The organism is Saccharomonospora piscinae (assembly GCF_005862235.1).
GTDB lineage: Bacteria > Actinomycetota > Actinomycetes > Mycobacteriales > Pseudonocardiaceae > Saccharomonospora > Saccharomonospora piscinae.
This window is the reverse complement of record NZ_VCEK01000003.1, coordinates 511,641-569,311: the sequence shown is the minus strand read 5'-3', so window position 1 is coordinate 569,311 and position 57,671 is coordinate 511,641. Positions and strand designations below refer to the sequence as shown.

At 70.3% G+C, this 57,671-nt stretch carries 47 protein-coding genes and 1 pseudogene (1 of these 48 only partly in view); 28 read left to right on the top strand and 20 right to left on the bottom strand.

From position 1 onward, the window contains the following. Positions 1–520: the beginning of a tartrate dehydrogenase gene (locus tag FFT09_RS13785; protein WP_138382935.1), read on the bottom strand. The gene continues 548 nt to the left of window position 1, outside the view; only the first 520 of its 1,068 coding nucleotides appear in the window; it begins with the start codon at positions 518–520; its stop codon lies beyond the left edge, outside the window. Then, positions 517–1,980, bottom strand: a complete 1,464-nt coding sequence (locus FFT09_RS13780) for an NAD-dependent succinate-semialdehyde dehydrogenase (RefSeq protein ID WP_081191402.1) — start codon at positions 1,978–1,980, stop codon at positions 517–519. Before FFT09_RS13780 ends, FFT09_RS13785 begins: the two co-directional genes overlap by 4 nt. A gap of 162 nt (positions 1,981–2,142) precedes the next feature. Here FFT09_RS13780 and FFT09_RS13775 point away from each other — a divergent pair, with 162 nt between their 5' ends. Both FFT09_RS13775 and FFT09_RS13770 read left to right on the top strand, forming a co-directional pair. Beyond that, a complete protein-coding gene (locus FFT09_RS13775; protein WP_081191403.1) occupies positions 2,143–3,402 on the top strand; it encodes an aspartate aminotransferase family protein in 1,260 nt (419 codons plus the stop codon). Between the two features lie 32 nt (positions 3,403–3,434). After that, the gene (locus tag FFT09_RS13770; RefSeq protein WP_024874789.1) at positions 3,435–3,932 is read left to right on the top strand and encodes a DUF3830 family protein; all 498 of its coding nucleotides are present in this window, start codon (positions 3,435–3,437) and stop codon (positions 3,930–3,932) included. A 282-nt stretch (positions 3,933–4,214) separates the two neighbouring features. Here the strand turns inward: FFT09_RS13770 and FFT09_RS13765 are convergent, their stop codons facing one another. Next, a complete protein-coding gene (locus tag FFT09_RS13765; RefSeq protein ID WP_244231355.1) occupies positions 4,215–5,489 on the bottom strand; it encodes an MFS transporter in 1,275 nt (424 codons plus the stop codon). A 324-nt stretch (positions 5,490–5,813) separates the two neighbouring features. Here FFT09_RS13765 and FFT09_RS13760 point away from each other — a divergent pair, with 324 nt between their 5' ends. From FFT09_RS13760 to FFT09_RS13750, 3 genes and pseudogenes are all read left to right on the top strand, one after another. Next, entirely contained in the window at positions 5,814–6,071 is a 258-nt protein-coding gene (locus FFT09_RS13760) for a hypothetical protein (RefSeq protein WP_138382933.1), read from the top strand. A gap of 98 nt (positions 6,072–6,169) precedes the next feature. Continuing rightward, positions 6,170–6,367: pseudogene (locus tag FFT09_RS13755) on the top strand (transposase); the annotation flags it as partial. Positions 6,368–6,977: 610 nt separating this feature from the next. After that, a complete protein-coding gene (locus tag FFT09_RS13750) occupies positions 6,978–8,531 on the top strand; it encodes an acetolactate synthase large subunit (RefSeq protein ID WP_208544439.1) in 1,554 nt (517 codons plus the stop codon). 176 nt (positions 8,532–8,707) lie between these two features. Here FFT09_RS13750 and FFT09_RS13745 read toward each other — a convergent pair whose 3' ends face one another. Beyond that, positions 8,708–10,882, bottom strand: a complete 2,175-nt coding sequence (locus FFT09_RS13745; RefSeq protein ID WP_138382931.1) for a 3-hydroxyacyl-CoA dehydrogenase NAD-binding domain-containing protein — start codon at positions 10,880–10,882, stop codon at positions 8,708–8,710. A 14-nt stretch (positions 10,883–10,896) separates the two neighbouring features. Beyond that, the gene (locus FFT09_RS13740; RefSeq protein ID WP_138382930.1) at positions 10,897–12,108 is read right to left on the bottom strand and encodes an acetyl-CoA C-acetyltransferase; all 1,212 of its coding nucleotides are present in this window, start codon (positions 12,106–12,108) and stop codon (positions 10,897–10,899) included. Positions 12,109–12,242: 134 nt separating this feature from the next. Between FFT09_RS13740 and FFT09_RS13735 the strand changes: the two genes are divergently transcribed. The 3 genes from FFT09_RS13735 to FFT09_RS13725 all read left to right on the top strand — a co-directional run bounded on the left by FFT09_RS13735 (position 12,243) and on the right by FFT09_RS13725 (position 16,046). Then, positions 12,243–13,445 carry a TetR/AcrR family transcriptional regulator gene (locus FFT09_RS13735; RefSeq protein ID WP_138382929.1) on the top strand — a complete coding sequence of 401 codons (1,203 nt, stop codon included), beginning with the start codon at positions 12,243–12,245 and terminating at the stop codon, positions 13,443–13,445. A 70-nt stretch (positions 13,446–13,515) separates the two neighbouring features. After that, the gene (locus FFT09_RS13730; RefSeq protein WP_138382928.1) at positions 13,516–14,844 is read left to right on the top strand and encodes an acyl-CoA dehydrogenase family protein; all 1,329 of its coding nucleotides are present in this window, start codon (positions 13,516–13,518) and stop codon (positions 14,842–14,844) included. Next, on the top strand, positions 14,841–16,046 hold the full coding sequence (locus FFT09_RS13725; RefSeq protein WP_138382927.1) for an acyl-CoA dehydrogenase family protein: 1,206 nt from the start codon (positions 14,841–14,843) through the stop codon (positions 16,044–16,046). The genes FFT09_RS13730 and FFT09_RS13725 overlap by 4 nt, the downstream gene beginning before the upstream one ends. Before the next feature lie 117 nt (positions 16,047–16,163). Here the strand turns inward: FFT09_RS13725 and FFT09_RS13720 are convergent, their stop codons facing one another. Further along, the gene (locus FFT09_RS13720; RefSeq protein ID WP_138382926.1) at positions 16,164–16,616 is read right to left on the bottom strand and encodes a hypothetical protein; all 453 of its coding nucleotides are present in this window, start codon (positions 16,614–16,616) and stop codon (positions 16,164–16,166) included. 425 nt (positions 16,617–17,041) lie between these two features. On the opposite strand from FFT09_RS13720, the gene FFT09_RS13715 reads away from it, so the two are divergent. From FFT09_RS13715 to FFT09_RS13680, 8 genes are all read left to right on the top strand, one after another. Beyond that, positions 17,042–17,389, top strand: coding sequence for an NADH-quinone oxidoreductase subunit A (locus FFT09_RS13715; protein WP_138382925.1), 348 nt, complete (start codon positions 17,042–17,044; stop codon positions 17,387–17,389). Next, positions 17,380–18,420, top strand: a complete 1,041-nt coding sequence (locus tag FFT09_RS13710; RefSeq protein WP_138382924.1) for a hypothetical protein — start codon at positions 17,380–17,382, stop codon at positions 18,418–18,420. Before FFT09_RS13715 ends, FFT09_RS13710 begins: the two co-directional genes overlap by 10 nt. Further along, positions 18,413–19,336: an NADH-quinone oxidoreductase subunit H gene (locus FFT09_RS13705; RefSeq protein ID WP_081191411.1), complete on the top strand. Its 924-nt coding sequence runs from the start codon at positions 18,413–18,415 to the stop codon at positions 19,334–19,336. Before FFT09_RS13710 ends, FFT09_RS13705 begins: the two co-directional genes overlap by 8 nt. 67 nt (positions 19,337–19,403) lie before the next feature. Further along, positions 19,404–19,913: an NADH-quinone oxidoreductase subunit J gene (locus FFT09_RS13700; protein WP_425273064.1), complete on the top strand. Its 510-nt coding sequence runs from the start codon at positions 19,404–19,406 to the stop codon at positions 19,911–19,913. Beyond that, positions 19,910–20,215, top strand: a complete 306-nt coding sequence (locus tag FFT09_RS13695; protein ID WP_081191412.1) for an NADH-quinone oxidoreductase subunit NuoK — start codon at positions 19,910–19,912, stop codon at positions 20,213–20,215. The genes FFT09_RS13700 and FFT09_RS13695 overlap by 4 nt, the downstream gene beginning before the upstream one ends. 3 nt (positions 20,216–20,218) lie before the next feature. Next, positions 20,219–22,063 (top strand): proton-conducting transporter transmembrane domain-containing protein, encoded by a 1,845-nt coding sequence (locus FFT09_RS13690; RefSeq protein WP_138382923.1) that lies wholly within the window; start codon positions 20,219–20,221, stop codon positions 22,061–22,063. A 28-nt stretch (positions 22,064–22,091) separates the two neighbouring features. Further along, positions 22,092–23,585, top strand: coding sequence for a complex I subunit 4 family protein (locus FFT09_RS13685; RefSeq protein ID WP_138383203.1), 1,494 nt, complete (start codon positions 22,092–22,094; stop codon positions 23,583–23,585). A gap of 14 nt (positions 23,586–23,599) precedes the next feature. Then, positions 23,600–25,006: an NADH-quinone oxidoreductase subunit N gene (locus FFT09_RS13680; RefSeq protein WP_138383202.1), complete on the top strand. Its 1,407-nt coding sequence runs from the start codon at positions 23,600–23,602 to the stop codon at positions 25,004–25,006. Positions 25,007–25,023: 17 nt separating this feature from the next. Here the strand turns inward: FFT09_RS13680 and FFT09_RS23305 are convergent, their stop codons facing one another. The 3 genes from FFT09_RS23305 to FFT09_RS13670 all read right to left on the bottom strand — a co-directional run bounded on the left by FFT09_RS23305 (position 25,024) and on the right by FFT09_RS13670 (position 28,214). Next, positions 25,024–25,155 (bottom strand): putative transporter small subunit, encoded by a 132-nt coding sequence (locus FFT09_RS23305; protein WP_210164419.1) that lies wholly within the window; start codon positions 25,153–25,155, stop codon positions 25,024–25,026. Between the two features lie 34 nt (positions 25,156–25,189). Continuing rightward, positions 25,190–26,803: a sodium:solute symporter family transporter gene (locus tag FFT09_RS13675; RefSeq protein WP_425273063.1), complete on the bottom strand. Its 1,614-nt coding sequence runs from the start codon at positions 26,801–26,803 to the stop codon at positions 25,190–25,192. 487 nt (positions 26,804–27,290) lie between these two features. Beyond that, on the bottom strand, positions 27,291–28,214 hold the full coding sequence (locus FFT09_RS13670) for an NADP-dependent oxidoreductase (RefSeq protein WP_138382921.1): 924 nt from the start codon (positions 28,212–28,214) through the stop codon (positions 27,291–27,293). A gap of 159 nt (positions 28,215–28,373) precedes the next feature. Here FFT09_RS13670 and FFT09_RS13665 point away from each other — a divergent pair, with 159 nt between their 5' ends. Next, a complete protein-coding gene (locus FFT09_RS13665) occupies positions 28,374–29,450 on the top strand; it encodes an LLM class flavin-dependent oxidoreductase (protein ID WP_138382920.1) in 1,077 nt (358 codons plus the stop codon). On the opposite strand, the gene FFT09_RS13660 is transcribed toward FFT09_RS13665, so the two are convergent. From FFT09_RS13660 to FFT09_RS13635, 6 genes are all read right to left on the bottom strand, one after another. Continuing rightward, entirely contained in the window at positions 29,447–29,881 is a 435-nt protein-coding gene (locus FFT09_RS13660; protein WP_138382919.1) for an SgcJ/EcaC family oxidoreductase, read from the bottom strand. The genes FFT09_RS13665 and FFT09_RS13660 overlap by 4 nt on opposite strands. 38 nt (positions 29,882–29,919) lie before the next feature. Beyond that, the gene (locus FFT09_RS13655; RefSeq protein ID WP_425273062.1) at positions 29,920–30,387 is read right to left on the bottom strand and encodes a GNAT family N-acetyltransferase; all 468 of its coding nucleotides are present in this window, start codon (positions 30,385–30,387) and stop codon (positions 29,920–29,922) included. 86 nt (positions 30,388–30,473) lie between these two features. Continuing rightward, entirely contained in the window at positions 30,474–31,634 is a 1,161-nt protein-coding gene (locus FFT09_RS13650) for an acyl-CoA dehydrogenase family protein (RefSeq protein WP_081191417.1), read from the bottom strand. Beyond that, complete coding sequence (locus FFT09_RS13645; protein ID WP_138382917.1) at positions 31,631–33,616, bottom strand: ATP-binding protein; 1,986 nt, start codon at positions 33,614–33,616, stop codon at positions 31,631–31,633. The genes FFT09_RS13650 and FFT09_RS13645 overlap by 4 nt, the downstream gene beginning before the upstream one ends. A 5-nt stretch (positions 33,617–33,621) precedes the next feature. Then, positions 33,622–35,235 carry a carboxyl transferase domain-containing protein gene (locus FFT09_RS13640; RefSeq protein WP_081191419.1) on the bottom strand — a complete coding sequence of 538 codons (1,614 nt, stop codon included), beginning with the start codon at positions 35,233–35,235 and terminating at the stop codon, positions 33,622–33,624. A gap of 210 nt (positions 35,236–35,445) precedes the next feature. Next, positions 35,446–36,243, bottom strand: coding sequence for an SGNH/GDSL hydrolase family protein (locus FFT09_RS13635; protein WP_024874813.1), 798 nt, complete (start codon positions 36,241–36,243; stop codon positions 35,446–35,448). A gap of 151 nt (positions 36,244–36,394) precedes the next feature. Between FFT09_RS13635 and FFT09_RS13630 the strand changes: the two genes are divergently transcribed. From FFT09_RS13630 to FFT09_RS13600, 7 genes are all read left to right on the top strand, one after another. Then, positions 36,395–36,982 (top strand): SACE_7040 family transcriptional regulator, encoded by a 588-nt coding sequence (locus FFT09_RS13630; protein ID WP_024874814.1) that lies wholly within the window; start codon positions 36,395–36,397, stop codon positions 36,980–36,982. 46 nt (positions 36,983–37,028) lie between these two features. Then, positions 37,029–37,541, top strand: a complete 513-nt coding sequence (locus FFT09_RS13625) for a hypothetical protein (protein ID WP_138383201.1) — start codon at positions 37,029–37,031, stop codon at positions 37,539–37,541. Positions 37,542–37,640: 99 nt separating this feature from the next. Next, on the top strand, positions 37,641–38,747 hold the full coding sequence (gene ald, locus FFT09_RS13620) for an alanine dehydrogenase (RefSeq protein ID WP_138382916.1): 1,107 nt from the start codon (positions 37,641–37,643) through the stop codon (positions 38,745–38,747). A 336-nt stretch (positions 38,748–39,083) separates the two neighbouring features. Beyond that, the gene (locus FFT09_RS13615) at positions 39,084–40,166 is read left to right on the top strand and encodes an ABC transporter ATP-binding protein (protein ID WP_138382915.1); all 1,083 of its coding nucleotides are present in this window, start codon (positions 39,084–39,086) and stop codon (positions 40,164–40,166) included. Beyond that, complete coding sequence (locus tag FFT09_RS13610) at positions 40,166–41,062, top strand: ABC-2 transporter permease (RefSeq protein ID WP_138382914.1); 897 nt, start codon at positions 40,166–40,168, stop codon at positions 41,060–41,062. The genes FFT09_RS13615 and FFT09_RS13610 overlap by 1 nt, the downstream gene beginning before the upstream one ends. A gap of 26 nt (positions 41,063–41,088) precedes the next feature. Further along, positions 41,089–44,859, top strand: coding sequence for an ABC transporter ATP-binding protein (locus FFT09_RS13605; protein WP_138382913.1), 3,771 nt, complete (start codon positions 41,089–41,091; stop codon positions 44,857–44,859). Positions 44,860–45,160: 301 nt separating this feature from the next. Then, positions 45,161–48,946: a multifunctional oxoglutarate decarboxylase/oxoglutarate dehydrogenase thiamine pyrophosphate-binding subunit/dihydrolipoyllysine-residue succinyltransferase subunit gene (locus tag FFT09_RS13600; RefSeq protein ID WP_138382912.1), complete on the top strand. Its 3,786-nt coding sequence runs from the start codon at positions 45,161–45,163 to the stop codon at positions 48,944–48,946. Positions 48,947–49,033: 87 nt separating this feature from the next. Here the strand turns inward: FFT09_RS13600 and FFT09_RS13595 are convergent, their stop codons facing one another. After that, the gene (locus tag FFT09_RS13595) at positions 49,034–50,599 is read right to left on the bottom strand and encodes a S8 family peptidase (RefSeq protein ID WP_138382911.1); all 1,566 of its coding nucleotides are present in this window, start codon (positions 50,597–50,599) and stop codon (positions 49,034–49,036) included. Between the two features lie 248 nt (positions 50,600–50,847). Between FFT09_RS13595 and FFT09_RS13590 the strand changes: the two genes are divergently transcribed. Beyond that, positions 50,848–52,263: a bis-aminopropyl spermidine synthase family protein gene (locus tag FFT09_RS13590; protein WP_138382910.1), complete on the top strand. Its 1,416-nt coding sequence runs from the start codon at positions 50,848–50,850 to the stop codon at positions 52,261–52,263. An 11-nt stretch (positions 52,264–52,274) separates the two neighbouring features. Here the strand turns inward: FFT09_RS13590 and FFT09_RS13585 are convergent, their stop codons facing one another. Together FFT09_RS13585 and FFT09_RS13580 are read right to left on the bottom strand one after the other, a co-directional pair. Then, positions 52,275–52,781 (bottom strand): hypothetical protein, encoded by a 507-nt coding sequence (locus tag FFT09_RS13585; RefSeq protein ID WP_138382909.1) that lies wholly within the window; start codon positions 52,779–52,781, stop codon positions 52,275–52,277. Positions 52,782–52,890: 109 nt separating this feature from the next. Beyond that, complete coding sequence (locus tag FFT09_RS13580; RefSeq protein ID WP_138382908.1) at positions 52,891–54,069, bottom strand: NAD(P)-dependent malic enzyme; 1,179 nt, start codon at positions 54,067–54,069, stop codon at positions 52,891–52,893. A 340-nt stretch (positions 54,070–54,409) separates the two neighbouring features. Between FFT09_RS13580 and FFT09_RS13575 the strand changes: the two genes are divergently transcribed. The 3 genes from FFT09_RS13575 (at position 54,410) to FFT09_RS13565 (ending at position 56,225) form a co-directional block, all read left to right on the top strand. Then, the gene (locus FFT09_RS13575) at positions 54,410–55,036 is read left to right on the top strand and encodes a dTDP-4-dehydrorhamnose 3,5-epimerase family protein (protein WP_081191429.1); all 627 of its coding nucleotides are present in this window, start codon (positions 54,410–54,412) and stop codon (positions 55,034–55,036) included. Positions 55,037–55,134: 98 nt separating this feature from the next. Beyond that, positions 55,135–55,710 carry a histidine phosphatase family protein gene (locus tag FFT09_RS13570; RefSeq protein WP_081191430.1) on the top strand — a complete coding sequence of 192 codons (576 nt, stop codon included), beginning with the start codon at positions 55,135–55,137 and terminating at the stop codon, positions 55,708–55,710. Between the two features lie 23 nt (positions 55,711–55,733). Continuing rightward, positions 55,734–56,225, top strand: coding sequence for a GNAT family N-acetyltransferase (locus FFT09_RS13565; RefSeq protein WP_138382907.1), 492 nt, complete (start codon positions 55,734–55,736; stop codon positions 56,223–56,225). Positions 56,226–56,241: 16 nt separating this feature from the next. Here FFT09_RS13565 and FFT09_RS13560 read toward each other — a convergent pair whose 3' ends face one another. Both FFT09_RS13560 and FFT09_RS13555 read right to left on the bottom strand, forming a co-directional pair. After that, a complete protein-coding gene (locus FFT09_RS13560; protein WP_138382906.1) occupies positions 56,242–57,087 on the bottom strand; it encodes an ANTAR domain-containing protein in 846 nt (281 codons plus the stop codon). Continuing rightward, complete coding sequence (locus FFT09_RS13555) at positions 57,084–57,464, bottom strand: STAS domain-containing protein (RefSeq protein WP_167305378.1); 381 nt, start codon at positions 57,462–57,464, stop codon at positions 57,084–57,086. Before FFT09_RS13555 ends, FFT09_RS13560 begins: the two co-directional genes overlap by 4 nt. Positions 57,465–57,671 lie beyond the last annotated feature (207 nt).

Sequence of the window (57,671 nt, the reverse complement as noted above, 5' to 3'; positions counted from 1 at the left end):
AGCGGATGATGCGTTCGACGCCCACCCGGGTGAACACCGACTCCTGCAACGCGAACTCGCCGGGCTGGCCCTCGTTGTGCCTGCCACCGAGCGTGGAGTACTCCCCTTCGGAGTTCTCCCGCACGATCACCATCTCCAGCTCGTCGGCCTCGCGGCCCGCGAGCACGGAGGTGGTCCCGGGCAGCAACCGCACCGGGCGCAGGTTCACGTACTGCGAGAACGCGCGGCGGAGCGGGATCAGCAACCCCCACAGCGACACGTGGTCGGGTACGCCGGGGAAGCCGACGGCGCCGAGCAGGATCGCGTCGAAGGCGGACAACGTCGCCACCCCGTCGCCGGGCATCATGGCGCCGGTCTCGCTGTAGCGCTCGCAGCTGTAGTCGAACTCGGTCCAGCGCAGCGCGAAGCCGTGCCGGCTCGCCGCCGCGTCCAGTACCTTGCACGCCTCGACGGTGACGTCGACCCCGATGCCGTCGCCGGGGATGGTGGCGATCTCGTAGGTCCGCTCCGGCGCGCTCACAGGCTCACCGCGACGTACTTGGTCTCCAGGAACTCCTCGATCCCCACGGTGCCGCCCTCGCGGCCGAGGCCCGACTGCTTCACCCCACCGAACGGTGCCGCCGGGTTCGACACGATGCCCTGGTTGAGCCCGACCATGCCGGTCTCCAGCCCCTCGCTCACCCGCAGGGCGCGCTTCACGTCGCTGGTGTAGACGTAGCCGACCAGGCCGTACTCGGTGTCGTTGGCGGCGGCCAGCGCCTCGTCCTCGGTGTCGAACACCGAGATCGGGGCCACCGGGCCGAAGATCTCCTCGCTGGCCATGCGCGCGTCGCGCGGCACTCCCGTGAGAACCGTGGGCTGGTAGAAGTTACCCGGCCCGTCCACGGTGGCGCCGCCGGTGAGCACCTCCGCGCCGCGCCGTGCGGCGTCCTCGACCAGGCCGCTGACCTTGGTCACCGCGTCGGGGTCGATCAGCGGGCCGACCACCACGCCGTCCTCGGTGCCCCGGCCGATGGGCTGGGCCTCCATGCGCTCGGTGAGCCTGCGGGCGAACTCGTCGGCGACACCGCGCTGCACGTAGAACCGGTTGGCCGCCGTGCACGCCTCGCCGATGTTGCGCATCTTCGCCTGCATCGCGCCGTCCACGGCCGCGTCGAGGTCGGCGTCGTCGAACACCAGAAACGGCGCGTTGCCGCCCAGCTCCATCGAGGTGTTCAGCACCTTGTCGGCGCACTGCTCCAGCAGGCGCCTGCCGACTCCGGTGGAGCCGGTGAACGAGAGCTTGCGGGCCCTGCCGTCCCGGATCATCGGCTCCATCACGGCACCCGCGCTGCGGGTCGTCACCACGTTGAGCACGCCGTCGGGCAACCCCGCGTCGGCCAGGATCTGCGCCAGCGCCAGCATCGACAGCGGCGTCTGCGCGGCCGGCTTGATGACCATCGTGCAGCCCGCGGCCACGGCGGGCCCGATCTTGCGCGTGCCCATCGCCATCGGGAAGTTCCACGGCGTGATGAGCAGGGACGGGCCCACGGGCTGCTTCGTCACGAGGAAGCGCCCCGCACCGTTGGGCGACACGGCGTAGCCGCCGTCGATCCGGACCGCCTCCTCGGCGAACCAGCGGAAGAACTCGGCGGCGTAGGCGATCTCACCCCGGGACTCGGCCAGCGGCTTGCCCATCTCCAGGGTCATCAGCAGCGCCAGTTCCTCCTGCCGCGCCATCAGCCCGTCGTAGGCCCTGCGCAGGATCTCGCCCCGCTCCCTCGGCGCGTGGGCCGCCCACTCGGCCTGGACCGCGCACGCGGCGTCGAGCGCCGCTCGGCCGTCGTCGGCCGAGGCGTCGGCCACCTCGCACAGCACCCCGCCGGTGGCCGGGTCGTGTACGGGAAACGTCGCCCCAGCGGTGGCCTGCGTCCACTTGCCGCCGATGAACAACTCCTTGTTGACAGCCTCGACCACACCGGACTCGGTGACCGCGCTCATTGAGAACTCCCTGAAGTCGCTGATTGCGCCGCTGCGAGTGCCATGCTACGAATATTGTTGACAATCTACAACCCCGGTGGTGGCCGGTGCGGTGCGACCCACCCGCGGCCGCGCTCGCCCGTCACGCCGTTGTCGTTCCGCCTCGCAAAGGAGCACGCTGTCATGGCCCAGCTTTCCCCGATCCTCAAGCAGGCCACACCGGTCGTCGTCGAGCACGGCGAAGGCGCCTACCTCTACGACACCAGCGGGCGCCGCCACCTCGACTTCACCGCAGGCATCGGCGTGACGAGCACCGGGCACTGCCACCCGCGCGTCGTGGCCGCCGCGCAGGAGCAGGTCGGCAAGCTGATCCACGGCCAGTACACCACCGTCATGCACCGCCCACTGCTCGAACTCAGCGAGCGGCTCGGCGAGGTGCTGCCCAGCGGGCTCGACTCACTGTTCTTCTCGAACTCGGGCAGCGAGGCCGTCGAGGCGGCGCTGCGGCTCACGCGACAGGCCACCGGCAGGCCCAACATCGTCGTTTTCCAGGGCGGGTTCCACGGCCGCACGGTCGCCGCCGCGTCGATGACCACCTCCGGCACCCGCTTCGGCGCGGGCTTCTCGCCGCTGATGAGCGGCGTCCACGTCGCGCCGTTCCCGTACGCCTACCACTACGGCTGGGACGAGAAGACCGCCACGGACTTCGCACTGCGCGAGCTGGACTACCTGTTCGCCACGCAGACCTCGCCGCAGGAGACTGCCGCGTTCTTCATCGAGCCGATGCTCGGCGAGGGCGGCTACGTGCCCGCCAACAGCGAGTTCATGGCCGGGCTGCGCCGCCGCGCCGACGAGCACGGCATCCTGCTGGTGATGGACGAGATCCAGACCGGTTTCGGGCGCACCGGCCGCTTCTGGGGCCACGACCACTTCGACGTCCGGCCGGACGTGGTGCTGATCGCCAAGGGCCTCGCGAGCGGGTTCCCGCTGTCCGGCATCGCCGCGTCGAAGGACCTGATGGGCAAGGCGTGGCCCGGCTCGCAGGGGGGCACGTACGGCGGCAACGCCGTGTCGTGCGCGGCGGCGCTCGCCACGCTCGACGTCATCCGGGACGAGAACCTGGTCGAGAACGCGGCGGCCAGGGGCAGGCAACTGCTCGACGGCGCGAGGGCCGTCGGCGAGAAGACGCCCGCCATCGGTGACGTGCGCGGGCTCGGACTGCTGGTCGGCTCGGAGTTCGTCACGGCGGACGGCGCCCCGGACAACGCGACGGCCCAGGCCGTGCAGAAGGCCGCCGCCGCGAAGGGCCTGCTGCTGCTCACCTGCGGCGCGTTCATGAACGTCGTGCGCATGATCCCGCCGCTGGTGGTCACCTCCGAGCAGGTCGACGAGGCCCTGGAAATCTGGACCGACGTCGTCGCCTCGGTCACGAACGGCTCCTGACACCGCCCGCTCCCCACCGGTAAGGAGAGCCAGTGGCTCGCTTCATCACGATCACGCTCGACAAGCGCGGGGTGTCCTGCCGCGCGAAGCTGCTCGACGACCAGGCGCCCCGCACGTGTGCGGCGGTGTGGGACGCGCTGCCGCAGAGCGGCTCCGCCTACCACGCGAAGTACGCGCGCAACGAGGTCTACACCCTGGTACCGCCGTTCGCCGACCCGAAGCCGGGACGCGAGAACCCGACCATCACCCCGATTCCCGGAGACGTCGTCTACTTCGGATTCGAGCCATGGGAGATCGGCAATCCGGCCTACGGCTACGACGACGGCAGTGAGGCCCACAGCGCACAGGGCGCTACCGATCTCGCCATCTTCTACGGCCGGAACAACCTGCTGATCAACGGCGACGCGGGCTGGGTTCCCGGCAACGTGTTCGCCACGATCACCGAAGGGCTGGACGAGATGGCCGCCGCCGCACAGGACCTGTGGCTGCGCGGCGTCGAGGGGGAAACCCTGTCGTTCGCCCGGGCATAAGAGCTCCTACACACTGGCGTTCGATCAGCGAGCGGCGGCCAGGCGGTCCCCTACCGGGGTGGCGAGCGTCCCCGGCGGGGGCCCAGGCTCGCAAGGCGGAGGGGCGTCCGCGTACTGGAAGTACGTGGGCGCCTCCTCCAACGCAGCGAAGCGCCGCCTGGCCGCAGCGAGCCGAACAGACCAATGTGTTAGGGGCTCTTACTCCGCAGACAATCACGAGAAAATCGCTTTTCCCCTCGCAAGACAAGATCGCTCCACATCACCGAAGCGCAACGCCTTGGTTCAGGAAATATTCTGCTCTTCTACAACCGGTTCGTCCGTAGCGTTTTCCAGGGCTCGGTTGTTCAGCATGGGGTAGAACATCAGCGTCACCAGGATGAGGAAAACACCACACGCGACATATGGGGTCTGGACGGTGAACACGGTGGCGAGCACGCCGCCGAGTATCGCGCCCACCGGTCCCCCAATCATTACTACCAGTCTGCTCGACGAGAGCACCCTTCCTAAGAGGTGGCGAGGCACGATCTGCTGGCGCAGGGTGCTGACTACGACTTTCTCCGCGGTCATCAGCGCACCGGTCAGCATCATCATCGCGGCCGCGACCCATGAATTGGTGACAAGTCCCAAAACCAGAACGGTCGCGCCCACGCCGGCTTTGGCTGTGAGCAGCACGGTGCCGGAGCCGAATCGCTTGCTGGCGGCGGCGGCCGACAGTCCGCCGACCGTTGCGCCGACCGCGGTGGCCGTCAGCAACAAACCGAAACCGAAATCCGGAAGTCCGAGGACCTCTTTGGCCAGCAGCGCGAGCATCGCGAACTGAGCGGTGGCGACGACGTTGCCGAGACAGGAAGCCGTGGCTAGTGCCCGCAGTGTCCGGTTGCCGAACAACCATCGAATGCCCTCGGCGATTTCGCTCCGCACGCTCTGGCGCGGAGCGTCGGACGTCTTCTTCGTCTTGGCATCCGGTCGGATCGAGAGGACCAGCAGACCGCTGGCGGCGAACGAGAGAGCGTTCCCGGCGAACGGCAGGACGTTCCACACCCCGAACAGGGCGGAGCCGAGTGGGGGACCCACGAAGTCCTCACCGTTGCTGTCCGCCGCGGCGATCCGACCGTTCGCCGTTGCCAGGTTCCGCGAATCCCGCGACACGAAATCGGGAATGGCCGACTGGGCGGCAAGTTCGAAGAAGACCTGGCCGATACCCAGCAGGAACGCCGCGAGCACCAGCCACGCCAGATTCACCTGCGCGGTCAGGATCAGCACCACGAGAGCGACCAAGACGGCGAACCGGCCCAGGTCGGCCCACACCATCAACCGCCGGCGGTCCAGCCGGTCCACCACGACACCGGCATGCAGCGAGAGCAGCACCCAGGGAATCTCAGCGGCAGCGACGACGAAGCTCAACGCCATCGCGCTGCTGGTGCTCTGCAGGGCCAGCAGGGGCAACGCGGCAGCGTGCATGCCGGTGCCGGTGGCCGACACGAGCGTGGCGGCAAAGAGCCGGTGGAAGCGGCTGCCCAGTTTCACCTTGGCGTTGTCAGATTCCTTCGTGGGCACGTCGAGAATTCCTCCGGCTGGGCGTATAAAACAGAGGACTCGAGCGCTGATTACCGCGCTGAGCTGTACCGCGCGAACACGTCAGAGACACTTTTTCCGATGCTCAGAAATGAATCCATGTTCATCATCTCCTCGTGCTCGCAGTCGATCGAGTAGGTCTCTACTCCTCCCTGGGCAAGGTCAGCCCACCACGGTCGCGACCGGTCTGCGACGTCTTGAGGTCCCGCCGCCTCAATGCTAACGACTTTCCCACTGAGTTCCCGCGATTCGTGGGCGTCGAGAAGCCGAACGCAGTGATCGGCCATCGCCGACAGTTTGGCCACGTTGTCTTCGTGGCAGATCGTCCAGTATATCACCGGCTGCACCGCGGATCGATTGCTCGATCAGCGAAAGCACGTCCTCCGGCGGTTCATCCGCGGTTTCTCCGTTCCCGAGCTCGACAGGAGGAGCGTCGAACAGGCTGAGAACCGGCACCTCCTCGCCAAGGGTTTCGAGCACGACCGCCATCTCCTGGGCGACGGCGCCACCTCAGAGCGTGCCTCACTTGATCTTGCCGCCGGCACGACGGTGGCTTGTGATTGATGAGTTGTCGCGGCGGCTGGTGCCCGACGAGTTGTGGGCGCTGGTTGAACCGGTCATTCCTTCGGGGAGGACGCTCCGACTGACTCCGCCAGCACCAGATCATCCCGCGCATCGCCTGCAAGACCATCGAATTCGGCGACAAACTCGGCAGACACCGCTGGGTCATCGAACGAACGATCGCCCGGCTGACCGGCTACCGGATCCTGACCAGCCGCTACGAACGCAAACCCAGCCACTACTTGGCCTTCCTCACCCTGGCCGCAGCCATCACCTGCTACAAGAGACTCGCCAAGTGAGACACGCTCTACGCACCGCCGTGTTCACCCGACCGGGTAATGTCGTGATCTTCACGGATCGTGCCGATGAGTTAACTCGTTGGTGTGACAACGAAGAAGTTGTTTCGATGCGTGAACGCTGTCGACGCGAACGACCCGGTCGGGCGAACACGGCTCGTCACCAGAGCAGGGGAATCGCGGCCCCCGCGTAAAACCCGAAGGGCTTACGTGTTTATCCTGAGGGGATTTCACGCCGAGAGCCCGCGTCCGTTCCGGGTTTTGACAGCGACGCCGCCGCGCTGGAAATCTCGATCTCGCTTTCGAAAGCGATGTGCGCGCACTTCCCCATCACACAACGAAAATCTCTCTGGTGAAGGAGCCCCTCATGCAGTTCCTCGTCATGCACGCGACCTCCGGCGGCGACGTGCTCACGGGCGTGCTGGCCCATCTCGCCCACCTGCTCGGCTGGCTCGTCTGATCAGGTCGCGACCGGCTTGACCCGGCGGGGCCGGCACCAGGCGCGGAGCCGGCCCCGTTGCCCCTCCCCCACTCGTAGAACACGACACATCAGAACTCGGCGCCGAAAGCGTATTCTCGGGTGACCCCGCCCCGAGGAGGACGCACGATGGCGATGAACGGCGCACAATCCCTGATCCGCACGCTGGCCGACGCGGACGTGGATCTGTGTTTCACCAATCCCGGCACCTCGGAGATGCATTTCGTCGCCGCTCTGGACGACGTGCCACAGATGCGCGCCGTTCTCGGGCTCGCCGAGGGCGTGGTCACCGGTGCCGCCGACGGGTACGGCCGCGTCGCGCAACGCCCAGCGGCGACACTGCTGCACCTCGGCCCCGGGCTGGGCAACGGACTCGCGAACCTGCACAACGCCCGCCGCGCCCGTACTCCCGTGGTGAACATCGTCGGCGACCACGCCACCTACCACAAAAACCTCGACGCACCGCTTGAATCCGACATCGAGGCTGTGGCGGGCTCGCTGGACGGCTGGGTCCACCGGTCGGTGGCCCCGGCGCAGGTCGGCACCGACACCGCCGCCGCGGTGGCGGCCGCTCGTGACGCACCCGGCCGGGTGGCCACGCTGATCCTGCCCGCCGACGTGTCCTGGGGCGACGGTGGTGCGCCCGCCGCTCCCGGCACGCCTCGCGAGCCCCGGCCCGTACCGTCGGAGACCGTCCGCGAGATCGCGAAGGTGCTGCGTGGTGGCGAGCCCGTCGCACTGCTCGTGGGGGGCGCGGCCTGCCGGGAGCCCGGCCTGCGGGCCGTGAGCCGCATCGCCAGGGCCACGGGTGCCACGACGTTCACCGAGACCTTTCCCGCCCGCCTCGAACGCGGCGCCGGACTGCCCGGCATCGAACGCCTCGGCTACCTCGCCGAACAGGTGTCCTACCAGCTCGACGGCGTGCGGCACGTGGTCGTCGCGGGTACGCGAGCGCCGGTGTCGTTCTTCGCCTATCCGGGCAAGGCGAGCGAGCTGGTCCCCGAGGGCGCCCAGGTACACACGCTGGCCGAGGTGGGCGACGACGTGGTGGCCGCGCTGGCCGAACTGGCCGACGAGGTGGCGGCCGACGTCGCACCCGAACTCGTCCCGGCGCACCGGCCCGAACTGCCGACCGGCGAGCTGACACCGCAGAACTGGGCGCAGGTGATCGGTGCGCTGCTGCCCGAGGGAGCGATCGTCTCGGACGAGGCCAACACCTCGGGCTTGCTCGTGCCGTCGGCCACTGCCGGATCGCCCCGGCACGACGTCCTCACGCTCACCGGCGGCGCTATCGGGCAGGGCATGCCCGTCGCCACCGGGGCCGCGCTGGCCGCTCCGGACCGGCCGGTCGTCAACCTGGAGTCGGACGGTAGCGCCCTCTACACGATCCCGGCACTGTGGACGCAGGCACGCGAGGGCCTCAACGTGACCACGGTGCTGCTGAACAACCGTGCCTACGCCATCCTGCGCATGGAGCTGCAGCGCGTCGGCGCGGAGTCGTCCGGCCCGAAGGCGGGCGGCCTGCTCGATCTGTCCACACCGGACCTCGATTTCGTCCGCATGGCCGAGGGTTTCGGCGTTCCCGCCACGCGCGCCCGGACGGCGGAACAGCTCGCCGAGCAGTTCCGCCGTGCCCTCGCCGAGCCGGGCCCCCACCTCATCGAGGCGATGGTCCCACCCCTGCTCTGACGCCGTGTCCGCAGCTCCGGTAGCCGAGTTCGCATTTCCCGTAGCCGTGTCCGCAGTTCCGGTAGTCGTGTCCGTATCGTGCGGTGCAGACACGACTACGCAGGCTGCGGACACGATGCACGGAGGCCACCGGCCCTGGTGGGTCGGTGGCCTCCGGTCGGTCGGGACGGGCGGGACTACTCGAAGATCTCGCCCTTGTCGGCCTTCTCCACCAGCGACGCCGGCGGCTCGAAGTGGCTGCCGTAGCGCGCGGCCAGCTCACGCGCCCGAGCGACGAAGCCCTTGAGCCCGCCCTCGTACTGGTTCATGTACTGCACGACGCCGCCGGTCCACGCCGGGAAACCGATGCCGAGGATCGACCCGATGTTGGCGTCCTCCACGGTGTCCAGCACGCCCTCGTCGAAGCACTTCACGGTTTCCAGCGCCTCGGCGAACAGCATCCGCTCCTGCAGGTCGGCGAACGGGACCTCGCCGGTGCCGCCGGTGCCGCTGCCGAACGCCTCCCGCAGTCCCGGCCACAGGCCGGCGCGCTTGCCGTCCTCGTACTCGTAGAACCCGGCACCCGCGGAACGGCCCTTGCGGTCGAACTCGTCGATCATCCGGTCGATGATCGCCTCCGACGGGTGCGGCGTCCACGTGCCGCCCTCGGCCTCGACGGCGGCCTTGCTCTCCTCGCGGATCTTGCGCGGCAACGTGAGCGTCAGCTCGTCCATCAGCTGCAGCGGCGGCGCGGGGTAGCCCGCCTGCAGGCCCGCCTGCTCGATGCTCGCGGGCTCGACGCCCTCACCCAGCGCGGCCACGGCCTCGCTGACGAACGTCCCGATCACGCGGCTGGTGAAGAAGCCCCTGCTGTCGTTGACGACGATCGGGGTCTTCTTGATCTGCAACGTGAAGTCGAAGACCTTGGCCAGGGTGGCGTCGGAGGTCTGCTCACCCCGGATGATCTCCACGAGCGGCATCTTGTCCACCGGCGAGAAGAAGTGGATGCCGATGAAGTCCTCCCGCCGCTTCACGCCCTCGGCGAGACCGGTGATCGGCAGGGTGGAGGTGTTGGACCCGAGCACGGCGTCCGGGTTGACGACGCCCTCGATCTCCTGGAACACCTTGTGCTTGAGTTCGGTGCTCTCGAACACGGCCTCCACCACGAAGTCGACGCCCGCGAGGTCCTGCGGGTCGGCGGTCGGGGTGATCCGGCCGAGCAGCGCGTCGGATTTCTCCTGCGTGGTCTTGCCGCGCGAGAGCGCCTTCTCCTCCAGCTTGGCCGCGTAGCCCTTGCCCTTCTCCGCGTTCTCCTGCGAGACGTCCTTCAGCACGACGTCGATGCCCGCCTTCGCGGCCACGTACGCGATCGCGGCGCCCATCATGCCCGCGCCGAGCACGCCGACCTTGCGCGCCTGGTACTTCTCGTACCCGTCGGGACGGGAGCCGCCGGAGTTGATGTGCTGGAGGTCGAAGAAGAACGCCTTCGTCATGTTCTTCGACACCTGGCCGGTGACGAGGCTGACGAAGTAGCGGGTCTCGATGAGGAACCCGGTGTCGACGTCGACCTGCGCGCTCTCCACCGCCGCGGCGAGGATGGCCCGCGGTGCGGGCATCGGCGCGCCCTTGAACTGCTTGCGCAGGGTGGCAGGGAAGGCGGGCAGGTTCGCGGCGAACTTCGGGTTCGAGGGCGAGCCGCCAGGGATCTTGTGGCCCTTGACGTCCCAGGGCTGCTGCGCCTCGGGATTGGCCTTGATCCATTCCTTGGCCTTCGGCAGCAGCTCGTCCACCGAGCCGACGAGCTCGTCCACGAGCCCGAGTTCCAGTGCCTTGGCCGGCCGGTGCCGCTGCCCCTGCACCAAAACGTTCATGACGGCGCTCTGGATGCCGAGCAGCCGCACGGTGCGCACGATGCCGCCACCGCCGGGCAGCAGGCCCAGCGTCACCTCGGGCAGGCCGATCTGGCTGCCCTTGACGTCGGCGGCGATGCGGTGGTGGCAGGCCAGCGCGATCTCGAGGCCACCGCCGAGCGCGGCGCCGTTCATGGCGGCGACCACCGGCTTGCCGAGCTTCTCCAGCCTGCGCAGATCCCGCTTCATGGCGTTGCTCTGCTCGGTGACGGCCTCGGCGTCGTCCGGCGTCGTCTTGATCAGGTCGTTGAGGTCGCCGCCCGCGAAGAAGGTCTTCTTCGCGGAGGTCAGCACCACGCCGGTGAGGGAGTCGAGCTCGGCCTCCAGGCGGTCGACGGTCGCCGTCAGCGACTCCCGGAAGTCGGCGTTCATGGTGTTCGCCGACTGCGACGGGTCGTCGAGCGTGAGCACGACGATGCCGTCGGAGTCCTTCTCCCAGTGGATGGTCTTGGAGTCAGTCATCGTGTTCTCGTCCCTCACACGCGCTCGATGATCGTGGCGAGGCCCATGCCACCGCCGATGCACAGCGTCACGAGCGCGCGCCGGGCCTGGCGCCGCTCCAGTTCGTCCACCATCGTGCCGAGGATCATGGCTCCGGTGGCTCCGAGCGGGTGACCCATGGCGATGGCTCCGCCGTTGACGTTGACCTTCTCGTCCGGAATCCGCAGGTCCTTCATCCACTTGAGGACCACGGCGGCGAACGCCTCGTTCAGCTCGAACAGGTCGATGTCGTCGACCGTGAGCCCGGCCTTGGCCAGCACCTTCTCGGTGGCGGGTGTGGGGCCAGTCAGCATGATCGTGGGGTCGGAGCCGGTGACCGCGGTGGCCACGATGCGGGCCCGGGGCTGCATGCCAATGCGCTTGCCGATGGCCTCGCCACCGACCAGCACCAGTCCGGCGCCGTCGACGATGCCCGACGAGTTGCCGCCGGTGTGGACGTGGTCGATGTTCTCGACCCAGTGGTACTTCTGCAGCGCCACCGCGTCGAACCCGGCGAAGTCGCCGATGTCGGCGAACGCGGGCTTGAGCTTGGCCAGCGACTCCACGGTGGTGCCGGGGCGCCGATGCTCGTCGTGGTCGAGGATGGTGACGCCGTTGACGTCCTTCACGGGCACCACGGACTTGCTGAAGTACCCGCCCGCCCACGCGGCCTCGGCACGCTCCTGGGAGCGCACGGCGTAGGCGTCGACGTCGTCGCGGGTGAAGCCCTCGGTGGTGGCGATGAGGTCGGCACCGATGCCCTGCGGCACGAAGTAGGCGTCGTAGTTGGTGGCCGGGTCGGTGAACATCGCGCCGCCGTCCGAGCCCATCGGCACGCGGGACATGGACTCGACGCCGCCGCCGATGACGAGGTCGTCCCACCCGGCGCGCACCTTCTGCGCGGCCTGGTTGACGGCCTCCAGCCCCGAGGCGCAGAAACGGTTGAGCTGCACCCCCGCGACCGTCTCGGGCAGCCCCGCGGCGATGGCGGCGCCTCGCGCGATGTCGGCGCCCTGATCACCCACCGGCGACACGACGCCCAGGATGATGTCGTCCACCAGCGCGGGGTCGAGCTCGGGGTGGCGGGCCTTCAGCTCGTCGATCAGGCCGACCACGAGGTCGATCGGCTTGGTTCCGTGGAGGGAACCACCCTTGTTCTTGCCACGAGGCGTGCGGAGCGCCTCGTAGATGAACGCCTCTGTACTCACACCCACGGTCCTTCCTGCGGGGATCACTGCGGATTGCGTTACGTGGTGCTAATCGCTACTAACATAATCCCGCATCGTCCGAGGCTGTCAACGGGTTGTCAGGTGGACAACAAGCGCTAGAGTGTGCTCACGTTATGGACGAGACGAACGGCAGGACCCGGCGCCCCCGCGACCGCAGGCACCAGCTCGCGGCCATCGCCTCCGAGCTGTTCCGCGAACGCGGCTACCACGGGGTGAGCGTCAACGACATCGCCGCCGCGGCGGGTGTCACGGGCCCGGCCCTGTACCGGCACTTCACCGACAAGCGGGCGATCCTCGCGCACGTCCTGCTCAGCGGCCTGGACGACATGGCCGCGACCACCGAGACCGCACTCGACCGGACGACGACACCGGAAGAGGTCAGGGCCCTGCTCACCGGCCTCGCCACCCGCTCGGTGGAACGGCGGGAGGTGGCGGCGCTGTGGCGCTGGGAGGGCAGGCACCTCGACACCGAGAGCCAGCACGAGATCCGCCGCCGCTCCACCGCCATGCTCACGACGTGGAGCGAGGTGCTGCGCCGCAAGCGGCCCGAACTGTCGCACGCCGACGCGGAGCTGCTGTGCTGGGCGACACTCTCGGTGTTCGGCAGTGTGTCCGTGCATCGCGCCACTCTCGCCAAACGCCGGTTCACCGAACTGCTCACATCACTGGCGCTGCGGGTGCTGCACGCCAACCTGCCCCGACCCGACGACAACACTGCCAACGCGGCCGGGGCGCCGCCCGCACTGGCACTGGGCAGTCCGTCACGCCGCGAGCAGGTGCTCACGGCCGCGGCCGAACTGTTCCGGGCACGCGGCTTCACCGACGTCAGCATGGAGGACATCGGCAAGGCCGCCGGCATCGCGGGCCCCAGCGTCTACCGGCACTTCCCCAGCAAGGCCAGCCTGCTTGCCGCCATCGGCCGCAGGGCGGGCGACCGCCTCGCGCTCGCGGCCGAGCACGCGCTGCGGGCGAGCGGCCCGCCGGACGAGCGGGAGGCGCTGCGCAGGCTCGCCGACTCCTACGTGCGCACTCTGACCGGCCCGCCGGAGCTACTGGTGGCGTTCTCGGTGGACCACGTCCACATCGACGAGCGGGACCGCCCCGAACTGCTGCGCATCCAGCGTGACTACGTGGCGCAGTGGGTGCGGCTGCTGACGGCCGTCCACCCGGAGCTGGAGCCGCGCGAGGCCCGGATCACCGCCCACGCGGCGCTGACCATCGCGAACGACCTCACCCGCACGCGAAGGGTGGCGTCCCGGCCCCATTTCGGTGCCGAGCTGACGGCGCTGCTGCACGCGGTGCTCGACGTGACCTGATCGACCCTACTGGCGCGAGGGGGACCACACCGACTAACCTACTCACGAGTAGGTAGACGGAGGGAACGCTGTGGCCCGACACAAAGCGACACGCCGCGACGCGATGGGCTTCGGCCTCGCGGCGCTGAACCGCCTCGCCGGAAGCACGCTGCTCGACCGCACCGGACTGCGCAAACCCGTGGAGCAGGTCGTCGCCACCGCCACGCGGCGTGGCTTCGCCGCCGCGGGCGCCGCGGGACGCACGTTCGCGGCGACCACCCGGCTCGGCAAGCCCGCGCGACTGTCCCCCGCGCCGGCGGGCGACCTGTTCGACCTCACGCCGGACGACGAGCAGCAGATGATCGTCGACACGGTGACCGAGTTCGCCGCCGAGCAGCTCCGGCCCGCCGCCGCCGAGGCCGACGCGACCGCGACACCGCCGGACGGACTGCTGGGCCGGGCCGCCGAACTCGGCCTGACCGCGGTGGGCATTCCCGAGGAGGTCGGCGGCGTCGGCGCGGAACGCTCGACGGTGACGAACGTCCTCGTCGCGGAGGCGCTCGCACAGGGCGATCTGGGCCTTGCCGTGGCCGTGCTCGCGCCCTCGGCCGTGAGCAACGTGCTCGTCCGGCACGGCGACGCGCACCAGCAGGCCACCTACCTGCCCGCGTTCACGGGCGAGGACGTGCCGGCGGCGGCGCTGGCGCTGCAGGAGCGCGCGCCGCTGTTCGACGTGTTCGCCCCGAGGGCGACCGCGCGCCGCACCCCGCACGGCTACCGGCTCGACGGCGTGAAACACCTCGTGCCGAGGGCGGCGCAGGCCGAACTGTTCGTCGTGTCGGCGACTCTGGAAGGGCGCGGACCCGCACTGTTCGTCGTCGAGTCCGCCACCCGCGGCGTGTCGGTGGAGGCCGAACCGGCGATGGGGCTGCGGGGCGCGGCGACGGGCACGCTGGTGCTCGACAACGTGTCGCTGCCCGCGAGCGCGCTGCTCGGCGGGGCGAAGCGGGACGTCCTCGCCGACGTGGTGCGCTCGTCTCGGCTGGGCTGGGCTGCGCTCGCGTGCGGCACCGCGAAAGCCGTCCTCGACTACGTGATCCCGTACGTCAACGAGCGGGAGGCGTTCGGCGAGCCCGTCAGCCACCGGCAGGGCGTGGCGTTCACCGTCGCCGACATCGGCATCGAGCTGGAAGGGCTGCGGCTGCTGACCCTGCGCGCGGCGTCGCGGGCCGAGCAGGGCAGGCCGCACGCCAGGGAGGTCGCCCTCGCCCGCGCGGCCGCCGCCGAACGCGGCATGGAGATCGGCAGTGCCGGGGTGCAGTTGCTCGGCGGGCACGGCTTCGTCAAGGAACACCCGGTGGAACGCTGGTACCGCGACCTGCGCGCGGTGGGCGTCATGGAAGGGGTCGTCAGCGCATGATCAACCTTGAGGTCCCGAAGAAGGCCAAGGCCCTCGTCAACCAGGCCCGGCAGGCCGCCACCGAGGTGTTCCGGCCCATCTCGCGCAAGTACGACCGCGCCGAACACGCCTACCCCAGCGAACTCGACATGCTCGCGGCGCTGCTCGACGGGCTCAACACCTCCGGCGAGGGCGGCGCGGGCGCGGCGGGGGTGCGGCGGGGTGACGACGACAAGGGCGGCAACCGCAACGGCGGCAACCTGCTCACCGTCCTCGGCACCATCGAACTCTGCTGGGGCGACGTGGCGCTGCTGCTGTCCATGCCCAGGCAGGGACTCGGCAACGCCGCCATCGCGTCGGTGGCCAACGACGAGCAACTCGCGCGCTTCGGCAAGCTGTGGGCCGCCATGGCCATCACGGAACCCGACTGCGGGTCCGACTCGGCGGCCATCACCACCACCGCCACCAAGGACGGCGACGACTACGTCCTCAACGGCGAGAAAATCTTCGTGACCTCCGGTGAACGCGCCGACGCCGTCGTCGTGTGGGCCACACTCGACCGGACCCAGGGCCGCGCCGCCATCAAGTCGTTCGTCGTCGAGAAGGGCACTCCGGGCTTCGAGGTGGTGCGGCTGGAGCACAAGCTCGGCATCCGCGCCTCCGACACGGCCGTGCTGCGGTTCGACAACTGCCGCGTGCCCGCCCAGAACCTGCTCGGTACCCCGGACATCGACACCAAGAAGGGTTTCGCCGGGGTCATGCAGACCTTCGACAACACCCGCCCGCTGGTGGCCGCCATGGCCATCGGCGTCGCGCGGGCGGCGCTGGAGGAAACGCGCGGCCTGCTCGCCGAGGCGGGTGTCGAGGTCGACTACGACAAGCCCGTCAACGCCCAGCACGCCGCCGCGGCCACGTTCCTGCGCCTCGAAGCCGACTACGAGGCCGCCTACCTGCTGACCCTGGAGTCGGCGTGGATGGCGGACAACCGCAAGCCGAACTCGCTGGAAGCGTCGATGGCGAAGGCCAAGGCGGGCCGCACCGTCGTGGACGTCACGCTCCGGTGCGTCGAGCTCGCGGGCACGCTCGGCTACACGGAGGACTCCCTGCTGGAGAAGTGGGCCCGGGACGCGAAGATCCTGGACATCTTCGAAGGCACGCAACAGATCCAGCAGTTGATCGTGGCGAGGAAACTGCTGGGCAAAACGAGCAAGGACCTGAAGTAGCACCGTGTCCGCAGCCTGCGTAGCCGTGTCCGCAGCCTGCGTAGCCGTGTCCAGCGACACCGCCGAGGCGCGTCGAGCGCGCCCGGCGGCGTCCTGCGGTTCCGCGACGCCGGTCGCTCACGCGATCTCGGAGTACGTGGGAATCTCGGCGGAGTAACTTCCATCACCGGACAGGTCGCGTGTCCCCGCCTTGATCAGCAAGATGCTGCCCTCGTAGTAGTTCTTGTTGCAGACCACCCACGTGCCCGCACCGCGCGTGTTGCGGCATTCGCCGTGGCGATACAGGTTCCCGGAGACGATCTGGTTCTCCCACACCGCCACCGCGGAACGTCCGTCCGCCAACTTGTCCTTGAGGTAAATCTTGTCGCCGTACGGCTGGAAGCACACCTGCACCGTCGCGTTGAACGTGCAGAGCGCGTTACCGGGGGTGGAGACCGACGTCCCGTAGTCCACTTCGTACCCATAGGCACCGTCGGCCGCCGCCGTTCCCGGTGCCGCCACTGTGAGCGCCGCCGCGGCCACCGTCGCTCCGGCCAACCCCGTCAGACGTCGTACTTTGCGTAGTCCCACGTCTTCTCCTCACTCTCGCCGGCGCCACCCCGATGCACCGAAACGGGCAACACGCGGCGAACAGTAGTGAGTTCACGACGGAGGAATCAGGGGCGAGATTCACGGCGCTACCGCAGGGAGACAGGCCGAGGAAACGCTGGCGCGGTCGTCACGACCAGCCAGTATGGCTTTGCGCCCGCCCGGCCCGGGGAGCGAGAGCGGCTACGGCCGCGCTACCGGACGACGGGAGCTGCGGACACGGCTACACAGTCTGCGGACACACGCCTGCGTGACCCGGCCGCGCGCTGAGCGTCCCCGCCCCGGCTGCCAGGCTTCGCGGACCCACACCATCCGGTGACGACGTTTGCACGGACGGTCAGCGAGGAATCCTGCGCGACGCCGGCTCGCGAGAGCTCACCACGAGGCGGGCGGAGGTGTGGTCCACGGTGAACGTCGGTGGCGCGCTGGTGCTGCTCGTCCTCATGCTGCTCGTCGCTGCCGGGCTGTACGGCATGGCCTTCGCCGTGCGCCTCGGCGACACCGCGACCGGGACACCTCCGTTCCTGTCCGGCCACGCACCGGCAGAGCACGCGGTCTCGCGTTACCACGTCCGCTGGTACCCGATCGCGATGATCTTCCTGGTGTTCGACATGGAAATGGTGTTCATGTACCCGTGGACACTGGTCGTCGCCGAGCTGGGCACGCCTGCCGTCGTCGAGATGTTCGTCTTCCTCGGGATCCTCGTGGCGGGCGTGGTCTACGCCTGGCGGGAGGGGGCGCTGCGGTGGACCTGACCGCCTGGCTGCTGCGGCTCACCCCGCCTCGTCCCTTCGTGGTCGCCACGCCGGGTGGGACCGGCGCGCGCGTCGCCGTCGAACGCGTCGTCCGCGAGCGCGGCTGGCAGCCTGCGGCCAGTCCGGCGGAGGGCAACATCCTGGTCGTCGCGGGCCCGGTGAGTGACGACCTGCGGCCCGCCGTCGAGCAGGTGTGGAGCCTGTTTCCACGCCCGTGCGCCCGTGCCGACATCGACTCCGCGTCGGCGGCACCGGCTCGCCTTGCGGCGGCAGCGGACGCGCTGGGGGATCCCGACCGGCAGCGTCGGCCGAGGGCAGCGCACCCCCACCACGACCGGCGCGGGGCGGAGCCGCCGATGGCCGACCGCGCGCGGGACCGCGACGGCCTCATGCTCGACCGGCTCCATGTCCCGCTCGGCCCCGTGCTGCCGGACTGGCCCGCTGGTCTGGTCGTCCGGACGGCGTTGCAGGGCGATGTCATCCAGGACGCCACGGTCACGACCACCGGCTTGGGCCATGCCCGGCAGGTATCGCCCTGGGATTCGCCCACCGGATTCGTCGCACGCAGGCTCGACTCCTGCGCCCGGCTGCTGTCCGTCGTGGGCTGGCCCGACGCCTCGGCCACCGCTCGCCGCCTGCGCGACGACGTCCTGCGCAGCGACGTTTTGCGCGGCGACCGGCGGGCGCGCACGGCGACAGCCCTGGCCCGGTGGGCCGGGCGGGTGCGCCGCTCCCGCACGCTTCGCTGGTCGCTGGCGGGCGTCGGTCGCACGCCGCCGGTCCCGTCCACACCTCCGGAGCTGGGTGGAGACGCATGGGACCGCCTCGGTTCGTGGCTCGACTCGGCCGTGCGCACGTTCGATCGGCCCGGCTCCGCTGCCGGGCTGGACAGAGCGCCGGAGACGCGATGGGCGCTGGAGGCCCTGCCCACGCTCCTCGACGGCAACGAACTCGCCTGCGCACGGATTCTCGTGGCGAGTCTCGACCCCGACCTGGACACGCTCGCGCGGCGCGAGGCGCCGCATGGTTGAGGCGGTCGGCTGGCCGGGCGCGCTCCTGCTCCCGCTGGTACTGGCGGCGTTCGCGTTCGGCACCGCCGTGCTCGACACCGCCCTCGCGGCGCGGGCGGCGGGGGCGGCCGGTGGCGTCCGCGCGGCGACCGCTCCGGCACGCGCGGTCGCGGGCCTGCTCGTGCAGCAGCGGCGGCGCACGCCCGCCGCCGACAGTCTGCTCTGGCGGGGCGGAGGCCTGGTGCTGCTGGTGACCGCGGTGCTGGCGTCGCTGGTCACCCCGCTGGGCCATCGGTCCGTGGCCGATCTGTCCGTGGGCGTCGTGTGGTTCAACGCTATGGAGATCGCGGCGTGGGCGGCGGTGTGGCTGGCCGGCTGGGGAGCCGACTCCGCGTTCGGGCTGGTGGGCGGCTACCGCTTCCTCGCCCAGGGACTCGCCTACGAACTCCCGCACATGTTCGTCCTGACCACCGCGGCGATCGGGGCGGGCTCGCTGCGGGTGGCCGACATCGTCGCCGCGCAGCGGGACCTGTGGTTCGTGGTCTGGATGCCGGTCGCGTTCGTCGTGTTCCTGGCCACGGTGCTGGCGATGGCGTTCTTCGGTCCGTTCGCGCAGACCGTGGGTCGCGACATCGCGGGCGGTGCGCTCGCGGAACTGTCGGGTGTGGACCGGCTGATCTTCGTCGCGGGCCGCTGGCTGCTGCTGGTGTCCGGGGCGGCGATGTCGGTGGCCCTGTTCCTCGGCGGTGGCCTCGGACCGCTGTTGCCGCCCTGGCTGTGGTCTGTCGTGAAGACGGTGCTGGTGCTGGCGGTGCTGGTCGGCATCGGGCGGCGAGTGCCGACGATCCGCATGGAACGGTTCGCGGAGGTCTCCTGGATTCTGCTCATCCCGCTGACGCTGGTGCAGGCGCTGGTCGTGGCGATCGTGGTGATCTGAGGTGCTGACGCCCGTGCAGGCCGAGGTGGCGTTCTGGGCGTGCGCCACGGGTGCCGTCGCGACGGCGATGCTGGTGTTCCGGGTGGACTCCATGGCCAGAGCGACGTTCTCACTGCTGGCGTCGTTCGTCTTCGCCGGCCTGACGCTGTTGCTGGTGGAGCTGGCCTACCTGGGTGTGCTCGTCATCCTCATGATGACCATGGAGATGCTCATCATGGTGGTCTTCATGATCATGTACATGATGAACCCGGCCGGGTTGCAGCCGATGACCATGGTGCACAACCGGAAGGCGTCCCTGGCGATCGCGACCGGAACCTTCGCCGTACTCGCGACCGGCATCTTTCTGATCGACTGGCCCGCGTCCACCGAACAGCCGCCCCCGGACCCGACGAGGTCGCTCGCGGAGGCGCTCATGGGACCGAAGATGCTCGTGATGATCGTGCTCGGGCTGGCGCTGTTCGCCACGATCGTGGCGACCGTCGTGCTGTCGACCCATCGCGGGCGCTACGACCGCTTCGGCGACCGGCTCGATCGCACGCGGCCGGACGACCCGGTGCGAGGCGGTGTCGGTCGGTGAGCCTGGAGGGCTACCTGCTCCTGGCCGCGGCGCTGTACAGCGTCGGGCTCTACGGCGCGCTGTCGCAGCAGTCCATCGTCATGATCATGATGGGCCTGGAGCTGATGGTCAACGCGGTGATCGTCGGTGCTGCCGGGTTCTGGTACTTCACCTCCCCGGACCGTCCCGACGGCCAGGTGGTCGTGGTGCTCGCGGTGACCGCGATGGCCATCGAGATGGCCGCCGGATTCGCCGTCACCACGGCACTGTTCCGTGCGAGGGACGTGGACATGACCGACATGGCCGCGGACCTGTCGGGCTAGCCCATGCTCTGGTTGCTCGTCGCGATCCCGCTGCTGGTGGGCCCGGTCCTGCTCGCGGCGGGCCGGCGCGCCGACTCGCTCGCCGGGGCGCTCGCGATCGCCTCCACCGTGCTGACACTGGCCGTGTCGGTCGTCGTGGCGGTGACCCGTCCCGCCGTGTCGATGCCCTTTGTGGAGGGTGTCGCGTTCGCCCTGCGCGTGGACGGGCTCTCGGCGATCCTGGTCGTCACGGTCGCGACGATCCTGCTCGTGGTGCTGGTGTTCGCGGTCGGCGAGATCGGCCCGACCGAGTCACGCGCGCGATTCTTCGGCCTCGTGTTGCTCTTCGCGGGCGCGATGCTGGTGACCGTCACCGCGACCACCGTGGTGTCACTGCTGATGGCGTGGGAAGTCATGGGCGCCGTGTCCTACGCGCTGATCGGCTACTGGTGGCACGACTCCCGCCGCGCGAGTTCGGGCACGATCGCGTTTCTCACCACGAGGGCTGCGGATCTCGGTCTCTACCTCGCCGCGGGCGCCGCGCTGGCGGGCGGCGCCACGGGGCTGACCCTCGGCGGGCTCGCGGAGCTGCCGGGCGGCTGGCGCGACGTGGTGGCCGCGGGGGTGGTTCTCGCCGCGCTCGGCAAGTCGGCGCAGCTACCGTTCAGCTTCTGGCTCTCCCGGGCCATGGACGGCCCCAGCTCGGTGTCGGCCCTGCTGCACTCGGCCACGATGGTCGCGGCCGGGGCCTACCTTCTCCTACGCCTGCAACCGCTGTTGTCGGCTACGGGCTGGGCGGCGGTGCTGGTCGCGTGGCTGGGCGCGTTCACCGCGCTCGTGCTCGGCGCGGTCGCGCTGGCGCAGTCCGAGCTCAAGCAGCTGCTGGCCGCGTCGACCTGCGCCCAGGTCGGGTTCATGGTGCTGGGTGCCGGTGCCGGAGGTGTCGCCGCCGCGACCGCGCAGCTCGTCGCCCACGCGCTCACCAAGAGTCTGTTGTTCTTAACCGCCGGGGCGTGGCTGAGCGCGTCGGGCACCCAGCGCCTGCCCGGCCTGCGGGGCGTGGCCCGGGACCATCCGCTGGTCGGGACCGCTTTCACTGTCGGCGCGGTGACGCTGGCCGGTATCCCGCCGCTGGCGCTCTGGACGACCAAGGACCAGATCCTCGCCACCGCGTTGCACGAGTCGCCACCGCTGTATGTGGTGGGGTTGGCCGCCGCGGCGCTGTCCGCCGGGTACTCGGCGCGGGCCGTCGCGCTGGTCTGGTCGGCTCCGGCAGTCGCGGACCGGCACACCGCACCCCGGCGGGCTCGCCGGGTGCTTCCGAGCCAACGCGCCGCGCTGCCACCGCTGGCGGTCGGGACCACGCTGCTCAGCGTGCTCGCCCTGCCCGGGGTGTGGTCGGCCTTCGCGGGAATCGTGTCGAGCCGGCCGCAGCCGACGCCGGTGTGGTGGGAGTACCTGCTGTCGACGGTGCTGGCGCTGGGCGCCGCGGCGGCGGCCGCCGGGATCGTCCGGCTGCGTGGTGACGTGCCCGCGCGGCCACTGTTCGGCGACTGGCTCGGCCTGGAAGGCGTCGCGCGCAGGTTCGTCACCGTGCCGACGCTGCGAGCCGCCGAGGGGTTGGCGCGCTTCGACGACCGTGTTCTCGACGGTGGCGTGCGTGCCGCCGCAGGGCTCGGCACGTCACTGGCCCGGACGGCCGACACGCGCGGGGAACGGTCGATCGAGGCCGCCGTGCGCGCCGTCGCCGACGGTGCGCACGGGCTCGGGCGGCTCGCCCTCCGCCCGCAGACCGGCCTGCTCCACCACTACTACGCGCAGGCCGTCGTGGCACTGGCGGTGCTGGCACTGCTGCTGGTGGTGCTCTGACCCGTGCCGAGAAGGAGGTGAGGTGAGCGTGCTCAGCGTCGTGGTGTTCCTGCCGCTGGTGGCCGCGGCGGTCCTGCTCGCCGTGCCCCGGGTCAGCGACACGGTCGTGCGCCGGACCTGGGTCGCGGTCACCGCCGCCGACCTCGCACTCGTCGGCGCACTGTGGGTGACCTACTCACCCGGCGCGTCCGGGTTCGCCTACGAGGTCGACCTGAGCTGGATCCCGATCGTGGACTCCCGCTACCACCTCGGGGTCGACGGGCTCAGCCTGCCGCTGGTGGCGATGACCGCCGTGCTGTTTCTCGCCTGTGCGATCTACTCGCTGCGGCAGGCCCGTTCGGTGCGCGCGTTCGTGACACTGTTCCTGTTCCTGCAGACGGTGTGCCTCGGCGTGTTCGTCTCGCTGGATCTCATCCTCTTCTTCGTCTTCTTCGACCTGTCCATCGTGGGCATGTACTTCGTGATCGCAGGCTGGGGCCACCGGGACGCGGCACGGGCGGCGCTGAGGTTCTTCCTCTACACCTTCCTCGGCTCGTTGGCTCTGCTGCTCGGTTTCCTCGGCCTCTTCGTCGCCGCCGAGCCGAACACGTTCGACATCGTGCGGCTCACCGAGCAGAACCCCCTCGCGGGCCGAGGGACGTTCGGTGTGCTCGTCCTGCTGGCCATCGTCGTCGGTCTGGCCATCAAGACACCCACCGTGCCGTTTCACACCTGGCTGCCGCCCGCCCACACCGAGGCCCCCACCGCCGGATCGGCGATCCTCGCCGGAGTGCTGCTGAAACTGGGCACCTACGGGTTCGTGCGGATCGCGATGCCGATCCTGCCCGGCACCTGGCGGGACTACGCCGTGGTCATCGTGGTCGTCGGGGTGCTCAGCGTGCTCTACGGTGCCCTGGTCGCGCTGGCACAACGCGACGTCAAGCGGATGATCGCCTACACCTCCGTCAACCACATGGGCTACATCGTCCTCGCGATCGGCGCGGCCGGGCTCCTCACCACCTCCGACGCGCGGGCACAGGACCTCGCCGTCGCCGGGGCGGTGACCCAGATGGTCAGCCACGGACTGATCACCGGTGCGCTGTTCCTGCTCACCGGAGTGCTGTACGAGCGGGGCCGCACCTACGACATGCGCTCCTACGGTGGACTCGCCGCGGGCACGCCGCGCTTCGCCGGGCTCACCGCCGTCGCCGCGTTCGCCTCGCTGGGGCTGCCCGGCTTCTCCGGGTTCATCGCCGAGTTCCAGATCTTCACCGGCTCGCTGCCCGGCGCCCCCGTCGCCACCGCGCTTTCCTTCCTCGGGATCCTGCTCACCGCCGCCCTGTTCCTGCGCGCGTACCAGCGGATCTTTCTCGGCCCACCGCGGTCGGCGGGCCGTGGCGCGGTCGCCGACCTCACCACCGCCGAAACGGTCTCGATCGCGCCGCTGCTGCTGCTCGCCGTGGTGATCGGGCTTTTCCCGAGGTTCCTGCTCGACCTCGTCGAACCCGCCGCCCGCACCCTCGGCACTCTGCTGGACCGGTGAGCCCGGCGATGTCGATGACCCGGGACCTGGCTCTGGTGCTGCCCGAGCTGCTCCTCACCGGTGGTGCCGTGCTCGGCCTCCTGCTGGGCTCCTTCCTGCCCCGGCACCGGCAGTGGCTGGTGCGCCTGGCGGCGGCCGTGGTGTGCGCGGGTGGTCTCGCCGCCACCGTGGCCCGGTGGCCGGAGGAGCGCACGACCGTGTTCGAGGGCGCCTACGCCGTCGACGTGGCCACCGATGCCGCCAGGGTCATCGTGCTGGTCTCGGTACTGCTGGTGCTCGGCCTCGCCGCCGCGGACATCGACGGCAGTCCACGCGAAACCGAGTTCGTCGTGTTGCTCCTGCTCGGCGCGCTCGGAGCCGTCCTGCTCGCGGGAGCGGCGGATTTGCTGCTGCTCGCCGCCGCGTACCTGCTCGCCAGTGTTCCCCTCTACGCGCTGACCGCGTTCGCCAAGGACGCACCCGGCACCGAAGCCGCGATGAAGTACTACCTCATGGGCGCGCTGCTCGGCGTGACGATGCTGTTCGGCCTGCTGACCCTGTTCGGCACCGGCCGCGCGACCGCCTACGCCGGGCTGGCCGACACCCTGCCCTCGGCACCGGGTGCCGCTGTCGCGATCGGCGCCGTCCTGTTCCTGGCGGGCCCGCTGTTCAAGGCGGGCGCCGTCCCCACGCACTTCTGGATCCCCGACGCGGCCGAAGGCGCCCGCGCCCCGGTGGCCGCCCTCCTAACCACCATCCCCAAGATCGGCGCCGTCGTGGCCGTCTTCCGGTTCGCCGACACCGCCCTCGCGCCGACGACGGTGGACTGGCGGCTGCTCATCGCGGTGCTCGCCGCGCTCACGATGACACTGGGCAACCTGGCCGCCTTCTTCCAGGACAACGTCCGGCGGCTGCTGGCCTACTCCACGATCAGCCAGGTCGGCTACCTGCTGATGGCTGTCGCCGCCGCGGGCCGTACCACGCTCGCCCTCACCGGCCTGCTGCTCTACCTCGCCGCCTACGCCGTCACCAACCTCGGTGCGTTCGCCGTGGTCGCCGCGCTCCCCCGCGCCACGACGCTCGCCGACTACCGGGGGCTCCTGCGGGCGAACCGGTGGCTCGCCCTGGCCCTCGTCGTCTGCCTGCTCGGCCTGGTCGGCACACCGCCCACCGGTGTGTTCGCGGGCAAGCTCACCGTCTTCACCGCCGCCCTCGACGCGGGCCTCGCCTGGCTAGTCGTCGTGGCCGTCGTCAACACGGTCGCCAGCCTGTTCTACTACCTGCGCTGGATCACACCCGCGGTGCGGGCCGAACCGGCGAGCAACGATCGGCCCAGCCGGTGGCCGCTCGGCATCGCCTACCTCGCCGCGGCGGTGTCGCTCGCGATCGGCCCGCTGGCGGGACCACTGCTCACCGCCTTCGACACCGGCCTCGCCCGCTGACACCGCCGCGGGCGTGCTCAGACGACCGTCGTCCCGCCCTCCTTCGCCTTGCCGTAGTCCCTGATGACTCCTCGGGTGAGCACGGCGAGGACGACCGCCGTAAGCAGCGGCCACACCAGGATGTAAGCCGTCACGATCAGGGTTTCCATGGTTTCCTGCCTCCTGTCGGAACCGTTCTGCCGATCATTGGCGCGCCGTGACCGGGTCGTCGCCCTGCTCCGTGTCCCGGCCACCCGCGTGCTGGAACGCGGTCACGCGCTGGCCCAGCAACGCGAAGTCGAACCGCTCGGTGCTCCGCAGGCTGATCAGCACACAGGTCACCGCGCTGGCGCCATAGGCGACCAGCGACCCGAGCAACGTGGGGTAGTCGCGGAGGAAGCCGAGTACCAGCGGCGCGAACCCGAGTCCGCTCGCCACCGCCACCCCCAGGCCGGCATTCCTGCCGAGGAAGCCGAACGTCATCAGGCCGAAGACCACCGCGATCCCCGCCGCCGCGGCGAGTTCCAGCACCACGGCGACCACGCCGGTGAGCGCCAGCAATTCGAAGCGCGCCACCAGGAAGAAGCCGGTCCCGACCAGCGCTGCGACGGTGAACGCGACGTTGGTGATCCGGTTCCAGTACATGCTGACGATGACCGGGAACACCAGTGCGCCCCACAGTCCTCCCACGAACACGAGCAGATCCAGGATGTCGAAGTTCGAGACGGCGAACATGACTCCGAGGGCCGTGGCGCCCACCATCGTCACCCGTCCCCAGAGGAGCATCGTGGCGGGGTTGACGTTGCGACCCGCGACGTTGCGACCGTAGATGTCGGTCATCACCAGCGACGACAGTGCCGCGAGATCGGAGTCCGCTGTGGACGACAACGAGCCGATCACCATGATGAACAGCAGACCGATCATTACGGCGGGAAGGTACTCGGACGCCATCTGCGGGATGATGTTGTTCATGTCGCCGTCCAGCGGGCGGATGCCGACCATGACCGCGAGCAACCCCAGCATGCCGAGGCCGATCACGGTGCCGCCGTAGCCGAGGGTCGCGGTCACGAACGTCGCCTTGATCTTGTCCTGCCGCACGGCGAAGAGACGCTGCGCGATGGTCTGGTTACCGATGGCGTAGGCGAGCACGGCCGCGAGGTACGGGCCGCCCTGCTCCAGGAACGCGGTCAGGGAGAAGAAGTCCGCCTGCTCCGACGTCAGCGAGCGAAGTCCGTCACCCAGCATGCTCGGACCACCGGCGGCGAAGAAGATCATCGGAATGATGAGCGCCGCGGCGAGCATCAGCGCCACCAGCTGCGCAAAGTCGGTCAGCACCGAGGCACGGAAACCGGACCACAGCGTGTAGGTGAGCACGCCGACGGCGACGGCCAGCACCCCATGCAGAAAGTCGAACGGCGTCAGCACGGCCACGAGCGCACCGGCTGCGGTGAAATTGGCGGTCAGGCTGATCACGCTGCCGACGATGTTGGAGAAGGCGAGAATCAACTGGCTCGACCTGCCGTGCCGAGCGTGCATCACCTCGGCGAGCGTATGCGCCTTCGGGGCCACCTCACGAAACCGTCTCCCGAAAGGGTAGATACACAGAATCATCAGTGCGCCCCAGAGCCCATAATGAATGGGGCCGGACAGTCCGTAGGTGTAGCCGGAGCTGGCACTCGCGTAGAAGGACGCGGCCCAGACCCAGGTGGCGGTCATGCTCGCAGCCGAGATCCCGAACCCCACCGCGTTGTTCGAGACCATGAACCCGTCGACGTTCTCTTTCTTTTTTCGGATCGTCCGAGTCAAGAGATACGTCAACCCATAAAATCCGACCAGCAAGAGAACGGTCGTCGTCGCACTCAGCTGAAACAACTGAAATCTCCGTGACCTCTATCGATTTTTCCCTCCCCGAAGGGAGGCGGTTGGAGATTATCTTTAGTTGGTTATCCAGCTAACTGGAACCGGTTAGTAACAAAGAACACACAGTGTGCGGTGACCAGAATCACCAATTCCGTGTTCTCTCATTCCGGATTTCGGTCTCCGCGCCTACTGTGCGTCGGCGACCGCGCAGGTAGAGCCGACGGAGGACCTGGCCGCACGCTCCAGGGACCGTACGGGTGAGGCCGGACACCCTGCCCCCGGCGGGCCGAGGCGGGGCCGGTCGTGCCGACGCCCTGGACGCCGCTGCCGTTGCACGAGTGACCGTGTCTCGGCTACGCGAACCGCGGACACGTCTACCCAAGGTGCGGACACGGCTACGCAGCCTGCGGACACGGCTACACAGGCTGCGGACACGGGTGTCCGCTCAGGCCACCGTGAGGACGATCTTGCCGCGCGTGCGGCCCTCCTGGCTCACGCGCCACGCCTCGGCGGCTTCCTCCAGGGGGAACGCCCGGTCGACGGTCACGGCGAGGGTGCCGTCGTCGGCCAGCCGCGACAGCTCCGTGAGGTCGGCGGCGTTCGGCCGCACCCACATGTTCACCCCACCGACCTCCTCCGCCCTCGGGTCGGCCACCGAGACCAGTCGCGACGCCTCCCGCAGCAGCTCGTGGGAGGCGTCCACGGACTCACCTCCGACGCCGTCGACAGCGGCGTCGACGCCACCCGGCGCGAGGCTCCGCACGCGCTCGACCAGCCCCTCGCCGTAGGTGACGGGCTCGGCGCCGAGCCCGCGCAGGAAGTCGTGATTGCGCTCGGACGCGGTGCCGATCACGCGCGCACCGCGCGCGACGGCGAGCTGGGTGGCGAACGCGCCGACTCCGCCGGCGGCGGCATGGACGACGACCGTGTCGCCGTCGCCGACCCGAGCCCGGTCGAGTGCCTGGTACGCGGTGAGCCCGGCCAGCGGCAGCCCGGCGGCCCGCGACCAGTCCAGCGAGGCGGGTTTGCGGGCGATCAGCCGCACGTTCGCGGCCACCAGCTCGGCGTAGGTGCCCAGCGACACCCAGTCCTTGCGCGCGTAGCCGATCACCTCGTCGCCCACCCGGTAGTCGTGGACGTCCAGCCCCACGGCTTCCACGACGCCCGCGACATCCCAGCCCGGAGTGATCGGGAACTGGACCTCCATCAGGGGGTCGAGGTATCCCGCGCCGATTTTCCAGTCCACCGGGTTCACGCCCGCCGCCCTGACCCGGATGAGGACCTCGCCGGGAGCCACCTTCGGGTCCGGCCGCTCCCCCACCGTCAGAACCTCGGGACCGCCGTATCGCTGCTGAATGATCGCCTTCATATCCCCGGCAACGAGACCTCGCGCGGCCGCTATTCCGGGCGGTGTCACATGGCACCGTGGTGGGTGAGGGCGTTCGGCCCGAGTCCCGGGAACAGCCACGCCCGCCCACGCGTTACAGTGGTAGTTGAACGGACAACTACTTCGAGTGTGGTGACCAGCATGCAGTTCGGGATCTTCACCGTCGGCGACGTGACGCCCGACCCCACGACGGGGCGGACGCCGACCGAACGCGAGCGCATCAAGGCGATGGTGGCGATCGCGTTGAAGGCCGAGGAGATCGGCCTCGACGTCTTCGCCACCGGCGAGCACCACAACCCGCCGTTCGTGCCGTCGTCGCCGACCACCATGCTCGGCTACGTCGCCGCCCGCACGGAGCGGTTGATCCTGTCCACCTCGACGACTCTGATCACCACGAACGACCCGGTGAAGATCGCCGAGGACTTCGCGATGCTCCAGCACCTCGCCGACGGCCGCGTCGACCTGATGCTCGGACGCGGCAACACGCCGCCGGTGTATCCGTGGTTCGGGCAGGACATCCGCCAGGGAATCCCGCTGGCCGTGGAGAACTACGCGCTGCTGCACGAGCTGTGGCGCTCCGATGTCGTCGACTGGCAGGGCCGGTTCCGCACCCCGCTGGAGGGGTTCACGTCCACGCCCCGGCCGCTCGACGGTGTGCCGCCGTTCGTCTGGCACGGCTCCATCCGCAGCCCGCAGATCGCGGAGCAGGCCGCCTTCTACGGCGACGGCTTCTTCCACAACCACATCTTCTGGCCCCCCGAGCACACCGAGCGCATGGTGAGTCTCTACCGCGAGCGCTTCGCGCACCACGGCCACGGCGAACCCCACCAGGCGATCGTCGGTCTCGGTGGCCAGGTGTTCATGCGCCGGAACTCCCAGGACGCCGTGCGCGAGTTCCGGCCCTACTTCGACCACGCGCCCGTCTACGGCGGCGGCCCCTCACTGGAGGACTTCAGCGAGCAGACCCCGCTGACGGTCGGTAGCCCGCAGCAGGTCATCGACCGCACTCTGAGCTTTCGGGACTACGTCGGCGACTACCAGCGACAACTGTTCCTCGTCGATCACGCGGGACTGCCGCTGGCAACCGTGCTGGAACAGCTCGACCTGCTCGGCGAGATTCTGCCGGTGCTGCGCAAGGAGTTCGACGCGCGCCGCGCACCGGGCGTGCCGGACGCACCGACACACGAGTCACTGCGGGCGGCGGCGACGAACTCCTAGACCGGGCTCGGCACGAGCGTGTTCTGCCGCGCGACCGTCCACCAGTGACCATCCTGTTTCACCAGGACGTACAGCACGATCATGACGTGTTCCTGGCCGAGCGGGGTGCCGTCGGCCCGCGCCTCCCGCGCACCCTTGTAGGCGAGGGCGACACCGGGGCTGACGAACCGCACGTCCAGCACGTCGTAGCTCGCGTACTGGTCGCGCAGGAAACCCGCCAGCCCCGCTCTGGTGTTCTCGACGATGGCCTCCCGCCCCGACAGGATCATGCCCATCGCGTTCACCACCGTGGCGTTGCCGGCGAAGGGCGCGGTCAGCAGCTCGGCGTCGTTGGTGTTGTAGGCGGTCTCGGCGTCGGCGATGATCTGCCGGATGGCCTCGACGTCGCCGGCCTCGGCAGCGAGGTCGATGGTTGGTGGTGTCGTCCGCATGCCGCCATCCTGCGACCTCCAGCGCGCTGGAGGTCAACTCACGCGGCGACGAAGGATTCGCGATCCTCGAACACCTGGCCGGTCCAGCCCCTCACCTCGAACGTCTCGGTCGGCGTGAAGCCCTGACCCCGGTAGTACGCGACCAGCCTGCCGTCGCCGCCCGCCCAGCAGTCCACCCGCAGCAGCGAGCGGCCCCGGCGCCGGGTCTCCTCGCGCGCCTCGCGGAGCAGCCACGCTCCCACGCCACGGCCCGTGTGGACGCGGGACGTGATCAGCAGGTCGATGTAGACCTCCGGCTCGGTCACCGGCGGAATGTGCTCGGGAGGGTGGTCGGCGAAGATCGACGCACCCGCGACCTCCCCGCCGACCTCCGCGATCACCAGACCGGGGTGTTCGGCCATGCCACTCACGCGCGCCACTCGCTGCTCGTCCTCGGACCAGGGCGTCGAGCCCCACTGCCCGGCACGACCCCGTTCGGCCAGCCAGCGCACCGCGCCGTCGAACATCGCCAGCAGCGCGTCGGCGTCGGACGGCCTGCCCGGCCGGATCTCGATCGTGTCCACGTCGGCGACGGTATCGCTCGCGGGCTCGCTCACGCCGGGGTCAGCCCCAGTTCCCGCGCGATCAGCATGCGCTGGACCTCGCTCGTGCCCTCGCCGATCTCCAGGATCTTCGCGTCCCGGTAGAAGCGGCCCACGGGGAACTCGTTCATGAAGCCGTACCCGCCGAAGATCTGCGTGGCGTCCCGGGCGTTGTCCATCGCGGCGTTGGAGGCCGCGAGCTTGGCGATGGCCGCCTCCTTCTTGAACCGCTCGCCGCGCAGCAGCTTCGAGGCGGCCTGGTAGTAGGCCAGCCGCGCGGTGTGGGTGCGCAGCTCCATGTCGGCGAGCTTGAACTGGATGGTCTGGTACTCACCGATCCGGTGGCCGAACGCCTCGCGCTCGGAGACGTAGCGCAGGCACTCGTCGACGCAGCCCTGCGCCAGCCCCACCGACAGCGCGGCGATGGCGATGCGACCCTCGTCCAGAGTGGACAGGAACTGCGCGTAACCGCGACCGCGCTGCCCGAGCAGGTTCTCCTCCGGCACGCGGCAGCCGTCGAAGCTGAGCCCGTGGGTGTCCGAGGCGTTCCAGCCGACCTTGGAGTACTGCGGTTCCACCGTGAAACCCACGGTGCCCGACGGGACGACGATCGCGGAGATCTCCTTGCGGCCGTCGGGCTTCTGCCCGGTCACGGCGGTGACGGTGACGAGCCGCGTGATGTCGGTGCCGGAGTTGGTGATGAACGACTTGCTGCCGTTGAGGACCCACTCGCCGCCGTCGAGCGCGGCCGTGGTGCGCGTGGCGCCCGCGTCGGAGCCCCCGCCCGGCTCGGTGAGACCGAACGCGCCGAGTGCCCTGCCCTCGCACAGTTCCGGCAGCCAGCGGCGTTTCTGCTCCTCGGTGCCGAACCGGAAGATCGGCATGGCACCCAGCGAGACCCCGGCCTCCAGCGTGATCGCCACGGACGAGTCCACGCGCGCCAGTTCCTCCAGCGCCAGGCACAGCGCGAAGTAGTCCCCACCCATGCCCCCGTACTCCTCCGGGAACGGCAGGCCGAACAGGCCCATCGAGCCCATGCGCGCGACGAGCTCGTACGGGAAGCGCTCCTGCTCGTAGTACTCGCCGATCACCGGTGCCACCTCGGAGCGCGCGAAGTCGCGCACGGTGGTGCGCAGGTCCTCGTACTCCTCGTCCAGCCTGAAATCGATCATGATGTGCCTTCTTCCGGGGTCACCAGTGCCAGGGGTTCGTCCAGCGCGACCTGTTGGCCTGCGCGCACGTCGATCCTGCTCACGACGCCGTCGATCGGCGCCGTGATCGTGTGCTCCATCTTCATGGCCTCGACGACGAGCAGCGGGGTTCCCGCCGCCACCTTCTCGCCCGCCTCGGCCTTCACCAGCAGAACCGTGCCCGGCATCGGGCTCGTGACCGGCCCGCCGGCCACCGACTCGGCGTGCGAGGCCAGCAGGTTCGGCCGCTCACTCACGGGCACGGCACGGCCGTCCCGCGCGTACCAGACGGTGCCGTCGGGTGCCTGCGCACGGCGGTAGCGGAGGGACTGTCCCGCGACACGCACGGTCAGCGCGTTCTCCGCGTCCCGAGCCGCCGCCACGGGCAGCGGCTCGCCGCCGTCCACCGTGACCCGCGCGCCGGAGGGCGGCCCGTCGACGCGGACCAGCATCTCGTCGCCTCCCACGCGCAGCCGCATCGTCACCCCGGCGCTGCCGCCGGGGCGCCAGCCGCTCGGCACGTCCCACGGGTCCACCACGGGAGTACGCGGCCACAGCTCCAGCACGCGGTCGAGCGCCGCCGCCACGGCGAACTCGTCCGGCCGCACCCCGGCCACGAGCGCCGACAGCTCCCGCTCCACGAGTCCGGTGTCCAGCCGCCCAGCGACGACGTCGGGATGCCGCACCAGCGCGCGCAGGAACGGCACGTTGGTCGGTACCCCCAGCACGGTGGTGTCGGCCAGCGCGCGGTCGAGCCGGCGCAGCGCCGACGCGCGGTCCGGGCCCCACGCGATCACCTTCGAAAGCATCGGGTCGTAGTGCGAGGCCACCACGGTGCCGGGCCGCAGCCCGGAATCGACCCGCACGTGCTCACCGGTCGGCTCGTGCAGGCCGAGCACCGTGCCTCCGGTGGGCACGAAGTCGCGCGCCGGGTCCTCCGCGTAGACGCGGGCCTCCACGGCGTGCCCGGTCAGCCGCACGTCGTCCTGGACGAGCGCGAGCCGCTCGCCCGCCGCGACCCACAGCTGCCACTCCACGAGGTCGAGGCCGGTCACCAGCTCGGTCACCGGATGCTCCACCTGGAGGCGCGTGTTCATCTCCAGGAAGAAGAACTCCCCTGGCGCCGCCGAGGACACGATGAACTCCACCGTGCCCGCGCCGACATAGCCCACCGAGCGTGCGGCCTCCGCCGCGGCGGCCCCCATCCTGGCCCGCGTGGCCTCGTCGAGCAGCACCGACGGCGCCTCCTCGACGATCTTCTGGTGCCTGCGCTGGAGGCTGCACTCCCGCTCGCCGAGGTGCAGGACCGTGCCGTGGGCGTCGGCGAGCACCTGGATCTCGATGTGCCTCGGGTCGGCCACGAACCGCTCGACCAGCAGCCGGTCGTCGCCGAACGCGCCCCGCGCTTCCCGCTGCGCGGACTCCACCGCCGGGGCCAGCTCACCGGGCTCGTGTACCAGCCGCATGCCCTTACCGCCGCCGCCAGCGGAGGGTTTCAGCAGCACCGGGTAGCCCACCCGCTCGGCCGCGGCGGCCACCGAATCCACATCGGACACGTCGTTGGCCCCCGGCACCACCGGCACCCCGGCCGCCGCGACCGTCTCCTTCGCCCGGATCTTGTCGCCCATCGCCTCGATGGCCGCCACGGGCGGGCCGACGAACACCAGCCCGGCCCGCTCGCACTCCTGCGCGAACGCGGAATTCTCCGAGAGAAAGCCGTAGCCGGGATGGACTGCCTGTGCGCCGGTCGCCACCGCGGCGGCGACGACGTCCGGCACGGAGAGGTAGCTGCGTGCCGCGTCGGCGGGCCCGAGCCGGTAGGCGACGTCGGCCTCGGCGACGTGGCGCGAGTCGGCGTCGGCGTCACTGTGGACGGCGACCGACCGGATACCCAGCGCCCGCAGGGTCCGGATCACCCGCACGGCGATCTCGCCCCGGTTGGCCACGAGCACGGTGTCGAACATGTTCCTCACATCCTGAAGACGCCGTAGTTCACCGGCTCCAGCGGCGCGTTCGCCGACGCCGACAGCGCCAGCCCCAGCACCGTGCGCGTGTCCCGGGGATCGATCACGCCGTCGTCCCACAGCCGGGCCGTGGAGTAGTACGGATTGCCCTGACTCTCGTACTGGTCCCGGATCGGCTCCTTGAACGACTCCTCGTCCTCGTCCGACCACTGTTGACCCCGGGCTTCGAGACCGTCCCTGCGCACCGTCGCCAGCACCGAGGCCGCCTGCTCACCGCCCATCACCGAGATCCGCGCGTTCGGCCACATCCAGAGAAAGCGCGGCGAGTACGCCCGGCCGCACATCGAGTAGTTACCCGCACCGAACGAACCGCCGATGACCACGGTGAACTTCGGCACCCTCGCGCACGCCACCGCCGTGACCATCTTCGCGCCGTGCTTGGCGATCCCGCCCGCCTCGTAGTCGCGGCCCACCATGAAACCCGTGATGTTCTGCAGGAACAGCAGCGGTATCGAACGGCGGTCACACAGCTCGATGAAGTGCGCGCCCTTCATGGCCGACTCCGCGAACAGCACCCCGTTGTTCGCCACGATCCCCACCGGGTGACCGTGAACTCGCGCGAAGCCGGTGACCAGCGTCGCGCCGTACTCCTTCTTGAACTCGGCGAAGCGGCTGCCGTCGGTGATGCGGGCGATGACCTCCCGCACGTCGTACGGTGTGCGCGAGTCGGCGGGCACCACGCCGTAGAGCTCGTCCGGGTCCACCACGGGTTCCTCGGTGGGCGTCACGTCCCACGGCCTCGGCTGCCTCGGGCCCAGTGTCGAGACGATCGAACGCAGGATGCGCAGCGCGTCGGCGTCGTCGGCCGCGAGGTGGTCGGTCACCCCGGATGCCCGCGCGTGGACATCGCCGCCGCCCAGTTCCTCGGCCGTCACGACCTCGCCGGTCGCGGCCTTCACCAGCGGCGGGCCGCCGAGGAAGATCGTGCCCTGGTTGCGCACGATCACGGCCTCGTCGCTCATGGCCGGGACGTACGCGCCGCCCGCGGTGCAGGACCCCAGCACCGCCGCGAGCTGCGGAATGCCCCGCGCCGACATCGTGGCCTGGTTGTAGAAGATGCGGCCGAAGTGCTCACGGTCGGGGAACACCTCGTCCTGGCGCGGCAGGAAGGCCCCGCCCGAATCCACGAGGTAGAGGCACGGGAGGTTGTTGTGCAGCGCGACCTCCTGCGCGCGCAGGTGCTTCTTGACCGTCATGGGGTAGTACGTGCCGCCCTTGACGGTGGCGTCGTTCGCGACGATGACGCACTCGCGACCCGACACCCGGCCGATGCCGGTGATGATGCCCGCGCTCGGCGCCTCGTCGTCGTAGAGGCCGGTTGCGGCCAGCGGCGAGAGTTCCAGCAGCGGCGACCCCGGGTCCAGCAGCGCGTCGACGCGGTCGCGGGGTAGCAGCTTGCCCCGCTCGACGTGCTTGGTGCGGGCCTTCTCCGGCCCGCCCCTGCGCACGACGGCGAGCCGCGCGCGCAGGTCCTCCACCAGCTCGGAGTGGTGAGCGACATTGCGCGCGTAGGACTCACCGCGGGTGTCGGCGGCACTGGCGAGAGCAGGAGTGTCCATCACACCACCAAGTTAGCAGTCGTTAACAACACCCGAATGTTAGCGCCCACTAACCTCCCTGTCCAGAGCCGTGTCCGCAGGCTGCGTAGCCGTGTCCGCAGGTTGCGTAGCCGTGTCCGCATCGCGCGGTGCGGACACGGCTACCCAGGCTGCGGACACGGCAACGGCCGCCGACCCTGGGGCCGGCGGCCGTTCGACACTCGCGTTGAGTCAGCCGGTGACGCTCTCCAGCGCGGGGAGGTAGCCGTAGCGCTGCCCGTTCGCGGTCGGGTGGTACGACTCGACGACCGGCCAGGTGAGGCTGTGCAGCCACCACTCGCCGCTCGCGCAGATCTCGTGGTTATTGAAGGGACCACGCATGTCGACGAACGTCAGCCCGTGCGCCGCCGCCCGGTCGGCGGTCACCTGCGCGAGCGTGTCGGCACCCGAGTTGATGGCCGAGCGCTTGGTGTCGCTCAGCCCGACACTGCACGAACCGCCGATCTCGTAGAAGCGCGGGTAGCCCAGCACCACGATCTGCGCGTTCGGCGCGCGGCTGGTCAGCGTGCTGTACACGTCGTCGAGCCTGCCGGGCAGCGTGCTGGTGGCGAACTGCTTGGCCTCCTCGACGCGGGACACACACCCGCTGTTCGTACTGAGGGTGCAGTCGACCATGACGTCGGCGAACCCGGCGTCGTTGCCGCCCACCGAGACCGTGATGAACGTGGTGCTCGCGTCCACGGCGGACGCCTGACTGAGGACGTCGGCCGTCTTGGCCCCGGAACAGGCGACGAAGTCGAAACTGGACACGGAGTGGGAGTTGGCCCACAGCTCGGGATAGGCGTTGGCGCTGCGCATGCAGTCGCCGGAGCTGCCGTACGACCCGGCGCCGACGCCGGAGGAGTAGGAGTCACCGAGGGCGACGTAGTTCTCGGCGGCGGGCGCGGCGACTGCCGTGACGGCCCCGCCCCCCAGCGCGAAAACGAACGCCAGTAATACAGAGAGGTACCGTCGAGCCCGCACCGTCATGGCGCAACCTTTCGTCAGTGAATGGCCGCACAGATGATTACCAGGTAAAGTTGTCACTGGAAAGCGCGCGAACCCGACATAACCCGTCTGGATCACACCGGAAGTAGCCGGTTTCGTTAACATTCGCTAACTCCGCCGGTACAGTGTCGGGGTGTCCTCGGTGTCTCCCCTTGTGCGCGGTGAGAAGGCGACCCGCCGCGACCAGATCCTGGCGGCCGCGGCGGAGCTGTTCGCCCGGCACGGGTTCCACGGCGTGGGCATCGACGAGATCGGCTCGGCCGTGGGAATCTCGGGCCCCGCGCTCTACCGGCACTTCCGCAGCAAGGACGCCATGCTGGGCGAGATGCTGACATCGATCAGCCGCTACCTGCTCGACGGCGGCACCGCGCGAGTGGGCGAGGGCGGTTCGCCGGACGAGCTCCTGGCGGGCCTGGTGCGCTTCCATGTCCACTTCGCGCTGTCCCAGCCCGCGCTGATCACGGTGCAGGAACGGAATCTCGCCAATCTCTCCGACGACGACCGCAGGGAGGTCCGCGCTCTCCAGCGCCGCTACGTGGAGGTGTGGGTGAGCGCGCTGCGCGCCGCCGTTCCCGGACTGGACGACGCCAGGGCCCGATCCAGCGCGCATGCCGTGTTCGGGCTCATGAACTCCACTCCGCACAGCCGCCACCTGCCGGACGGCGATCTCGCCGAGCTGCTGTCGGCGCTCGCACTGGGTGCTCTGTACGCCGCGAGGTGACGATCACCCTGGCGGGCGGCATCCAAGCCGCCCCGTGTCGTGTTGGATAGGACCCGTGCTGCCCGACGACGACAACGACGACACCGGAGACCGGGACGCGCTGGTGCGTAAGGCCCAGCGCGCTGTCGTCACGGCCGCGGTCGGGGACGAACAGGACGCGCTCGCCGCGCTCGGTCCCGACGGCGGCCCCGGTGACAGCTCCGAGATCCGTGAGCTGATGCTCCTGCTGTTCGGCGCGTGCAGCGCCATGGTCGCCAGTCTCGGCGACGGCGGCTCCCGGCCGGTGCGCGTCCAGGTGCTCGACGAGAGCGGCGAGGAGGTCTCGATCGACCAGGCGGACCCGCCGATGCGCACCGCGGTACGGACACTGTTGGCCGAGGTCCACGGCAACACCGCCGCCGCCGCCGACCAGGTGGAGATCGCGCTGGCGAACGCGGCGCCGGAGGAGGTGGACAGCCTGGTGCTGGCGGCACTGCACTGGACGGTGCGGCTGGCCACCGAGTGTCTCGACCGCGAGCTGCCGGTGCCGGGCTGGGTGGAGTCCGCGTTCGGCGACTGAGTACGACTGAGCCCGCCGGAGCACGTCGCCGGTTGTGCCCGCGGCCCCGTCACACGCCAGGATGGACGCACACGTTGACCCGCCCACAAGGAGGAGACCGTGCGCATCGGCGTCCCGAAAGAGATCAAGAACCACGAGTACCGCGTGGCGATCACCCCGTCGGGGGTCCACGAACTCGCCCGGCACGGCCACGAGGTGTTCCTGGAGGCGGGCGCCGGAACCGGGTCGTCCATCAGCGACACCGAGTACATCGCGGCGGGGGCGACTGTGCTCGACAAGGCCACCGACGTGTGGGGCGAGGCCGAACTACTGCTCAAGGTGAAGGAACCGATCGGCGCCGAGTACCCGCAGCTGCGCAAGGACCTCGCGTTGTTCACCTACCTGCACCTGGCCGCCGACCGGCCGTTGACGGCCGCGTTGCTCGAAGCGGGGACGACGGCGCTGGCCTACGAGACCGTGCAGGCCGACGACGGCACGCTGCCCCTGCTGGCTCCCATGTCGGAGGTGGCGGGGAGGCTGGCACCCCAGGTGGGAGCGGCGGCGTTGCTGCGGCCCTCCGGCGGGCGCGGGGTGCTTCCGGCCGGTGTTCCCGGCGTCGCGCCCGCGCGGGTGGTGGTCATCGGCGCGGGTGTGGCGGGCCGGGGAGCGGCCCGGATCGCCGTCGGGCTGGGCGCCGACGTGGACCTGCTCGACACCAACCTCGACCGGCTCCGGCAGGTGGACCGGGAGTTCACCGGGCGGGTACGCACGCTGCACTCCACGGCCCTGTCGGTGGAACACGCCGTGACCCAGGCCGACCTCGTGGTCGGCGCAGTGCTCGTGCCGGGCGCGAAGGCGCCGACGCTCGTGCCCCACGACCTCGTGCCGAGGTTGAAGCCGGGCAGTGTCCTGGTGGACGTGTCGATCGACCAGGGCGGCTGTTTCGCCGACTCCCGGCCCACCACCCACGACGATCCGACCTACCGCGTGGGCGAGTCGGTGTTCTACTGCGTCGCGAACATGCCGGGGGCGGTGCCGCGCACCTCGACGTACGCCCTGACCAACGCCACCCTGCCGTACGTGCTGCGGATCGCCGGGTCCGGCTGGCGTGAGGCCGCTCGCGCCGACCCCGCGCTGGCGCACGGGCTGAACACGCACGCGGGGGCGTTGACCAACGACGCGGTGGCCGCGGCGCACGGGCTGCCGTCGGGCCCATCGCCGTTCTGAGCGGCGGCACCGGACGAGGACGAGAAAGAAGGGGCGGCCCGCTCTACCAGCCTGGGGGTCACCGGGAGCGGGCCGCCACCAACCAGCTTAAGCAATATCTTCGGACTTCGCCGCCCGGGGGCGGTGAAGTCGGCCAAGTTTCTTCTTCACACCACCCCAGGCCGACGGGTGAATCGCCCCGTGTGGCCCCGTGACCTCGGTGTCACCTCACGCGGCGTGATGTGTGTCGCTTCCGAATGCCCGGGACGAAACCGATCCCCTCCCGCGACCGTCCCAGTACCCGGTACGGCAGGATGACCCGAGCCACAGCGCACGATCACAACGAAACGAGGCAGCATGCACGACGGCAGCGGCCGCATCGCGGTGCAGAACCTCACCAAGACGTTCGGCGCCGTCACCGCGGTGCAGAACCTGAGCTTCACGGTGGAACCGGGCAGCGTCACGGGGTTTCTGGGACCGAACGGCGCCGGAAAGACGACGACCCTGCGCATGCTGCTCGGTCTCGTCAGGCCGACCGCGGGCACGGCGACCGTCAACGGCAGGCAGCACCACGAGCTCGGGAACCCGGCTCGGGTCGTCGGTTCGGTCCTGGACAACGGCAGCTTCCATCCCAAACGGACAGCCAGGGACCACCTTCGCGTCTACGCCGCGGCCGTGGGCGTCCCGGACAGCCGGGTCGACGAGTTGCTGGGACTGGTGGGCCTCGCTCCCGCAGCGCGCCGGAAGGCGGGCGGGTTCTCGCTCGGCATGCGGCAGCGGCTCGCGCTCGCCACCGCGCTGCTGGGCGATCCGCAGGTGCTGGTGCTCGACGAACCCGCCAACGGCCTCGACCCGGAGGGCATCGCGTGGTTGCGGCAGTTCCTGCGCTCCTTCGCCGCGCAGGGCCGAACCGTGCTGGTGTCGAGCCACCTGCTGTCGGAGGTCGAGCAGACGATCGACCAGGTGGTCATCGTCAGCGCCGGGATGACCCGCTACTTCGGCCCGCTGGAGAATCTGCGGCAGGGCCAGCGCTCCCGGGTGCTGGTGCAGCCCGCCGACGGCGCCGCACTGGCGACGGCGTTGCGGGAGAGCGGCATCACCGAGGTCGAGCCGACGCAGGACGGGCGCGTCGCGGTGGCCGGGGCGAGCCTGCAGCAGATCGGGGACATCGCGGCCAAGTCCGGCATCGCCGTCTACGGCATGGAGGAGCAGAAGGCCGACCTGGAACAGATGTTCTTCCAGCTCACCTCGCCGCAGTACAGCGGTGCGCCGATTCCGGGCCAGCCCCCGGCCGGCCAGCAGGCGCAGTACCAGCAGCAGTCGCCGTACCAGGGCCAGCAGTACCAGCAGCAGTATCAACAGCAGGCGTACCAGCAGCAATACCAGCAACCCGGTCAACAACCGCAGCCGAACCAGGGCTGGGGAGGTCAGCAGCAGTGATGGGCAACCTGATCAAAGCGGAGTTCCGCAAGACACTGAGCCTGAACCTGTGGTGGGCGCTGGCGATCCCGGCCTTCATCGCCGCTCTGGTTTTCGCGCTCAGCTGGGGCAACACGACCAACGACTTCAACGACTTCCTCGGCAGCAGTGACGCCGCGGACCTCGCCGCACTGCTGGGTGTCGAGGTGGGCTCGATGCCGGTGGGTCTGCTGGCGCTGGGGCGCGGCATCAACATCGGGGTGTTCTTCGCCGTCCTGTTCGGGGTGTCGGCACTGGCCGGTGAGTACACCCGCCAGACGATCAGCACCACGTTCCTCACGGCACCCAACCGCGGCGCGGCGCTGTCCGCCAAGATGATCACCTACATCGTCTGGGGACTGCTCTACGGCCTGCTCGTGGTGGTCGCGGCGAGCATCGGCACCGTGATCACCGTGGACAGCAACGGCCTGCCGTCGGCGGGCCAGTGGCTCGGCATCGCGAGCTCCGGCCTGCTCGCCGCGGTGCTCGGAACCCTCTTCGGCATCGGGCTCGGGGCGGTGTGGAACAGCGTCACGGGCCCCACCGTGCTGCTCTGTCTCTGGATGCTGCTCGTCGAGAACGTCCTCGTGATCGTCGGATTCTTCGCGGCCGAGCTGGACTGGCTGGGCGGGATCCTGCCCAACGGCGCGCTCAACGGCATCGTCGGCTCGGTGGGCGCTGAGGCGTTCGGCGCGGTCGGCTCAGAACTCGGCGAGGGCCTCAACCAGATCGACTGGGAGCTGCAGTGGGGTATGCAGTTCTTCGCGGGGGCCCCTGGCGCGTTCTCCTGGTGGGCCTCTGCCCTCGTCTTCTTCGCATGGACCATGCTGTTCTTCGGAGCGGGCTGGGCATCCAACCAGAACCGCGACATCACCTGAAACGGATGGCACCAGAGGGGTCGTGAGTGGAGCGCAGCACACCGACACTGTCACCCACCCACGACCCCGCCCGCCGTCGCGGCTGGATCAGGCGGCTGGCGGCGGCCTGCTGGCGGCATCCCGCGCTGGTGGTGCTCGCACTGGGCGCCGCCGTCGTGGGAGTGGGTCTGCAGGCCGCCACACCCCTGCTGGTGCGGGCGGCCGTGGACGACGCGGTCGAGGGCAGGACGAACCACCTCGTCGCCATCGCGATCGCGCTGGTGGGCCTGAACGTCCTGGCGTTCGGCAGTGCCTTCGCGCGGCGCTACCTCGGTGGCAGGCTGGCACTCGACGTCCAGCACGATCTGCGCCGCGACGTCTTCGCGGCCGTGTCCCGGCTCGACGGCGGCACCCAGGACTCGCTGCGCACGGGCCAGATCGTCTCCCGCGCCATCACCGATCTGCAGCTGGTGACCGGCTTCCTCATGCAGGTACCGCTGTCGGCGGGCTCGGTGGTGTTCGCCCTGCTGGCGCTGGGCGCGATGCTGTGGATGTCGCCACTGCTCACGCTCATCGCGCTGGTGGTGGCACCCGCCGTGGGCATCGTGATCGCGGTGAGCCGGAAGCGGCTGTTTCCCGCGACGTGGTCGGCGCAGCAACGCGCGGCCGACGTCGCCCAGCAGGTGGAGGAGACGGTCACCGGCGTCCGCGTCGTCAAGGGCTTCGGCCAGTCCGCGCGCGAGGTGTCCACCCTGTCCGGGACGGCCCACCGGCTCTACGCGGAACGGCTGCGCTCGGCCCGCCTCGCCGCGGTGCCCACCGCCACCACGGCGGCGTTGCCCGCGGCGGGACAGGTCGCGGTGCTCGCGGTCGGCGGTGTGCTCGCACTGCGCGGCGAGATCAGCCTCGGCACCTTCCTGGCCTTCGCCACCTACGTCTCGGCACTGGTGGGTCCGGCCAGGATGCTGGCGAGCCTCGTGGTGCAGGCGCAGCTGACGCGCGCGGGCGTGGAGCGCGTCAACGAGCTGGTCGACGCGCAACCCGAGGTGGTGGACCCGGAGCAGCCCACGCCGGTGCCGTCGGGGCCTCTCGGTGTCCGTCTCGACGACGTCCGGTTCGGCTACACCCGCACCGAGCCGGTGCTGGACGGGCTGTCGCTGGAGGCCAGACCCGGCGAGACCCTGGCGCTGGTCGGCACCGCCGGTTCGGGCAAGTCGACCGTGTCGCTGCTGCTGCCCCGCTTCTACGACCCGCACGAGGGCGCGGTGCGCCTCGGGGGCGTGGACATCCGTGACCTGGCACTGCGCGAGCTGCGCGGCACCGTCGGGGTCGTGTTCGAGGAGGCGTTCCTCTTCTCCACGTCGGTGCGCGACAACATCGCCTACGGCAGGCCGGACGCCAGCGACGACGAGATCGTGGCCGCGGCCAGGGCCGCCGAGGCCCACGGGTTCATCACCGACCTGCCCGACGGCTACGACACCGAGGTGGGTGAGCGCGGGCTCACGCTGTCCGGCGGCCAGCGGCAGCGGCTCGGCCTGGCACGCGCGCTGCTCACCGATCCCCGTGTGCTGGTGCTCGACGATGCCACCTCGGCGGTGGACACGGTCACCGAGGCGGCGATCCACGACACGCTGCGGGCGGTGACGCGCTCGCGCACGACACTGCTCATCGCCCACCGCCGCTCCACCCTCGCGCTGGCCGACCGCATCGCGGTACTCGACGGCGGCCGGGTGGTCGACGTGGGCACCCACGAGGAGCTGCACGGGCGGTGTGCCCTGTTCCGTGACCTGGTGGCCGGGCCGGGTGACGACGCGGAGGAGATCCACCGCCACGACCTCGTCCCGGACGAGTCCGGCGTCACGCCCGCGCTCTGGCCCATACCGGAGTCCGGCGCGGGTGCCGGCGGTCCCGACGGTGCCGACACCGACGCCGAAACCCACACCGCCGCCCGTGCCGCGCGCGCGGCCGCGGCGGGCGGGGGCCCCGGCGGACGGGCGTCGCTGGACCTGCCGCCCACCCCGGAGCTGCTGGAGCGCGTCCGCGGGTTGCCGGAGGCGACCGGCGACCCGCAGCTCGGTAACGAGGACCCCACCGCCCCGGACCCCGGTTTCCGGCTGCGCGGGCTCCTGCGGCCCGTGCGCACCTTGCTGCTGGCCGTGGTGGCGCTCGTCGGCGTCGACGCCCTCGCGGCGATCGCGGTTCCGGCGCTGTACGAGCGCGGCGTGGACGACGGCGTGCGCGTGGGAGTGGAGTCCGCCGTGTGGATCGCCGCCGGTGTGGGTGCCGTGGTGATCGCGCTCGACTGGCTGGCCGTGTTCGCGCAGACCCGCCTGACCGCGCGCACCGGCGAGTCGGTGCTCTACCTGCTGCGTGTCCGCAGCTACGCGCACCTGCAACGGCTGGGGCTCGACTACTACGAGCGGGAACTGGCCGGGCGCATCATGACCCGCATGACCACCGACGTCGACGCGCTGTCGACGTTCTTGCAGACCGGGCTCGCCACGGCGGTGGTCAGTGTGCTGACGCTGGCGGGCATCAGCGTGGCGCTGCTGGTCACCGACGTCTCGCTGGCACTGGTCGTGTTCGCCGTCCTGCCCGTGCTGCTCGTGGCCACCGTACTGTTCCGGCGCCGTGCCGCGGCCGCCTACTCCGAGGCCAGGGAGCGGGTGAGTGCCGTGAACGCCGACATGCAGGAGAACGTGTCCGGTCTGCGGGTCGCCCAGGCGTACACGCGCGAACAGCGTTCGGCCGAGCAGTTCGCCGACCGCAGCGACGCCTACCGGCGGTCCCGGCTGCGTGCCCAGCGGTACGTGGCGACCTACTTCCCGTTCGTGACGCTGCTGTCGGGTGTCGCCGAGGCCGTGGTGCTCGTGGTCGGCGCCACCCGGGTCGCCGAGGGCACCCTGACCGTCGGTGTGCTCATGGCCTTCCTGCTGTACCTGGGACTCTTCTTCACTCCCGTGCAGCAACTGTCGGGGGTGTTCGACGGCTACCAGCAGGCGAAGGTGGGGCTTCGCCGCATCGGTGACCTGCTGCGGACCCCCACGTCGGTCCCCCCGCCAGCCGACCCGGTACCCGTGCCCGCGCGGTTACGCGGCGAGGTGAGGTTGGACGACGTCGGGTTCCACTACCCGGGCACCGAGACGCCCGCGCTGGCCGACGTGAACCTGCACGTCGCGCCCGGCACCACGGTGGCGCTGGTGGGCGCGACCGGCGCGGGCAAGTCGACGGTGGTCAAGCTGCTAGCCCGGTTCTACGACGCCACGCACGGCCGGGTGTGCCTCGACGGCGTGGACGTGCGCGAGTACGACCTGGAGGCGCTGCGCGGCCGGATCGGGGTGGTGCCGCAGGAGGCGCACCTGTTCTCCGGCACCGTCGCCGACAACGTGCGCTACGGCAGGCCCGGCGCCACCGACGCCGAGGTGGAGGCCGCGGTCCGCGCGGTGGGGGCGCTGGAGGGAGTCGCCGCCCTGCCCGGCGGCTTCCGGCAACAGGTCGGCGAGCGCGGCCGGTCCCTGTCGGCGGGGCAGCGGCAGCTCGTGGCGCTGGCGAGGGCGGAGCTGGTGGACCCGGACGTCCTGCTGCTCGACGAGGCCACCGCGGCGCTCGATCCGGCGACCGAGTCCGTCGTGCTGCGGGCGACCGATCGGCTGGCCTCGGCTCGGACCACGTTCGTCGTCGCGCACCGGCTCGGCACCGCCGCCCGCGCGGACGTCATCGTGGTCCTCGACCACGGCCGGGTGGTGGAGCGCGGAACCCATGCCGAGCTGGTGGCGGCGGGCGGGCGCTACGCCGACCTGTGGCGGCACTCGGAATGACGGCGACGACCTGAGCACCGGCGTGTCCGACGACCGCGTGATCGACCTGGTCGCGCAGGCCGTGCGTACCCTGGGCCCCGGTCTCTGTTAACCGACCGCGAAAGCGGTGCCGGTCGGTGGACGAGCGAGGCCCCGCACCGGTTCGTGAGAGGAACCTCTCTTAATCAATACAGAAGACGCCCGCCATGCTCCACACCACGTCGTGGGCGAGTTCGCTGACACGCGACCAAACCAGGGGGTTAGCCTGGTAGGCGCGAATTCACCAAACCAAGATCGAGACGGATAGAGGCGAGTCCCAGCCGTGTCCAGCAGCAGCCCTGCGTCACAGTTCGGCCCCAACGAGTGGCTCGTCGAGGAGATGTACGACCAGTTCCTCGCCGACCCCTCCTCAGTCGACGCCGCCTGGCATGAGTTCTTTGCCGACTTCACGCCCGCCCAGTCAGCCAAGGCAGCCCAGCCGGGCACGGCCGACCAGGGCAAGCAGGCGTCCCCCAACGGCCAGTCGGCGACACCGGCTGCTGAGACCGCACCGAAGGGGCCGTCCTCGCAGGACGCGAAGCCGGCGCAGACCCGGCCCGCCCCCGCGCCGAAGGACCGGGCGCCGGAGAAGGCGGCGCCGAAGCAGGCCGCCCCAGCCCCCGCCTCCGGCACCGCCCCGCAGCGTAAGCCCTCCGCACCGGAGGCGTCTCACTCCTCGGCCGCGGCGGGCCGGACCGCACCGCCCAAGACCCCCAGCGAGCCCGAGCGCACACCGTTGCGCGGCGCCGCCGCGGCCATCGCCAAGAACATGGACGCCTCCCTGAGCGTCCCCACCGCCACCAGCGTCCGCGCGGTGCCCGCCAAGCTGATGGCGGACAACCGCATCGTCATCAACAACCACCTGAAGCGCACGCGCGGCGGCAAGATCTCCTACACCCACCTCATCGGGTACGCGATGATCCGCGCGCTGCGCGAGTTCCCGAACATCAACCGGCACTACGCGCTCGTGGACGGCAAGGCCAACGCGGTGACGCCCGAGCACGTCAACCTCGGCCTCGCCATCGACATGAAGGGCAAGGACGGGCAGCGAACCCTCGTCGTGGCCTCCATCAAGAACTGCGAGAACATGACGTTCCTCCAGTTCTGGCAGGCCTACGAGGACATGGTCCGCAAGGCGCGGAACAACAAGCTCACCGCCGACGACTTCGCGGGCACCACCATCTCGCTGACCAACCCCGGCGGCATCGGCACGAACCACTCGGTGCCCCGGTTGCAGGCGGGCCAGGGCGCGATCATCGGCGTGGGCGCCATGCAGTACCCCGCGCACTTCGAGGGCACCAGCGAGCGCACCCTGGTCCAGCTCGGCGTCAGCAAGATCATGACGTTGACCTCGACCTACGACCACCGCATCATCCAGGGCGCGGAGTCCGGCGAGTTCCTCAAGCACATCCACGAACTGCTGCTCGGCGGCGAGGGCTTCTACGACGACATCTTCACGTCGCTGCGCCTGCCCTACGAGCCCGTGCGCTGGGTGGAGGACATCCCCGAGGGCGAGATCGACAAGACCGCCCGCGTGCTGGAGCTGATCGACGCCTACCGGATGCGCGGCCACCTGATGGCCGACACCGACCCGCTGAACTACCGGCAGCGCAGGCACGAGGACCTCGACATCCTCTCGCACGGCCTGACCCTGTGGGACCTCGACCGCGAGTTCGCGGTGGGCGGGTTCGCGGGCAAGGAGCGCATGAAGCTGCGCGACGTGCTCGGCGTGCTGCGCGACTCCTACTGCCGCACGGTGGGCGTGGAGTACACCCACATCCTCGACCCCGACGAGCGCCGCTGGATCCAGGAGCGCGTCGAGGTGCCGCACGAGAAGCCCGAGCCGTCGGTGCAGAAGTACGTGCTCTCCAAGCTCAACGCGGCCGAGGCGTTCGAGACCTTCCTGCAGACGAAGTACGTCGGCCAGAAGCGGTTCTCGCTGGAGGGCGGCGAGACCGTGATCCCGCTGCTCGACACGGTGCTGGACAAGGCGGCCGAACACGAGCTCGACGAGGTCGTCATCGGCATGCCGCACCGGGGCAGGCTCAACGTGCTGGCCAACATCGTCGGCAAGCCGATCTCGCAGATCTTCCAGGAGTTCGAGGGCAACCTCGACCCCGGCCAGGCACACGGCTCCGGCGACGTGAAGTACCACCTCGGGGCCGAGGGCAAGTACTTCCGCATGTTCGGTGACGGTGAGACGCGGGTGTCGCTGACGGCGAACCCGTCGCATTTGGAGACCGTGGACCCGGTGCTGGAAGGCATCGTGCGCGCCAAGCAGGACCTGCTCGACAAGGGCGATCGCGACTCGGGCGGCTTCACGGTGCTGCCGGTGCTGCTGCACGGCGACGCCGCGTTCGCGGGGCAGGGCGTGGTGGCCGAGACGCTGAACCTCGCGCTGCTGCGTGGGTACCGCACCGGCGGCACCGTCCACGTGGTCATCAACAACCAGGTCGGGTTCACCACAGCGCCGGAGCACGCCCGTTCCTCGCAGTACGCCACGGACGTCGCGAAGATGATCGGCGCGCCGATCATCCACGTCAACGGCGACGACCCCGAGGCGGCCTACTGGGTGGCGAGCCTCGCCGTGGAGTACCGCCAGGCGTTCAACAAGGACGTCGTGATCGACATGATCTGCTACCGGCGGCGCGGCCACAACGAGGGCGACGACCCCTCGATGACGCAGCCGGCGATGTACGACATCATCGACGCCAAGCGCAGCGTCCGGAAGACCTACACCGAGGCGCTCATCGGCCGAGGCGACATCTCGATGGAGGAGGCCGAGGCCGCGCTGCGCGACTTCTCCAGTCAGCTGGAGCACGTGTTCAACGAGGTCAGGGAGCTGGAGAAGCACCCGATCGCGCCCAGCCCCTCGGTGGAGCAGCGGCAGCAGGTTCCCGCCCAGCTGCCCACCGCCGTGCCCCGCGAGGTCATCGAGCGCATCGGCGACGCGTTCCTCCACCTGCCCGAGGACTTCGCCCCCCACCCCAGGGTCAAGCCGGTGCTGGAACGGCGGCACAAGATGTCGCGTGAGGGCGGCGTCGACTGGGCCTTCGGCGAGCTGCTGGCGTTCGGCTCGCTGGCGGTCGAGGGCAGGCTCGTGCGGCTGTCCGGACAGGACTCGCGGCGTGGCACGTTCACGCAGCGGCACTCGGTGCTCATCGATCGCCGCAGCGGCGAGGAGCACTCCCCGCTACAGCACCTCTCCGAGGATCAGGCCCGCGTGATGATCTACGACTCGGCGCTGTCCGAGTACGCGGCGGTGGGCTTCGAGTACGGCTACTCCGTGGCCAACTCCGAGGCACTGGTCATGTGGGAGGCGCAGTTCGGCGATTTCGTCAACGGCGCGCAGACGGTCATCGACGAGTACATCTCGTCCGGTGAGGCCAAGTGGGGCCAGCTGTCGGACGTGGTGCTGCTCCTGCCCCACGGCCACGAGGGCCAGGGTCCCGACCACACCTCGGGCCGCATCGAGCGTTTCCTCGCGCTGTGCGCGGAACACTCGATGACGGTGGCGGTGCCGTCCACGCCCGCGAACTACTTCCACCTGCTGCGCAGGCACGCTCTCGACGGTGTGAACCGGCCGCTGATCGTGTTCACGCCGAAGTCGATGCTGCGCAACAAGGCGGCGACCTCGGCGGTGGAGGACTTCACCGGCGACTCGAAGTTCCTCTCGGTGATCGGCGACTCGACGGTCGAGCCGGGCAAGGTCCGCAAGGTGCTGCTCACCTCGGGCAAGCTGTACTGGGAACTGGTCGCCGAGCGGGCCAAGCGCGAGGCCGACGACGTGGCCGTCGTGCGCGTCGAGCAGTACTACCCGCTGCCCAAGAAGAAGCTCATCGACGAGATGCAGCGCTACACCGGAGCCAGCGAGGTCGTCTGGGTCCAGGAGGAGCCGGAGAACCAGGGCGCCTGGCCGTTCTTCGGGCTCAACCTGCCCCGCAAGCTGTCGGAGGCGTTCTCGAACCTTCAGGTCGTGGCACGCAGGCCGATGGCCGCCCCGTCGGCGGGCTCGTCGAAGGTCCACGAGGTCGAGCAGAAGGCACTCATCGCGAAGGCGTTCGAGTAAGAGCCCCTGACACGACATGACCCGTCCGCACCGGGCAGCAGGGGCACCGGTGCGGACGGGAGTCGGGTTACTGGACTAGACCCTCGGTCACGGGGTGAGCGTCCAGCTGTTGATGTAGCCGGTGTCGCCGTAGTAGACGTCGGTCACCCGCAGCTGCCAGTCACCGTCGGCGGGCGAGCCGGAGGCGTCGACCGTGTAGGTCTCGATGACGTTGTCGGCGGAGTCCCAGCCCGAGTTCTTCAACCGGTGCGAGGTGCCGTCGGGCGCCACCAGATCGATCTGCAGGTCACCGCGGTAGGTGTGGCGGATGTCCACGTCCACCGTCGTGGTGCTCGACGCGGCACGGTCGCAACCGCTGACGGTCACCGAGCTGGTCGAAGTCCGGCCGTCGTTGATCGCCACGTTGCTGCCGTTGGTGACCGGGTCGCAGTCGGTCGGCTCGGGGTCGGGACCCGGGTCGGTGCCGCCCTCACCGGTGTAGAGCAGCACGTTGGGCGAGCCGCTGCCCGGGTTGCCCACGGCGCCACTCGTGCCGTTGTCCACGAGCGCGTCCCGCACCTGCTGCGGGGACGCCGACGGGTTGTCGGCCAGGTACAGCGCGGCCCCGCCCGCGACGTGCGGGGTGGCCATCGACGTTCCGCTGATCGTGTTGGAGTCGCTGTCGCTGCCGATCCACGCCGAGGTGATGTTGCTGCCGGGCGCGAAGATGTCGACACAGCTACCGATGTTGGAGAAGCTCGACCGCGCGTCGGTGCTGGTGGTGGAGCCGACCGTGATCGCCTCCTCCGTCCGGGCGGGCGAGGTGTTGCAGGCGTCGGCGCCGTAGTCGTTGCCCGCGGCCAGCGCGTACGTGACACCCGCGTCGATCGAGCGGCGCACGGCGTCGTCCACGGCGGTGGAGGCGCCCCCGCCCAGGCTCATGTTCGCCACGGCGGGGCCGCTGGCGTTCTCGGTGACCCAGTCGATCCCGGCGATGACGCCGTCGTAGCTACCGGAGCCCTGGCAGTCGAGCACGCGGACGCCGATCAGCTCGACGCCCTTGGCGACGCCGTACTCACTGCCGCCGACGGTACCGGCGACGTGCGTGCCGTGACCGTTGCAGTCGTCCGAGTTGGAGTCGTTGTCGACGAAGTCGTAGCCGTGCCGCGCGCGGCCGTCGAAGTCGTCGTGCGAGATCCGGATGCCGGTGTCGATGATGTACGCCTCCACGTTCGACGCGGTGGTGGCGTAGCTGTAGTTGTCGTCCAGCGGCAGGTCACGCTGGTCGATCCGGTCCAGGCCCCAGGACGGCGGGTTGGGCTGGTCGGCCATCGTGTGGAACACGCGGTTCTGCTCCACGTAGGCGACCGCGGGATCACCCGCGGCACGCTTGGCCTCGGCCTCGCTCATCGTCCCGGAGAAGCCATTGAGCGCCCGGTCGTAGACGTGTTTCACGTCCGCGCCGTGCCGGTCGGCGACGTCGGTGACCGACGAACCGTTCTGCAGCACGACGATGTAGCTGTTGTCGATGGCTCCCTCGGCGTCGGTGCCCAGGATGGTGCCTTCCTGCGCGGACGCGGGAAGGTTCGCTCCCAGCGCCGCGACCATGGCGATCCCCGCGGTGAGTCCGGCTCCCGCAAGTGATCTGCCGTTGAACTGACGGTACCCTCGCACGATCTCCTCCTCGACGTTCCGGTGAACGTGGCGGTCAACGTAAGCGCGCGACCGGCACCGCGAAAGCTCTTGTCTCAGCCGGACAAAAGAGGTAACTGGGACGTCTGGTACCGGTGAAACCACCGACGAACCACCCGCTTGGTCCGGGCCGAAAGTAGGGTCGTCGCCCTACTTCGGACGCGGGCCGTTCGCCCTGCCCGGCCGCCCTGGCCCCTGGTCGGCATCGCGGATTCTCTAGGCTCGTCGGCGTGGATTCCCGTGTCGACGCCCAGAAGTACCGCCTGGCCATCGGGCTGCTCGCCGCGCGGTGGCAGGAGTTCGACGAGCTCGTGCGCGCCACCGCGCTGCCCCGCCGCTCGGCGGAGGAACTGCTGGCCGAACTCGGCGACGACCTCGAACGCGAGGGCTCGGCGGTACGGCTACGACCCGGCGTCGCCGAGGGATACCGGGGCACGGCGAGTGGTCCGGCTACGGCTTCCGTGGCGGACCCGGCCAAGGTGCTCGCGCGCATCGAGCGGCACCTCGCCGAGGTCCCGCCGCCACTGCCCGCGCTCGACCACGTCCAGGCCACCGCCGACACGGTGTTGCGCCGCGCGACGTGGTTGGACGAGCACTACGACCTCGGCCGGGCGCGGCTCGTCTTCGTCGGCGACCACGACCTGACGTCGCTGGCCGTCCACGAACTGCGCCCCGACGCCGACCTCGCCGTGGTCGACGTCGACGACCGCGTGCTGGCTCATGTGGACCGGCGCGGCGGCGGAGGCATCCTGACCGTACACGCGGACCTGCGCTTCGGGCTGCCCCGCGCGGTGGCCGGGCGGGCGGACGTCGTGTTCAGCGATCCGCCCTACACACCGGAGGGCATGACGCTGTTCGCGGCACGCGCGATCGAATGCCTCGCCGATCCCCCGGCAGGCCGGGTGGTGCTGGCCTACGGCTACAGCGCGCGCCACCCGACGCTGGGCAGGCAGACGCAGCGCGCGCTGCTGGGCCTCGGCCTGACGTTCGAGGCGATCCTGCCGGGTTTCCACCGCTACCACGGCGCGCAGGCCATCGGCAGCGCGGCGGACCTCTACGTCTGCCATCCCACCTCCCGCGCTCGGAAGAAGAGCACACCGGAGCGGGCGATCTACACGCACGGCCCGGCCTCGGTGGAGTCGGCGGCGGGCAAGGCGGCGGAGGCGGCCCGGACCGCGCTGGTCGAACTCGCCGGGCAGGGCGGTCGGCACGTCACGACCGCGGGCCCGGACTACTCCAAGCCGATCACGGCCGAGCACGACACGGCGCTGGCACTGGACCTGGGTGAGGACCCGGGGCCCTGGCTGGTTCGGGTCCTGCTGGCCGCGGGCGCCGCGCGAGTGGCGGTGCTGTTGCCCAACGCGCACCCCGACCTCGGCGACGCCGCCTCCCAGTCGGCACTGAAGGCGCTGCTGGCCCCCAAGTACCGGTTACGGCTGTTGCGCAGCACCCCCGACGCCACGCATGCGGTGGTCCTCGCCGAACGCCGGGAGGACGCCGGCGACTCGGCAGCGCACGCGGTCTGGACCCGTGCGCACGCCCGCCTGGGCAACGTCTGGCCGCAGGCTCCCGCCGAACTCGCGGACCTGCGACTGATCGATCTGCCCCGGCACCGCATCGTGGACGTGCTGCGCCTGCTGGACTGAACTCGCGTTCCTCAGAACCGGCGGCTCGCGGGCAGCGCCATGAGCAACAGCGTGACCGCGCCGAGCAGCATGCTCAGCAGCCCGAGCTCACCTTCCGACAGCGCGAGCGCCACGATGTTCAGCACGACACCGACCCCGGCGGCGACGAACAGGACCATGGTCTTCATCTTGAGCGCCATGACGCCACCCCAGATGTAGACACCGCCCACGACCAGCGAGACCAGGCCGAGCACGGTCACGATGGTGCCGATGTTCGTCCCGGTTTCGAATGTGGTCTCCAGGTCACCGACGACGGCGCCGCCGAGAATCCACAGCAGACCACCGATGATCTCGAAGCCGGACGTGACGAACCCGAGCACGGCGGCAGCGGTGAGAGTGCCCGGCCGCTCGCGACGCATACCGCTGATGTCGCTCGCGGCCGGACTCGCCGGCAGCGGGTTCGCCGTGGGCATGGGGGGCATGCCCGGCTGCTGCTGCGGCTCCTGCGGGAAGCCGGGACCATTCTGGCCTACCGACATCGTTCTCCTTTGAAACGGGCAACACGCGGGGTGCTGCTGACGTATGGACGCCGCAGCATAACCCGCGGGCATGACACGCCGTACCCGAATAGGTGAACGAGTCGGAATCTCAGCTCGCGGGCACCGTGGCGACCCCGCCGGACTCGGCCGCCTTCGCCACGGCGGCCGCCACTTCGGGGGCCACCCTGGGGTCGAGCGGACTCGGCACGATGCGGTCGGCGGCCAGTGAATCCGCCGCCACCGAGGCGATCGCGTCGGCCGCCGCGAGCTTCATCTCGTCGGTGATCGCGGTGGCTCCCGCGTCGAGCGCGCCCCGGAAGACCCCGGGAAACGCCAGCACGTTGTTGATCTGGTTCGGGAAGTCGCTGCGGCCCGTGGCCACCACCGTCGCGTACCGCGCGGCGACGTCCGGATGCACCTCCGGGTCCGGATTGGACAACGCGAACACCACCGGGTCCGGCGCCATGCGTGAGAGCAGTTCGCCGTCCACCGTGGAGCTGGACAGCCCCACGAACACGTCCGCTCCCTGCAGCGCCTCGGCCAGGCCGCCACGCAGTCCCCGCCGGTTGGTGATCTCGGCGAGTTCCTCCTTCACCGGGTTCAGGTGTTCGCGACCGGAATGGATGATGCCGCGCGAGTCCAGCACCGTCACGTCACCGGCTCCCGCCGCGCGCAGGATCTTGGCGCAGGCCACCCCTGCCGATCCGGCACCCGAGATGACGATTCGCTGGTCCCGCACCGCACGATCCAGCACCAGGTTGGCCCCGCGCAGCGCCGCCAGCACCACGATCGCCGTGCCGTGCTGGTCGTCGTGCATCACGGGGCAGTCCAGTGCCTCGATGAGCCGGGCCTCCAGCTCGAAGCAGCGCGGCGCCGACACGTCCTCCAGGTTCACCGCACCGAACGAGGGCCGCAGCCGCACGAGCGTCTCGACGATCTCGTCGACGTCCGTGGTGTCGAGCACCAGCGGAATCGAGTCGAGGCCCGCGAAGGTTTTGAACAGCACCGACTTGCCCTCCATCACCGGCAGCGAGGCCCTCGCCCCGATGTCGCCGAGGCCGAGCACGGCCGTGCCGTCGCTCACCACGGCGACGAGGCGGTCGGCCCACGTGTAGCGCGAGGCCAGTGCGGGCTCGTCGGCGATGGCGCGGCTGACCTTCGCCACACCGGGCGTGTAGGCGATCGAGAGGTCACGCGCCTGCGTGAGGGGCCGGGTGGCGGACACGGAGAGCTTGCCGCCCTCGTGGCCGCGGAAAACGTCTTCGTCGCTCACATGAGCTGGGGACACGTCAATCTCCCTGACAGGGCGGGGACGCGCACAAGCCGTCCCCGAGGTGGGGTTCCTCCACGCGGCGGGGCGGGCGCTGTAGCGCACCCCGCCGTCGGGGCGTCCGTCGGGGCCCGTGGCGAGGTGGGTCGGAGGACACCGTGGCCGGCATGGCCCCGTAGCCGTGGACGCGGCGGTGGGGTCAGTGTGACAGCACGAGTGCCGGTCGTGTCGCCGGGGTGCGGTTGAGATCACAGCGGAATACGTCCTTTCGGCTGGTCAGCGAGCCAATAGCAAGACGTCCGTCCGGCTTGTGTGGCCCCGGGCGGCGCGGCGAGCCCACCTCTCTAAGCTGTCGGGCATGGACGTGCGCGAGCTGGCGGTGCCCGACGCCTACGAGTTCGTTCCGCCGACCTTCCCCGATCGCCGTGGGCTGTTCGCCGCTCCCTACCAGCAGGGCCCATTCGTCGAGGCGATCGGCCACCCACTCGCCGTGGCGCAGACGAACAACAGCGTGTCCTGCCGGGGCACCGTCCGGGGAATCCACTTCCGCGACACCCCGCCCGGCCAGGCCAAGTACATCTACTGCTCGCGCGGCGCGTTGCTCGACATCGTCGTCGACGTCCGCGTCGGGTCACCCACCTTCGGCACGTGGGACGCCGTCCGGCTGGACAGCACCAGCCTGCACTGCGTCTACCTCGCCGAGGGCCTCGGCCACGCCTTCCTCGCGTTGGAGGACGACACCGTCATGACGTACCTGTGCTCCACCGGGTACGCGCCCGCCGCTGAGCACGGCATCACGCCGCTCGACCCGGAGCTGGGCCTGCCGTGGCCGTCGGACATGGAACTGGTGCTCTCGGACCGCGACACCGCCGCCCCGACGCTCGCCCAGGCCGAAGCCGACGGCCTGCTGCCGGACTACCGGGACTGCGTCGCCCGCTACGAGCGGTTGCGCAAGGCCGAGAGCGCCGGGAGCACCACGGGCTGAGCCGACCGCGCCACTCACTCCACCGGGTGGTGGGCGCCCGACCGGTCCACCGGGCCGACCACCCTGTCGGTCCGCAGGACAGCGACTATATTGCAGGCGTGCACCAGCACCATCTGTTCCTGCTGCGCCATGCCCTGACCGAGTGGGCCACGGCAGGCCGGACCGACCCACCGCTGACCGCCGTCGGTGAGCGGCAGGCCCACGCGGCCGGACGCACCTACGCTCTGATGTCCGACGACTCCCCCGCGCTCGTACTGAGCAGCCCCCGGCGCGCGACCCTGCGCACCGCCGAGCTCGCCGGTCTCGCGGTGTCCGGCACCAGCGACGACCTCGTCGAGTGGGACTACGGCAACTTCGAAGGGCTGACCGCCGCCGAGATCAGCGAGCGCGAACCGGGCTGGAGCGTGTGGTCCCATCCCGTACCCGGTGGCGAAGCCGCCGAGCACGTCGAGCGCAGGGCCGACGCGCTGCTCGACCGGGTGCGCGACGCGCTGCCCGAGCGCCCGGTGGCGCTCGTGGTCCACGGAGACTTCGGCCGGGTGCTGGTCGCCCGCTGGCTCGGCCTGCCCGCGACGGCGGGAGGGTGCTTCGGGCTCGACCCCGCCAGCCTCACCATGCTCGGGTCACGGGGCGAGCTGTCGCAGCTGCTGCACCTCAACGTCCCCCCGTCCTGACCCGTCCCGACCGGAAGGTATCCGTGGATTCCCGCATCCGCCGTGTCCGTGAGTCCGATGTGGACACCGTCGTGGAGCTCGTCCACGACCTCGCCGAGTACGAGAAGGCACCACAGGAATGCCACCTCACCGCCGAGGGGCTGCGCTCCGCGCTGTTCGGCGAGAGCCCCGCGCTCTACGGACATGTCGCCGAGGTGGGCGGCGAGGTCGTCGGGTTCACGCTGTGGTTTCTCAACTTCTCCACCTGGCGCGGGGTCCACGGCATCTACCTCGAGGACCTGTACGTGTGCCCCGAACTGCGCGGCACCGGGCTGGGCAGAGCACTGCTGGCGGCGTTGGCCGAGGAGTGCGCCGACCGCGGCTACGGCCGCCTCGAATGGTGGGTGCTGAACTGGAACCCGGCCGTCGAGTTCTACACCTCGCTCGGGGCCAGGCCGATGGACGAGTGGACCGTCTACCGGCTGGCCGACGAGCCACTGACCGCGCTGGCGGAGCAGGCGCGCCAGGCGGGCTGAGCAGAGCTGAGCGCCGTTACTCCGCCTCCGGCGGGCCGAGTTCGGTGTGCCTGCGCGCCAGCTCGGTGGCGAGGTCGACGAGCTTGACGTTGAGGTTCTGCGACGTCCTGCGCAGCACCGCGAACGCCTCGTCCGCCCCGATTCCCCTGCGCTGCATGAGAATGCCCTTCGCCTGCCCGATCACGTCGCGGCTGTCGACGGCCGCGCGTAGTTGCTGGCCCTCCAGCTCCGCCGAGGTGACCGCCGCCGTGTGCGCGAGCGCGAGCGAGGCATGACTGGCGAGCAGCAACAACACGTCCCGGTCGGTGTCGGACAGGCCCGCGGGCGCGAAGGAGTACAGGTTCAGCGCGCCGGACAGTTCGGGGGGCCGGTGGTTCATCGGGATCGCCGTGGCCAGCACCGCCCGCATGCCCAGGTCCGCCGCGGCGGGCCCGAACCTCGGCCAGCGCTGCTCGGTCAGCAGTTCGGGACTGACCACCCAGCCCGGCCCGTCGGGGCGGGCGCACTCGACGCAGGGGCCCTCGTGGGAGTCGTACTGCACGCTGTCCAGCTTCTCGGCCACCCGATCCGTGGCCACCGGGGTGTGGAACGCGCCGTCGCCGTCGCGCAACGTGACGCTGGCGACGTCCACACCGGGCACCAGCACCGCGGCCGTCGCCACGATCTGCCGCAGGACCTCCTCGACACTGCCCGCGTCGAGCAACCTGCGCGTCAGCGCCGCCGACTGTTCCGCGAGCCCAACCCACGCCGTGGACGTCTCACCGCCGACGTCGAGCCGTCTGTCCTGCCCGTCCCGCTCGGCCGGCCCGTCCACCGTCACCTCGGCCCCGTTCCGGTCCGTTCCCGCACTACTAGCCGTCATTCGCCGCTCCCGGCCGCCGCGGCAGGCGCGACCTCGCGCACCACATCCTCGAGGGAGCCCTCGCCCCGCACACCCAGCTGGGCGTCCAGACCGGTGAGCTGAATCGGGCGCAGCACCGTCCTGCTCGTGGCGCGCACCCGCAGCGCCGTCCCCCGCGTTCGGCACAGTTCGGAGAGCCCGACCAGCATGCTCAACCCGCTCGACGCCAGAAAGGTCAGCCCTTCCAGGTCGACCACCAGGGCGGTTCCGGCTGAGGAACACAGTTCCCTGAGCCGGGGCTCGCACTGCTGCACGGCCAGCAGGTCGAGTTCACCGGTGAGCCACACCACGGTCACGTCGCCACGGCGTTCGGTGCGTACGGGGTTGGTCTGCGTCACGAGGTCTCCTCCTCCGGGCGGCGCCACCACGACACGATGGCGAGGGGGACGGCGGGCTGCTCGACGAGCGCCGACGGCAGCTCGCTCGCGGTGGGCGAGACCGTGACGCGGCTTCGGGGCAGCCTGACAGAGGCGGCTGCTTCCTGAACCGCTCGCGGAATTATAGCCGGAGGACGAAACCATGATCGCCCACTAGTCCCCCGGTAG

Excerpts from the sequence above, each read along its gene's own strand:
- FFT09_RS13780 (WP_081191402.1), bottom strand. The coding sequence starts at position 1,980 with ATGAGCGCGGTCACCGAGTCCGGTGTGGTCGAGGCTGTCAACAAGGAG.
- FFT09_RS13775 (WP_081191403.1), top strand. The coding sequence starts at position 2,143 with ATGGCCCAGCTTTCCCCGATCCTCAAGCAGGCCACACCGGTCGTCGTC.
- FFT09_RS13750 (WP_208544439.1), top strand. The coding sequence starts at position 6,978 with ATGAACGGCGCACAATCCCTGATCCGCACGCTGGCCGACGCGGACGTG.
- FFT09_RS13745 (WP_138382931.1), bottom strand. The coding sequence starts at position 10,882 with ATGACTGACTCCAAGACCATCCACTGGGAGAAGGACTCCGACGGCATC.
- FFT09_RS13735 (WP_138382929.1), top strand. The coding sequence starts at position 12,243 with ATGGACGAGACGAACGGCAGGACCCGGCGCCCCCGCGACCGCAGGCAC.
- FFT09_RS13725 (WP_138382927.1), top strand. The coding sequence starts at position 14,841 with ATGATCAACCTTGAGGTCCCGAAGAAGGCCAAGGCCCTCGTCAACCAG.
- FFT09_RS13705 (WP_081191411.1), top strand. The coding sequence starts at position 18,413 with ATGGTTGAGGCGGTCGGCTGGCCGGGCGCGCTCCTGCTCCCGCTGGTA.
- FFT09_RS13700 (WP_425273064.1), top strand. The coding sequence starts at position 19,404 with ATGCTGGTGTTCCGGGTGGACTCCATGGCCAGAGCGACGTTCTCACTG.
- FFT09_RS13690 (WP_138382923.1), top strand. The coding sequence starts at position 20,219 with ATGCTCTGGTTGCTCGTCGCGATCCCGCTGCTGGTGGGCCCGGTCCTG.
- FFT09_RS13680 (WP_138383202.1), top strand. The coding sequence starts at position 23,600 with ATGACCCGGGACCTGGCTCTGGTGCTGCCCGAGCTGCTCCTCACCGGT.
- FFT09_RS23305 (WP_210164419.1), bottom strand. The coding sequence starts at position 25,155 with ATGGAAACCCTGATCGTGACGGCTTACATCCTGGTGTGGCCGCTGCTT.
- FFT09_RS13670 (WP_138382921.1), bottom strand. The coding sequence starts at position 28,214 with ATGAAGGCGATCATTCAGCAGCGATACGGCGGTCCCGAGGTTCTGACG.
- FFT09_RS13665 (WP_138382920.1), top strand. The coding sequence starts at position 28,374 with ATGCAGTTCGGGATCTTCACCGTCGGCGACGTGACGCCCGACCCCACG.
- FFT09_RS13660 (WP_138382919.1), bottom strand. The coding sequence starts at position 29,881 with ATGCGGACGACACCACCAACCATCGACCTCGCTGCCGAGGCCGGCGAC.
- FFT09_RS13655 (WP_425273062.1), bottom strand. The coding sequence starts at position 30,387 with ATGTTCGACGGCGCGGTGCGCTGGCTGGCCGAACGGGGTCGTGCCGGG.
- FFT09_RS13650 (WP_081191417.1), bottom strand. The coding sequence starts at position 31,634 with ATGATCGATTTCAGGCTGGACGAGGAGTACGAGGACCTGCGCACCACC.
- FFT09_RS13645 (WP_138382917.1), bottom strand. The coding sequence starts at position 33,616 with ATGTTCGACACCGTGCTCGTGGCCAACCGGGGCGAGATCGCCGTGCGG.
- FFT09_RS13640 (WP_081191419.1), bottom strand. The coding sequence starts at position 35,235 with ATGGACACTCCTGCTCTCGCCAGTGCCGCCGACACCCGCGGTGAGTCC.
- FFT09_RS13635 (WP_024874813.1), bottom strand. The coding sequence starts at position 36,243 with ATGACGGTGCGGGCTCGACGGTACCTCTCTGTATTACTGGCGTTCGTT.
- FFT09_RS13615 (WP_138382915.1), top strand. The coding sequence starts at position 39,084 with ATGCACGACGGCAGCGGCCGCATCGCGGTGCAGAACCTCACCAAGACG.
- FFT09_RS13610 (WP_138382914.1), top strand. The coding sequence starts at position 40,166 with ATGGGCAACCTGATCAAAGCGGAGTTCCGCAAGACACTGAGCCTGAAC.
- FFT09_RS13585 (WP_138382909.1), bottom strand. The coding sequence starts at position 52,781 with ATGTCGGTAGGCCAGAATGGTCCCGGCTTCCCGCAGGAGCCGCAGCAG.
- FFT09_RS13575 (WP_081191429.1), top strand. The coding sequence starts at position 54,410 with ATGGACGTGCGCGAGCTGGCGGTGCCCGACGCCTACGAGTTCGTTCCG.
- FFT09_RS13560 (WP_138382906.1), bottom strand. The coding sequence starts at position 57,087 with ATGACGGCTAGTAGTGCGGGAACGGACCGGAACGGGGCCGAGGTGACG.